This window comes from Candidatus Desulfosporosinus nitrosoreducens (assembly GCF_030954495.1).
Lineage (GTDB): Bacteria > Bacillota > Desulfitobacteriia > Desulfitobacteriales > Desulfitobacteriaceae > Desulfosporosinus > Desulfosporosinus nitrosoreducens.
This window is the reverse complement of the sequence record NZ_JAVHUW010000064.1, coordinates 1-57,671: the sequence shown is the minus strand read 5'-3', so window position 1 is coordinate 57,671 and position 57,671 is coordinate 1. Positions and strand designations below refer to the sequence as shown.

55 protein-coding genes and 1 riboswitch (1 of these 56 running past the window's edge) are annotated in these 57,671 nt (G+C 46.9%); of the genes, 46 read left to right on the top strand and 9 right to left on the bottom strand.

Going from position 1 to position 57,671, the window contains the following annotated elements:
- From REC12_RS15890 to ilvD, 6 genes are all read left to right on the top strand, one after another.
- A protein-coding gene (locus REC12_RS15890; RefSeq protein WP_308896158.1) for an NAD(P)/FAD-dependent oxidoreductase crosses the window boundary here: on the top strand, positions 1–756 show its 3' portion. Its footprint begins 432 nt before the window's first position; only the last 756 of its 1,188 coding nucleotides appear in the window; its start codon lies off the left edge, out of view; it ends in the stop codon at positions 754–756.
- Between the two features lie 50 nt (positions 757–806).
- The gene (gene dapA, locus REC12_RS15885; RefSeq protein ID WP_308896156.1) at positions 807–1,703 is read left to right on the top strand and encodes a 4-hydroxy-tetrahydrodipicolinate synthase; all 897 of its coding nucleotides are present in this window, start codon (positions 807–809) and stop codon (positions 1,701–1,703) included.
- Positions 1,704–1,841: 138 nt separating this feature from the next.
- On the top strand, positions 1,842–2,738 hold the full coding sequence (gene dapA / locus REC12_RS15880; protein ID WP_308896155.1) for a 4-hydroxy-tetrahydrodipicolinate synthase: 897 nt from the start codon (positions 1,842–1,844) through the stop codon (positions 2,736–2,738).
- Positions 2,739–2,902: 164 nt separating this feature from the next.
- Positions 2,903–4,402, top strand: a complete 1,500-nt coding sequence (locus tag REC12_RS15875; protein ID WP_308896153.1) for an aldehyde dehydrogenase — start codon at positions 2,903–2,905, stop codon at positions 4,400–4,402.
- A 282-nt stretch (positions 4,403–4,684) separates the two neighbouring features.
- On the top strand, positions 4,685–5,332 hold the full coding sequence (locus REC12_RS15870; RefSeq protein WP_308896151.1) for a DUF1638 domain-containing protein: 648 nt from the start codon (positions 4,685–4,687) through the stop codon (positions 5,330–5,332).
- A 156-nt stretch (positions 5,333–5,488) separates the two neighbouring features.
- The gene (gene ilvD, locus REC12_RS15865) at positions 5,489–7,171 is read left to right on the top strand and encodes a dihydroxy-acid dehydratase (RefSeq protein ID WP_308896150.1); all 1,683 of its coding nucleotides are present in this window, start codon (positions 5,489–5,491) and stop codon (positions 7,169–7,171) included.
- Positions 7,172–7,394: 223 nt separating this feature from the next.
- On the opposite strand, the gene REC12_RS15860 is transcribed toward ilvD, so the two are convergent.
- Together REC12_RS15860 and REC12_RS15855 are read right to left on the bottom strand one after the other, a co-directional pair.
- A complete protein-coding gene (locus REC12_RS15860) occupies positions 7,395–8,300 on the bottom strand; it encodes a formate/nitrite transporter family protein (RefSeq protein ID WP_308896148.1) in 906 nt (301 codons plus the stop codon).
- Positions 8,301–8,625: 325 nt separating this feature from the next.
- Entirely contained in the window at positions 8,626–9,798 is a 1,173-nt protein-coding gene (locus REC12_RS15855; protein WP_308896146.1) for a cache domain-containing protein, read from the bottom strand.
- A 343-nt stretch (positions 9,799–10,141) separates the two neighbouring features.
- Here REC12_RS15855 and REC12_RS15850 point away from each other — a divergent pair, with 343 nt between their 5' ends.
- Entirely contained in the window at positions 10,142–11,212 is a 1,071-nt protein-coding gene (locus tag REC12_RS15850; protein WP_308896144.1) for a M24 family metallopeptidase, read from the top strand.
- Positions 11,213–11,367: 155 nt separating this feature from the next.
- Here the strand turns inward: REC12_RS15850 and REC12_RS15845 are convergent, their stop codons facing one another.
- Positions 11,368–11,742: a hypothetical protein gene (locus tag REC12_RS15845; RefSeq protein WP_308896142.1), complete on the bottom strand. Its 375-nt coding sequence runs from the start codon at positions 11,740–11,742 to the stop codon at positions 11,368–11,370.
- 266 nt (positions 11,743–12,008) lie between these two features.
- On the opposite strand from REC12_RS15845, the gene REC12_RS15840 reads away from it, so the two are divergent.
- Positions 12,009–12,293, top strand: a complete 285-nt coding sequence (locus tag REC12_RS15840; RefSeq protein WP_308896140.1) for a LysM peptidoglycan-binding domain-containing protein — start codon at positions 12,009–12,011, stop codon at positions 12,291–12,293.
- 173 nt (positions 12,294–12,466) lie between these two features.
- On the top strand, positions 12,467–12,670 hold the full coding sequence (locus REC12_RS15835) for an FmdB family zinc ribbon protein (protein WP_308896138.1): 204 nt from the start codon (positions 12,467–12,469) through the stop codon (positions 12,668–12,670).
- Positions 12,671–12,774: 104 nt separating this feature from the next.
- On the opposite strand, the gene REC12_RS15830 is transcribed toward REC12_RS15835, so the two are convergent.
- Positions 12,775–12,990: a hypothetical protein gene (locus REC12_RS15830; RefSeq protein ID WP_308896135.1), complete on the bottom strand. Its 216-nt coding sequence runs from the start codon at positions 12,988–12,990 to the stop codon at positions 12,775–12,777.
- 381 nt (positions 12,991–13,371) lie between these two features.
- Positions 13,372–13,543, top strand: a riboswitch (M-box (ykoK) riboswitch).
- Between the two features lie 211 nt (positions 13,544–13,754).
- On the opposite strand from REC12_RS15830, the gene REC12_RS15825 reads away from it, so the two are divergent.
- The gene (locus tag REC12_RS15825) at positions 13,755–15,494 is read left to right on the top strand and encodes an ABC transporter permease (protein ID WP_308896133.1); all 1,740 of its coding nucleotides are present in this window, start codon (positions 13,755–13,757) and stop codon (positions 15,492–15,494) included.
- A 13-nt stretch (positions 15,495–15,507) separates the two neighbouring features.
- Entirely contained in the window at positions 15,508–16,803 is a 1,296-nt protein-coding gene (locus tag REC12_RS15820) for an ABC transporter ATP-binding protein (protein WP_308896131.1), read from the top strand.
- Positions 16,804–17,163: 360 nt separating this feature from the next.
- Here REC12_RS15820 and REC12_RS15815 read toward each other — a convergent pair whose 3' ends face one another.
- Positions 17,164–18,429: a diaminopimelate decarboxylase family protein gene (locus REC12_RS15815; protein ID WP_308896130.1), complete on the bottom strand. Its 1,266-nt coding sequence runs from the start codon at positions 18,427–18,429 to the stop codon at positions 17,164–17,166.
- Positions 18,430–19,241: 812 nt separating this feature from the next.
- On the opposite strand from REC12_RS15815, the gene REC12_RS15810 reads away from it, so the two are divergent.
- The 25 genes from REC12_RS15810 (at position 19,242) to REC12_RS26520 (ending at position 40,925) form a co-directional block, all read left to right on the top strand.
- Positions 19,242–19,679: a MarR family winged helix-turn-helix transcriptional regulator gene (locus tag REC12_RS15810; protein ID WP_308896128.1), complete on the top strand. Its 438-nt coding sequence runs from the start codon at positions 19,242–19,244 to the stop codon at positions 19,677–19,679.
- A gap of 223 nt (positions 19,680–19,902) precedes the next feature.
- Positions 19,903–21,030, top strand: coding sequence for an epoxyqueuosine reductase (locus REC12_RS15805; RefSeq protein WP_308896127.1), 1,128 nt, complete (start codon positions 19,903–19,905; stop codon positions 21,028–21,030).
- A gap of 81 nt (positions 21,031–21,111) precedes the next feature.
- The gene (locus REC12_RS15800; RefSeq protein WP_308896125.1) at positions 21,112–21,732 is read left to right on the top strand and encodes a DUF3786 domain-containing protein; all 621 of its coding nucleotides are present in this window, start codon (positions 21,112–21,114) and stop codon (positions 21,730–21,732) included.
- Positions 21,733–22,150: 418 nt separating this feature from the next.
- A complete protein-coding gene (locus tag REC12_RS15795) occupies positions 22,151–22,801 on the top strand; it encodes a nitroreductase (protein WP_308896123.1) in 651 nt (216 codons plus the stop codon).
- A 703-nt stretch (positions 22,802–23,504) separates the two neighbouring features.
- Positions 23,505–23,801, top strand: coding sequence for a BMC domain-containing protein (locus REC12_RS15790; protein ID WP_308896121.1), 297 nt, complete (start codon positions 23,505–23,507; stop codon positions 23,799–23,801).
- A 29-nt stretch (positions 23,802–23,830) separates the two neighbouring features.
- On the top strand, positions 23,831–24,121 hold the full coding sequence (locus tag REC12_RS15785) for a BMC domain-containing protein (protein ID WP_308896119.1): 291 nt from the start codon (positions 23,831–23,833) through the stop codon (positions 24,119–24,121).
- Between the two features lie 61 nt (positions 24,122–24,182).
- Positions 24,183–25,691, top strand: coding sequence for an acetaldehyde dehydrogenase (acetylating) (locus tag REC12_RS15780; RefSeq protein WP_308896117.1), 1,509 nt, complete (start codon positions 24,183–24,185; stop codon positions 25,689–25,691).
- A 26-nt stretch (positions 25,692–25,717) separates the two neighbouring features.
- Entirely contained in the window at positions 25,718–28,267 is a 2,550-nt protein-coding gene (gene cutC, locus REC12_RS15775) for a choline trimethylamine-lyase (RefSeq protein ID WP_308896115.1), read from the top strand.
- 20 nt (positions 28,268–28,287) lie between these two features.
- Positions 28,288–29,271 carry a choline TMA-lyase-activating enzyme gene (cutD, locus tag REC12_RS15770; RefSeq protein WP_308896113.1) on the top strand — a complete coding sequence of 328 codons (984 nt, stop codon included), beginning with the start codon at positions 28,288–28,290 and terminating at the stop codon, positions 29,269–29,271.
- Positions 29,272–29,313: 42 nt separating this feature from the next.
- Positions 29,314–29,667: an ethanolamine utilization microcompartment protein EutS gene (gene eutS, locus REC12_RS15765; protein WP_308896110.1), complete on the top strand. Its 354-nt coding sequence runs from the start codon at positions 29,314–29,316 to the stop codon at positions 29,665–29,667.
- The gene (locus REC12_RS15760; RefSeq protein ID WP_308896108.1) at positions 29,664–30,095 is read left to right on the top strand and encodes a EutP/PduV family microcompartment system protein; all 432 of its coding nucleotides are present in this window, start codon (positions 29,664–29,666) and stop codon (positions 30,093–30,095) included. Before eutS ends, REC12_RS15760 begins: the two co-directional genes overlap by 4 nt.
- Before the next feature lie 64 nt (positions 30,096–30,159).
- Positions 30,160–30,852, top strand: a complete 693-nt coding sequence (locus tag REC12_RS15755) for a cobalamin adenosyltransferase family protein (RefSeq protein WP_308896106.1) — start codon at positions 30,160–30,162, stop codon at positions 30,850–30,852.
- Positions 30,840–31,682 carry an ethanolamine utilization protein EutJ gene (gene eutJ / locus REC12_RS15750; RefSeq protein ID WP_308896105.1) on the top strand — a complete coding sequence of 281 codons (843 nt, stop codon included), beginning with the start codon at positions 30,840–30,842 and terminating at the stop codon, positions 31,680–31,682. Before REC12_RS15755 ends, eutJ begins: the two co-directional genes overlap by 13 nt.
- Positions 31,683–31,700: 18 nt before the next feature.
- Entirely contained in the window at positions 31,701–32,003 is a 303-nt protein-coding gene (locus REC12_RS15745; protein WP_308896103.1) for a BMC domain-containing protein, read from the top strand.
- A 37-nt stretch (positions 32,004–32,040) separates the two neighbouring features.
- Positions 32,041–32,301 carry a EutN/CcmL family microcompartment protein gene (locus REC12_RS15740; protein ID WP_308896102.1) on the top strand — a complete coding sequence of 87 codons (261 nt, stop codon included), beginning with the start codon at positions 32,041–32,043 and terminating at the stop codon, positions 32,299–32,301.
- Positions 32,302–32,322: 21 nt separating this feature from the next.
- A complete protein-coding gene (locus REC12_RS15735) occupies positions 32,323–33,660 on the top strand; it encodes a 4Fe-4S dicluster domain-containing protein (RefSeq protein ID WP_308896101.1) in 1,338 nt (445 codons plus the stop codon).
- Positions 33,653–34,201: a BMC domain-containing protein gene (locus REC12_RS15730; protein ID WP_308896099.1), complete on the top strand. Its 549-nt coding sequence runs from the start codon at positions 33,653–33,655 to the stop codon at positions 34,199–34,201. The genes REC12_RS15735 and REC12_RS15730 overlap by 8 nt, the downstream gene beginning before the upstream one ends.
- Before the next feature lie 42 nt (positions 34,202–34,243).
- Positions 34,244–34,927 (top strand): EutQ-related cupin domain-containing protein, encoded by a 684-nt coding sequence (locus tag REC12_RS15725; RefSeq protein ID WP_308896097.1) that lies wholly within the window; start codon positions 34,244–34,246, stop codon positions 34,925–34,927.
- A 20-nt stretch (positions 34,928–34,947) separates the two neighbouring features.
- Positions 34,948–35,613: a BMC domain-containing protein gene (locus REC12_RS15720; protein WP_308896095.1), complete on the top strand. Its 666-nt coding sequence runs from the start codon at positions 34,948–34,950 to the stop codon at positions 35,611–35,613.
- 76 nt (positions 35,614–35,689) lie between these two features.
- The gene (locus REC12_RS15715) at positions 35,690–37,177 is read left to right on the top strand and encodes an acetaldehyde dehydrogenase (acetylating) (RefSeq protein ID WP_308896093.1); all 1,488 of its coding nucleotides are present in this window, start codon (positions 35,690–35,692) and stop codon (positions 37,175–37,177) included.
- Between the two features lies 1 nt (position 37,178).
- Positions 37,179–37,820 carry a phosphate propanoyltransferase gene (locus tag REC12_RS15710; RefSeq protein WP_308896092.1) on the top strand — a complete coding sequence of 214 codons (642 nt, stop codon included), beginning with the start codon at positions 37,179–37,181 and terminating at the stop codon, positions 37,818–37,820.
- A 100-nt stretch (positions 37,821–37,920) separates the two neighbouring features.
- Entirely contained in the window at positions 37,921–38,214 is a 294-nt protein-coding gene (gene eutM / locus REC12_RS15705; RefSeq protein ID WP_308896091.1) for an ethanolamine utilization microcompartment protein EutM, read from the top strand.
- Positions 38,215–38,684: 470 nt separating this feature from the next.
- Entirely contained in the window at positions 38,685–39,344 is a 660-nt protein-coding gene (locus tag REC12_RS15700) for a TetR/AcrR family transcriptional regulator (RefSeq protein WP_308896089.1), read from the top strand.
- A gap of 37 nt (positions 39,345–39,381) precedes the next feature.
- Entirely contained in the window at positions 39,382–40,734 is a 1,353-nt protein-coding gene (locus tag REC12_RS15695) for a phenylacetate--CoA ligase family protein (RefSeq protein ID WP_308896088.1), read from the top strand.
- A 116-nt stretch (positions 40,735–40,850) separates the two neighbouring features.
- Positions 40,851–40,925, top strand: coding sequence for a CarD family transcriptional regulator (locus REC12_RS26520; protein WP_374214217.1), 75 nt, complete (start codon positions 40,851–40,853; stop codon positions 40,923–40,925).
- Positions 40,926–41,254: 329 nt separating this feature from the next.
- On the opposite strand, the gene REC12_RS15690 is transcribed toward REC12_RS26520, so the two are convergent.
- The 3 genes from REC12_RS15690 to REC12_RS15680 are packed head-to-tail and all read right to left on the bottom strand — an operon-like array spanning position 41,255 to position 43,494.
- Positions 41,255–41,521: a hypothetical protein gene (locus tag REC12_RS15690; RefSeq protein WP_308896086.1), complete on the bottom strand. Its 267-nt coding sequence runs from the start codon at positions 41,519–41,521 to the stop codon at positions 41,255–41,257.
- A gap of 12 nt (positions 41,522–41,533) precedes the next feature.
- Complete coding sequence (locus REC12_RS15685) at positions 41,534–42,538, bottom strand: DMT family transporter (RefSeq protein ID WP_308896084.1); 1,005 nt, start codon at positions 42,536–42,538, stop codon at positions 41,534–41,536.
- A gap of 53 nt (positions 42,539–42,591) precedes the next feature.
- Positions 42,592–43,494: a LysR family transcriptional regulator gene (locus tag REC12_RS15680; protein ID WP_308896083.1), complete on the bottom strand. Its 903-nt coding sequence runs from the start codon at positions 43,492–43,494 to the stop codon at positions 42,592–42,594.
- 384 nt (positions 43,495–43,878) lie between these two features.
- On the opposite strand from REC12_RS15680, the gene REC12_RS15675 reads away from it, so the two are divergent.
- The 6 genes from REC12_RS15675 to REC12_RS15650 all read left to right on the top strand — a co-directional run bounded on the left by REC12_RS15675 (position 43,879) and on the right by REC12_RS15650 (position 52,369).
- Entirely contained in the window at positions 43,879–45,267 is a 1,389-nt protein-coding gene (locus tag REC12_RS15675) for an MFS transporter (RefSeq protein ID WP_308896080.1), read from the top strand.
- Between the two features lie 42 nt (positions 45,268–45,309).
- A complete protein-coding gene (locus REC12_RS15670) occupies positions 45,310–47,358 on the top strand; it encodes an alkaline phosphatase family protein (protein WP_308896079.1) in 2,049 nt (682 codons plus the stop codon).
- A gap of 137 nt (positions 47,359–47,495) precedes the next feature.
- Positions 47,496–47,825: a thioredoxin family protein gene (locus tag REC12_RS15665; RefSeq protein ID WP_308896077.1), complete on the top strand. Its 330-nt coding sequence runs from the start codon at positions 47,496–47,498 to the stop codon at positions 47,823–47,825.
- Between the two features lie 35 nt (positions 47,826–47,860).
- Positions 47,861–49,075, top strand: coding sequence for a thioredoxin-disulfide reductase (gene trxB / locus REC12_RS15660; RefSeq protein WP_308896075.1), 1,215 nt, complete (start codon positions 47,861–47,863; stop codon positions 49,073–49,075).
- 733 nt (positions 49,076–49,808) lie between these two features.
- Positions 49,809–50,174, top strand: coding sequence for a hypothetical protein (locus tag REC12_RS15655; protein WP_308896073.1), 366 nt, complete (start codon positions 49,809–49,811; stop codon positions 50,172–50,174).
- 641 nt (positions 50,175–50,815) lie between these two features.
- Positions 50,816–52,369, top strand: a complete 1,554-nt coding sequence (locus REC12_RS15650) for an efflux RND transporter periplasmic adaptor subunit (RefSeq protein ID WP_308896071.1) — start codon at positions 50,816–50,818, stop codon at positions 52,367–52,369.
- A 145-nt stretch (positions 52,370–52,514) separates the two neighbouring features.
- Here REC12_RS15650 and REC12_RS15645 read toward each other — a convergent pair whose 3' ends face one another.
- Positions 52,515–53,447 carry a LysR family transcriptional regulator gene (locus tag REC12_RS15645; RefSeq protein ID WP_308896309.1) on the bottom strand — a complete coding sequence of 311 codons (933 nt, stop codon included), beginning with the start codon at positions 53,445–53,447 and terminating at the stop codon, positions 52,515–52,517.
- Positions 53,448–53,930: 483 nt separating this feature from the next.
- Here REC12_RS15645 and REC12_RS15640 point away from each other — a divergent pair, with 483 nt between their 5' ends.
- From REC12_RS15640 to REC12_RS15625, 4 genes are all read left to right on the top strand, one after another.
- Entirely contained in the window at positions 53,931–54,818 is an 888-nt protein-coding gene (locus tag REC12_RS15640; protein WP_308896069.1) for a LysR substrate-binding domain-containing protein, read from the top strand.
- A 115-nt stretch (positions 54,819–54,933) separates the two neighbouring features.
- On the top strand, positions 54,934–56,100 hold the full coding sequence (locus REC12_RS15635) for a CPBP family intramembrane glutamic endopeptidase (RefSeq protein ID WP_308896066.1): 1,167 nt from the start codon (positions 54,934–54,936) through the stop codon (positions 56,098–56,100).
- A 202-nt stretch (positions 56,101–56,302) separates the two neighbouring features.
- On the top strand, positions 56,303–57,040 hold the full coding sequence (locus tag REC12_RS15630) for a carbon-nitrogen hydrolase family protein (protein ID WP_308896064.1): 738 nt from the start codon (positions 56,303–56,305) through the stop codon (positions 57,038–57,040).
- 281 nt (positions 57,041–57,321) lie between these two features.
- Positions 57,322–57,534, top strand: coding sequence for a hypothetical protein (locus REC12_RS15625; protein WP_308896061.1), 213 nt, complete (start codon positions 57,322–57,324; stop codon positions 57,532–57,534).
- The last annotated feature ends 137 nt before the right edge of the window (positions 57,535–57,671 follow it).

Genomic DNA, 57,671 nt, shown 5'->3' with positions numbered 1-57,671 from the left:
GGGTCACTTGATCCGATGGCCTTAGCCTTTGGCTTAATATATGGAGCTAAGAAACTGGGGGCTGAAATTTTAACCTATACCACGGTAACCGGTATTGGACTGAATTCAGACGGCAGTGTTGCTAAGATAATTACCGATAAGGGAGAACTATTGACTAAAAATGTTGTTAATGCCGCCGGGATATGGGCTCCGGAAATAGGGGCCATGGTTAATCTCAATATTCCGGTCAAACCCAGACAAGGTCAGATCCTGGTTGCGGAAAGAACATTCCCTGTGGCCAGGCGTAAGGTTGTTGAGTTTGGCTATCTCATGGCTAAATTTGAAGGAAATAATTATCAGAGAAATGTTCCGCCGGAGATGGTTGAATACGGTATTGCCTTTGTGTTTGAACCGACCCATGCCAATAACTTTCTGATTGGCAGCAGCCGCCGCTTTGTGGGCCTGGATATCACCTGCCACAATCCGGTGCTGAAGGCTTTGGCACAGCGTGCTGTTCGCTTTTTCCCAGTGATGAGAGACATTAATGTTATCCGCTCCTATGCCGGTTTAAGACCCTATACACCCGACCATATGCCGATTGTTTCCCAGACCGATGTTCCCGGTTTTTATGTAGCGGCCGGTCATGAAGGTGACGGAATCGGCTTATCGCTCATCACCGGAAAGATTATGAGCCAGTTAATTTGCGGGGAAACGACCGAAATTACGATAGAGCCGCTCAAGCTCAGCCGTTTTGCTGATGAAAAAGTGTCCGCTTAATAATGATCAGGCGGCGGGGAATACGTGCCAAAAACAAAGGAGGCTATCTTATGTCCAAAATTCGCGGGGCTTTTAGCGTACTCATTACACCAATGACTGAGGCACAGGAAATTGACTGGGCAGGTTTAAGAAACAATGTCAACTTCTTTATTAAGCAAGGTGTTGCCGGAATTGTAATCAGTGGAAGTACAGGGGAATTCGTAAGTTTATCAAAAGAAGAGAGATTCCAAATGGTTGAAGCCGTCATGCAAGAAGTAAAGGGCCGGATTCCTGTTATCGTAGGAACGTCGGCGGAAACAACCAAAGAAGCCCTTGAATACACCAAACAGGCTCAAGCCCACGGTGCGGACTGTGCCTTAATCATCAATCCCTACTACGGAAAACCAAAGGAAAATGAAATCTATTTCCACTACAAGCAAATTTCAGATGCCGTCGCTATGCCGATAATGTTGTACAACAATCCGTTTACATCCGGAATTAACATGAGCACTGAATTAATGCTGAAAATCGGCAGAGAGTGTGAAAATGTTAAATTTATTAAAGAATCAAGCGGGGAAATAGGTAAAGCCAGAGACCTGGCCCGGAACGCCAAGGGCGCTTTCGAGGTTTTTTGCGGCTCAGAAGAATTAGTGATGGAATCGTATTTTGTCGGGGCGACGGGATGGATTTCTGTTGCCGGGAATGTCGTGCCCAAACTCGTGACAGATATGTTCAATTATTTCCAGAACGGTGACATTGACGAAGCTTGGGCAATTAACGATCAAATTTTACCGCTTTGTAAATTCCTCGAAGGGTCGGGAAAATATGTCCAAATTATTAAACGTGCCATGGATATTCTCGGCCAGGCCGGAGGCCCCGCCCGCCATCCCCGTTTAGGGTTAACACCTGAAGAAGATCAGACCCTGAAGGATATTTTAACAAAGCTGAATCTCCCGCTGCTGGGGTAGCAATTGAGGTTATGTTTAGCGGGATACCCCTTTGAGGCAGGCGAAAAATGCCGGCAATTCCGGTGATTCCGACGACTCCGGCAAATGAACGATGATAACGACTCAAAGGTAATGGAAACTATTTTAAATAAAAGGAGTGTGCAAATAAAAATGAAGGATTTCCGCGGCAGTTTCACTGTAATGATCACCCCTATGACCAAAGAGCAGGAGATTGATGAAAACGGAATTCGCGAGAATATTGACTGGCAAATCAGTGAAGGAATAGCAGGTCTTTGCCCTCTGGGCAGTACCGGTGAGTTTGTCAGTCTCTCCCGGGAAGAAAGATTCAGAGTGGCGAAAATTGCCGTCGAGCATGTAAAGGGCAGAGTTCCGGTGTTGCTTGGGACCGCGGCGGAGACGACCAAAGAAGTGATAGAGTATACGCAAAATGCTAAGGAACTTGGTGCGGATGGAGCTTTGATCATTAATCCCTATTACTGTAAACCTGCTGAAAATGAAATCTATGAATTTTTCAAAATGATTTCCGAAGCGGTAGATATCCCGGTCATGGTGTATAACAACCCCTTCACGAGCGGTATTGATATGAAAGCGGAGCTGCTGGCCAAGATAGCTCAGCTCAAAAATATGGCTTATATTAAAGATGCTTCCATGGAAATCAGAAGAGTTAAAGAGATTATCAATCTCACGGACGGTCGGATGAAAGTCTTTAACGGCACTGACGATATTGCCTTCGAGGCATTTCTGGCAGGTGCGGTTGGCTGGATTGCGGTGTGCGGCAATATAATTCCCGGCCTGTCGCAGCAATTGTTTGATCTGGTTGAAGCTGGAGAAATTCAGAAAGCTAAGGAGCTTAATCAGAAAATATTGCCCTTGTTAAGTTTTATTGAAAATTCCGGGAAACTTGTCCAGGTCGTTAAGGCTGCGGTTAATAAAATTGGGCATGCCGCCGGGCCAAGTCGCCTGCCGAGACTGCCTTTAACCCCTGAGGAAGACGAAAAATTGGTTCAAATACTGAAAAACCTGGGTGTTCTTTAATTGGTCGATATTATTACAAAGTTCCTCCTTCTAATTTCTATAAAATTGCCAGCATCTTTAATATCGGGAAAATAAAAATGATGCTGGCAATACTTTTTAGAAAAAATACTGAAAAAGATGGGTCTTCTGTAAGATCAAAGCTTAGGCGAAAAGGAGAGATATTTATGGGCTTATTGAGTAAAGATGACTATCATAAAATTGCCCAAACCATTGAATATCCGACAATGGCTCTCATTGACGGGAAAATGGTAAACTCCGTATCCGGCAAAACCTTCAGTACTTACAATCCGGCTACCGGTGAGAAATTGACGGAAATTACTTCCTGCAATGAAGAAGATGTTGATCTGGCTGTTAAGGCTGCCCGCAGAGCCTTTAAGGACAAACGGTGGTCCGGGTTGGCTCCTTCCGAAAGAAAAAAGGTTCTGGAAAAAATGCGCGATCTCATTATTGAACACAAGGACGAACTGGCCGTTATGGAAACCTTAGACAGCGGCAGGCCCATTTCAGATATTGCCGAAACCGATGTCTATGAAACTGCGGAGTGTATTGCCTGGTATGGGGAAGCCGCGGATAAACTTGAGGATCAGATCACGGCATCCGGTCAGGATATTGTAAGTATGATTGTACGGGAACCCATAGGGGTTGTGGGGGCTATACTGCCTTGGAATTTTCCGATGTTGATGGCGGCCTGGAAACTGGGACCTATTTTAGCGAGCGGTAACAGCGTTGTGGTTAAGCCCTCAAAACTTACTACCTTAACCATGCTGAGGATCGCTGAATTAGCCATGGCAGCGGGACTGCCCCAGGGGGTTTTAAATGTCGTCACCGGCTCCGGAGCAGTGGTCGGTGAGGCTATCGCTACGCATCCTGATGTCAATTTGCTGACTTTTACCGGCTCAACGGCGGTAGGACGCACTTTGCTGGAGTATTCCGGCAAATCAAATCTAAAACGTGTTCTGCTTGAGTTAGGGGGCAAAAATCCTTGTATCGTTATGCCTGATGTTAAAGATCTGGATACCGCTGCGGAGGGAATCGTTCAAGCCGCATTTTGGAATATGGGGGAAAATTGCAGCGCTAACTCCCGCTTGCTTGTGCATAAAGACATTAAGAACGCCCTATTAGAGGCGGTCCTTGAAAAAACGAAGGCTTGGACAGTGGGAGATCCTTTAGATCCTCAATTCCGTTTAGGTTCAATGATCGAAAAACCTCATATGGAAAAGGTCCTCGCCTATATTGAAACTGCGAAAGCCGAAGGAGCAACTCTTGTCTGCGGGGGACGTCAAATATTGCCGGAAACAGGAGGATACTTTATCGAACCCACGATTTTTGACAATGTTACTTCAGAGATGACGATTGCCAAGGAGGAAATCTTCGGACCGGTTTTGGCAGTGATGACCTTTAGCGATGAAGAGGAAGCCATCCGGATGGCTAATGATACGGAATATGGTCTTCATGCCTCAATCTGGTCCAATGACGTCAATCAAGTTCATAGGCTGTCCAGAGCAATTCAAGCAGGCACAATTTCAGTTAATTGTTTTTCTGAAGGAGATTTTGGCACTCCCTTTGGCGGATTCAAACAGTCAGGATTTATTGGCAGAGATAAGTCCCTTTGGGCCAGCCGGCAGTATACTGAAATGAAGACTATTTGGCTGAAAATCCGCTAGAAGCCGGCAGCCATGAACCCGAAAACAAAGGGCAAGTATGCATTTTCTTAGGCAAATTGAAGCGTAAACCAGGCTAAGCACTGATAGACTCTGCTTAGCCTGGTTTATAATCCGACTGTTTTCAGCGGCTCGTTTGGAAAGGAGGGCCCATTGCCTTTGCTGGGCTGGTAAAATGAAAATTGGCTGAACGTTTCAAACTATAGATTTTGGAATGCACCTGGAGCCTGAGCAGACGCGCCTTAAGGTTGCTGCAATCGGTCGTCCATGGTGGAAGGAGGAACGATGAAAGCTAAAATCTTCGCTTGTTATACAATGGCTGATGAAATACGCGCAATCCTCCCCCCGGAAATTGAGTTGGAACTATTGCCTTATGCCCTGCATAGGACCCCGCAGAAATTGCAATCTGAACTTCAAGAGCGTATCAATGCCGATTACGATCATGACACGTTGTTGTTTGGTTACGGCCTATGTTCTAACGGCGTTGTTAACCTTAATTCGGAACGGCATACGCTCGTGATCCCCAGAGTGCATGATTGTATAAGTATTTTGATGGGAGCCAGGGAAATTTATGATAAAGAGTTCGAGCAATTTCCGGCTTCGATTTATTTGAGCAAGGGCTGGATCGATCAGGGAGCTGAACCATTGGCTGAGTTTAAGTGTTATGCGGAAACTTACGGAGAAGAAAATGCCCAATGGATGATTGATGCCCAATATAAACATTATCAGCGAGTGGTCTTTATTGATACCGGAGTAGGCTGTCATGAAGAGTTGACAGAGTATACGCGGCAAGTGGCAAAGTATCTTAAAGTTGAATGTGAAGAACGGAAGGGTTCGCTGCGCCTTTTAGCAAAGCTATTGCAGGGAGATTGGGATGACGAATTTGTGGTTTCGCTTCCCGGGAGGATCGTCATAAATCGTAGTTTCTTATAATTAATCTTTGTAGCAATTTATATTATAGTGAAAAGTAGACTTGGAAGGCATGGCCTTGACAATTGAGTTGGTCGGCTGCATTGCGCATGTCATACCCTTGAAACTCATGTTTTTCAGCCACTTTCTAAATAAGCAACATAGAAAGGGATTAATAACATGATATATAAAGATTATGAAAATAGGGATATCAATGACAGGTCTTACTGGAATGGTCCAGGTGCAGCTAACAGAAGGGTTATTTATAAAGCGGCCGGTTATGAGGATAAGGATATTAGGACAAAACCGCATATTGGAATTGCCAATACTTTTTTTGAGGCTTCTCCAGGCACTGGTCATCTGAGAAGATTAGCTGATTCAGTGAAACAGGGTATTTGGATGAATAATGGTGTTCCTATGGAATTTGGCGTTCCTGCCACTTGCGGAAACGTCGCTATAGGTTCGGATGGGCTGAGGTATGAATTAGTCGCCAGGGACATTGTGGCCATGTCAGTAGAAATGGTATGCAAAGTCCAGAAATTTGATGCTTTGGTGATCCTTGCAACTTGTGATAATATCATTGCCGGAGCATATCTAGCAGCAATTCGAATGAATCTTCCGGTCATCGTTGTGACGGGTGGTTCTATGTATCAGGGAGAGTGTCATGGCAAGAAAATCGTCCAGGCGGAGATGGACATTGCGACAATCCGGAGGGATGAAGAAGTTGTAAATATGTTTGAAGAGCATGTTTGTCCATCGTTTGGAGCATGCCCTTCCATGGGTACGGCTAATACGATGCAGATTTTAGGAGAAGCGCTGAATCTGGTTTTACCAGGAACAGCCACAATACCGGCAGGAGATAGTATTAAATTAAGAAAATGTGTAGAAGCCGGACGCGCAATTGTAGATATAGCAATTAAAGGAAGAAAACCAGCACAGCTAATTTCTAAAGAAGTAATTTTAAATGCTATTATGTTAGATATGGCAATTGCCGGTTCCACCAATGCCGTTTTACACATTTTGGCATATTCTAACGAGTTAGGATTAGGGGTCACGGTGGATGATTTCGATAGGATTGCAAATGAAATTAAGTGCTTGGTAGGTGTAATTCCGAGCGGGAATTTAAGCGTTATTAACCTGCATAATGCAGGTGGTGTTCCGGCAGTTATGAAGAGACTGGAGAGTAAGCTCTATCTGGATGTTCCAACTATGAGTGGTTATACATGGCGGGAATATTTAAAGCATGTGTCCGTAGTAAATGAAGATGTGATAAAGACATTGGATAAACCATTTGAAAACATGCCGGGACTTCGGGTTTTGAAAGGAAATATTGCACCGGATGGCGCAGTATGCAGAGCAACAGGAGTACCGCAAGAAATGCTCAAATTCATGGGAAAAGCTAAAGTTTTTAATCTTGAAGAAGATGCCTATGATGCAATTATGACCGATAGGATAAAGCCTGGTGATGTAGTCGTTTTAAGATATGAAGGATGTAAGGGATCTCCTGGAATGAACGAGGTGATGATGGCAACGGATGGACTTGTGGCGAAAAAATTAGCAAATAAGGTTGCTTTGATAACAGATGGAAGGTTTTCTGGATTTAACCATGGGACTATTATTGGACACGTTGCGCCTGAGGCATACGAGGGCGGGGTAATCGCATTAATTCAAGATGGAGATCTCATTGAAGGCGATATTCAGGGAGGTACAATCAATCTTTTGATATCAGAAGAAAAACTGGAGGAGAGAAGGAAAAGCTGGGTAAGACCGGAGCCGAAGGTCAAGAAAGGTGTGCTGGCGCTTTATGGTGCCACCTGCAGACCGTCAAATGAAGGTGGCGCAATGCAGAACTGGCTGAAATAATCTTGGATACGAGTATGAAATAACGATATCAAATAAAAGGGGAGAAGCTATTGCAGGGAGATTGGGACAATGAATTTGTGGTTTCGCTTCCCGGGAAGATCGTCATGAGTCGTAGTTTCTTAATCTCAACCTAACCCGCTCGTGCGGGCTTTCAAGACAACGACATCCCCCGCGTTTTAGACCAAACGCGGGAGGGATTTTTTGGTATGGGGTTTTAAGTTGCTTATTTCCCGGAGTTCAATTTCAGTTCCAGCTCGGATTTTCCCAGGGCAGGAAGGGAGTCCTTTTTGGCACTTGCTTTAATGTAGACGAGCCAGTAAACACCCGCGACAAAAAACGATCCGCCGACAATATTGCCGAGAGTTACCGGAATTAAGTTGTTATTGATAAAGGTTCCCCAATTGAGGGCTGCGAGAGCCTTAGCGTCGAGATGAGAAGCCATGACCCAATTAGGGTTGGCTTTACTTAAAATTCCTGCCGGAATGTAATACATATTTGCTATACTGTGTTCAAAACCTGAGGTGACAAAGAGCCAGATCGGGAAGAAGATGGCAAGTATTTTTCCGGTCATGTCTTTGGCTCCGTAGGCCATCCAAACCGCTAAACAAACCAACCAGTTGCACATGATCCCCAAATAAAAGGCCGGCATAAAGGATAGCCCTACTTTGTAAGAGGCAATTTTTATAGTCATTCCGCCTAAGACATTAGAACCGCTGCTAAATAAACCGGAGTGTACCATAAGGTAAGCGATGAATACCGAACCAATGAAATTGCCTATATAGACAAAGATCCAATTTATCAGCATAGCTCTGAATTTAATCTTTTTTTCTAAAACTCCGGCTAAGATCATGGTATTGCCTGTGAACAATTCTCCTCCGGCTAAAAGCACAAGCATAAGTCCGGTTCCAAAGATAGCGCCTGCCAGAACTTTCCCCAGACCATAGGTCTCAGGTTTGGCGAATAGATTAAAAGCCGCCATATTTGAACCTTCGGCTGCAAAAGCTATGAAGGCTCCCGCTAAAATCCCTAAGATTATTTGTTGGGATATGGGCAAGGCTACCTTTTTTATTCCTGTTTGGATTGTTGATTCAGCAATCTCTGTGGGTGTTAAAAATCCTTTAGCTTCCACAATAAACAACTCCTAACATTGTTGATAAGACCCAACAGCCTAACTGCGTGCTCTGACCACCCCCTGTTTTTCTGCAGGTGACTGAAGCGGTTATTTTCAGTTTAGACAGTATTATCTGAATTGTCTCCATTTTGAAAATTAAAAAGGTCTTTTATCAATATTGTGCATAAAGAAAATGGTTAAAGCTAATTAAGTAAATATTGAAAATAAAAGCTTTTTACTAAATAAAATGCCCTCCCGGATAGCGGGAGGTTCATAATAAGAACCTGCCGCCATGGAAAAGCATCAAAAGTCTTAAATTCAGGAAAAGCTTCAATATGCTCAATTATAAAGGAATAAAAAGTTTGAGGGGGCGGCCAACTGTGCCGTATTTTTGATCGGATTTTAAAACTCCGCACTGTTCAAGAAATTCAAGGTAGCGCCGCACAGTGACCCGTGTTAATTGAACTCCTTCCGCCACTTCCTCGGCTGAGATAGGACGCTCAATCGTCTGGACAAACTTCAGCACATGCTCAAGAGTAGCTTGATTTAAACCTTTGGGCAAGCTTTGCCCTCTAAAGTGTCCCGTGTTTACAGCATTTGCTGTTGGAGGTTCTGCTGCGTTGACAGTGGTGGTGTCATCAAGAGTTGGGTTGGATACAATAGCGTCAGGAGGGGGTGGGGAGTAAATTGCCTCCTCACTTGGCACCAGGTTATTCTCAAAATCACAAGTAGTTTTGTTAATTTCAGACGTCAGAGATTGAAGTTGTTCCACCATTTGATTAAAGGCATTCTCTAATTCTTTGATCTCTTTGGAACCTGATATTTTAATTTTTTGAGTGAGGTGTCCCGTTGCAATGTCTCTGGCTCCCAAGGTGATGTTGTGCAAAGGATGAATAATGAATTTCTGCAGAAAGAACCAAGTAATTAGTGCCACGATAATCGTCAGGGACAATCCTAAAATCCCCAGAGTAATTAATGACCCGTTGATAGTTTTTTGATCGTAGTCGTGGGAAATTCCCACATAAAACATACCTATGATATTGCCGCTTTCCGTGCGCAAGGGAACATAACCGGTTTCATACCATTGACCGACGACGTTGGCTTTGCCGACAAATGTTTGCCCGTTCTGCAACACTGTTTGAGCTACGTTAGCGGAAACCTTGGTGCCAATGGCCCGTTCCTCACTCGAACCGCGGACGGTTGTCGCCACTCTGGTATCACCCAAAAAAATTGTAACTGTGTCCCCTGTCAATAAAGACAAATGATCGACGAACTGATTATTTAGGCTGATTTTGGCAGGCCCTTTGTACAGCTCCCCATTTTGCTCGTGCCAGGGACCGGGGAAGGTTTTATCCATAATCTCCTCGCAAGTTGCCAAATCAGCCTGCGCTTTGATGAACGCCGCATCTTCAGCGCGGTTTTTCATAAACCAGCCAAAAGCAACAATGAAGCAAACGGCAAGTACTATGAGCGAGCCTAAAAGCAGGATTAAAATTTGTTGTTTGAGAGAACGCACATAATCAACCTCTTTTCCGGGAGCGTATTGGGTAAAGTGAGTTAAATTATATGAATTCGCCGAATTCAGCAAAAAACCTTTAAATTAGTAGTAATAAAACTTTGCGGCTATTTTAGTCCGCGGTGAAGCGGACAATGCCGCTCCGTCTGAAGAATATGTTTTTCTGAGATGGGATATACAAGATGGATATAGAAGATGAATATAATGGAAATAGTTTAGCACCGGCGGTAAAAAATAGGTTATAATAATAGACATGAAAAAAGAGGGGGAAAACTGTAGGAATACAGTATGAAAAATTAGTTTAGTCAAATAAAAAAGACATAAAGCGGAGGAGATCAGAAGGATGAATAAACAACGAATCCATCGGGTTACGGAAAACATGAAAAAGGCGGGATTAACACAGATCATTGTGTCATCTACCGCCTCTCTTTATTATCTAACCGGTTTTTGGGTTGAACCTCATGAACGCATGATTGCGCTGTATCTTGATACCTCAGGCAGAGCCGTCCTGTTTGGCAATGAAATTTTTGGGCTTAAAAGTACAGCCGAACTGCCTTTGGTTTGCCATAAGGACAGCGATAATCCTGTCGGAGGTCTTGCGGAAGTTGTCCAGCTGGGAAAATTGGGCATTGATAAGTTTTGGAGCAGCAAGTTTTTGATCGAACTAATGGAGTTGAGAAAGGATATTGTACCGGTACAAGGCTCCGCAGCGGTGGACTTGGCAAGAAAAATGAAAGACGAAAGCGAAATTGCCCTCATGCGTCAAAATTCTTTAATTAATGACCGGGTTGTTGGAGCAGCTATTGCCCTGCTTGAAGACGGCGTGACGGAGAGTCATCTTGCTGCGCAGGTCAATAAGCTTTTTAGGGAAAACGGCGCCGATAGTGAGGGAACACAGATTGTTTGCTTTGCTGCCAATTGCTCGGACCCCCATCACTGCGGTGACAGTACGCTTCTGAAAGCGGGCGACAGCGTAATCTTTGATATTTTTACTCCTCTCAACCGCTATTGGTGCGATATGACCAGAACGGTTTTTTATAAAACCGTCTCCGAGAAACAGCGTCAGGTTTATGACCTGGTAAAATCAGCCAACGAAACGGCCCTTTCCAGGATAAAGCCGGGGGTATTGCTTTCGGAAATTGATAAAGCGGCGAGGGATATCATCGCCCAAGGCGGATATGGCCAGTATTTCACACACCGCCTGGGTCATGGCATCGGGCTTGAATGCCACGAGCCGCCTGATGTCAGTATGGCTTCGGATATTCCGCTTGAGGTGGGGATGATTTTTTCCGTTGAACCTGGAATTTACCTGCCGGGAGAGTTTGGGGTAAGAATTGAAGACCTGGCGCTTGTTACGGAGGATGGCTGCGAGGTGCTCAATCACTATCCCAAAGAATTGCAGGTTATCGCTTGATTTTGCTTGCGCCAGGCCAGACACGTTTCCCGCCGGTTCTGACCGGCCTGGCGCAATACAAACCTGGTGGCTTTATTCCACCAGGTTTGTATTCTTTATAGGTATGCTTTTATAGGTAGGACAGGAATTAAACCTGGGAACTTTGGCGAAGATGGTCAGACGGCTTTGTGTAAATTTCTGGTTATAAGAAATTCGTCGTAGGACTTGACCGGAGTAATTTGAGTTAAGGCCTCATGTGCTATTCGATTGGCCTGCATAGTTGTGATATGATTTTTAGATATAATGTTGTAGCGCCCTTTAAAGGGAGTAGCAACTAATAATTCTATGCCTTTCTTTACCTGGCCCAGCATCTCTTGTTGCGAAGCTTTGAGTTCCTGGGTGTCAATGACAAGATAGTATTCGGCTGTATTGAATGCTTTTAATTTTCTCAGTAAATCCTCCAGATATTTATGGCTCTCCTGATCAGTTATCAGCCCTCCCATAGTAATAAGAAATACTTTCTCGTTAGGTATGAGTTGAAAATTATACATATTATTATCGTCTCCTTAATTCATGTTTAATGATCTGCCCTAATCATAGATGACAAAGCTGAAATACAGCTTAAAATAACATGAAATTTACCTGAAGAAAGCCTGAAAGGTGACTGAAATCAGAGAGGCAGGAGTTAAAGCGGCCGGCAGCTTTTCCGGCTCTTAAGAAATTGAAATAGCTCAGGCTGTAAAAGTACGTGCACAGGAAAAATTAGTCCTCCATAAAATGATTATGGATAAGATTGGAAAAAGAGAGGATGTCCGTGATGTATTATACAGTTCAACCAGGAGATTCTTTGTACAATATTGCTCTGCAATACAATACAACGGTTAATCATTTGACGAATTTAAATCCTCGGATCAGTAATCCGAATAAAATTCGTGCCGGGGAAAGAATTAAAGTTGACAGTCAATGGGGTTTCAATCCCTGGTGGGGAAACGAGTGGCAAGAGGGCATTGAAGCATATCAAAAAGGTGTTCAGGAATATCGAAAAGGCCGCGCCCAATATCATAAGGGCCGTAAGGAATACGCAAAATATCGCGGCCGCTGAAGGTTTCTCTTAATACCTGTAATCAAGGGCCTAGCTGCAGGTTGTGGAGATAACTAAAGGATCGTAAGGTTTACGGTCCTTAAATTTTGCAGATCCGCTCCTTATTAGGATAGTCTGACAATGGCCTCGCAGGGTGATATAATAGTGGAAAACGTTTGGGGAGGTAAAATTGCATGCCAAGTTATGATATGCTTTGCCAGGAGTGCGGCCATAAATTTTCCGTGTTTTGTACTATCAGTCAGAAGGAGCGGCAAGTGTGTCCTCAATGTCAAAGTTCTAAGATTTCGCAAAGGTTTACCTCTGTCAATATCGGGGGCAGTAAGGGGAGCGGAGGCTCTTGCTCAGCGTCATCTTGTTCCGGGTGTTCAGGGTGTTAACCCGTTATGGTTCTAATTGCCGGTCCTTTCCAGGTCAGCGAACCATAACGGGTTAACACCAACGACATTAATCAAGCCATCAGCTATGCTGATGGCTTGATTAATTAGGCTTTTTTACTTACGTGCTTGCTGGTCTGTTTAACAACTTTTTGGACTGCTTTCGTTTGTTTTTTAGCCTGATGCTGGGTACTTTTTGTTGAAGTCTGAGACACTTTGGCATGATGGACCGGAGAAACTGTTTTAGCACTGGCAATGCTTGCTGTTCCTAAGAGTAACCCGAACATGGAAATAAGTGCGATTCCAATTTTGATTCGTTTCACAAGATCATCTCCTCTGTCGTGATGAGAATATTATTGACTGCTGGAATTTTATTATGTATTGCGGCGAGGTAGGATAATGTTTTTTAACTACTTTTAGCCAAGCTTCACAAATAATTCATAGATAGTTCACAAATAATTCACAAATTGTTCGCTTACATCGAGCGGTTCAATAATCAGGCTGAGAATGCGATACGGTCATTTATGCTAAGAGGCAAAGGCTTGTCTTTTGTACAGGTGGAATGTGGATGCGAAACTCAGACGAGTTTAGGGCTAAAAAGAATGATATGAATATCTACAGAACGTATCCGGATCAAATCTGATCTCTGTGTCAGAAAACTGTTGACTTTCCTGGAAAATAAGGTTATTCTTGTGTTGACAATTGAGGTTCCTCGTTAGGTGAGGCTCCTATACGAACAAAGGCTACTGCCCCGAAATGTCGAGAGACGCCAATGGGTATAACAGGTATTACCGGCTTAAGGTTTTACTTAATGTAGCTGAATGGTTGCACATTCTACGTCGTATAGTGCCAAAGCTCAAACGAGTGGGGAAAGCGGTTCTGGTTGCAAACCTGGGCTGTACACTTTTTGTGTGCTTTCCCCAGGTTATTTTTATTTTATTTTAATTAAAAGGTGGTGGTTGGTTAATATATGGATAGGCCTGCTCGATGTTTCTTAAGGATCAAATTACAAAGAACTGACCACTATCTCAAGTTATAAATTTTAGTCATAAGATAGATAGTCAGTAGGGAACCGGAGGTGTTACTTGTGCGCAGAGAATTAATTCAGGCTCAGCGGCCTAAGCGGTTTGGCTGGGTGGATATTTTGGTGCTTGCCTTATCTGTTGGTCTATTATATTTCTTACTCACCCTGGGCAGTGGGATGAAGGCCTCTTTTATACCTGAACGGGCCTCCGAGTTAGATCTTAATCCTATATTACTGCCGTATTACGCTGGGCGTTCTTTATTAAGAATGTTTTTAGCTTATGGTTTATCACTGATCTTCACCTTTGTTTACGGACGTATCGCCGCCTATAGTAAAAGAGCGAGTATTGTCATGGTCCCCTTACTCGATATCCTGCAGTCAATTCCGGTTTTGGGTTTTTTATCCGTTACGGTGACAGGGCTGATCGGCCTCTTTCCGGGAAATATGCTGGGACCCGAATTAGCTTCAATTTTTGCGATCTTCACGGGGCAGGCCTGGAATATGACCTTTAGCTTCTATTATTCCGTAACGGCCATCCCCTCTGAGTTTCGCGAGGTTTCAACCATGACCCGTATGTCCGGGTTCAGCAGATTTAGAAAGCTGGAAGTTCCTTATGCCATGATTGGTTTGGTCTGGAATAGTATGATGTCTTTCGGAGGAGGGTGGTTTTTCCTCGCCGCCAGTGAAGCGATAACCGTGTTAGGCAAGGATATTAAACTCCCCGGTATTGGCTCTTATATGGCGACGGCGATTGACAAAGGGGATATGAAGGCTATTTACCTGTCCATTGCCACCATGATCTTAATGATTGTCGTCTTAGATCAATTATTGTGGCGCCCGCTGGTTGCCTGGTCCCAAAAGTTTAAAATGGAACAGTCGGAAGGGGATAGTCAGGAATCCTGGTTCCTGGATTTATTGAGAAAATCGCTTGTTATTTCTCATTTACATGCTGTCCTTAAGGCTGTTTCGCTAAGAATTGCTGAAATGTTTCTGAGGATTAAAAGTATTAAGCGACCGGCTGAGGAAAATTCCAGCCTAAGTGCCATCATAAATTTCTTCATCCGCCTCCTCAAATGGGGCCTCGCCCTTGGGCTGCTCTATCTTATAGCCAGCCATGTCCTGCAAGGGATACTTTTAGTTTTGCAGTTGGGTCAGGACGACCTGCTTAAACCTTTAGAATACGGCGGTTATACCTTTTTGCGCGTTTTGCTGGGAACGCTGATCGGAACGCTATGGACTGTACCCGCAGGGGTAGCCATAGGGTTAAACCCCAAACTGGCCCGCTTTGCCCAACCTTTGGTCCAAATTGCGGCTTCTTTTCCGGCCAATATGGTATTTCCCTTTATCACCTTATTTTATCTTAACTATCACATTAGCCCTGAGATAGGTGCCGTGCCCCTGATGATGTTAGGGACACAGTGGTATATTCTCTTTAACGTTATTGCCGGCGCTTTGGCCATTCCCAATGATTTAAAGGAAGCGAGTTCTGTTTTGGGGCTGAGTCGTTATGAAAGATGGAAAAAACTAATATTACCGGCGATTTTTCCTTATTTGGTGACGGGTTGGATCACCGCCAGCGGCGGGGCCTGGAATGCCAGCATTGTTTCCGAAGTTGTCTCCTGGCGCAACCATGATTTGGTCGCTACCGGTTTAGGGGCCTATATTGCCTCGGTAACCAATGAAGGCAATTGGCCTAAAATCATTTGGGGAATTACTGTGATGGCCCTCATCGTTGTTATAACCAACCGTTTGATCTGGAGAAAGCTATATGTGATAGCTAATGAGAAATTTAATATCGTCTGAAGGAGGGAAGATCATGTCCAAAGCCTTAATCAAATTAGAGCATATTTTTAAATCCTATGATCTGCCGGGCAACAATAATGCCACTGTGCTTTCCGATATAAGTTTGGAGGTAAAGGAACGTGAATTCGTGGCTATCCTGGGGCCATCCGGCTCCGGCAAATCTACGCTGCTGCGCATCATTGCCGGTTTGGTCAAACCGACTCAGGGTAAAGTGTCTTATCAAAAGGAAGCCGGAGAAGGAGAAGGCTTTAGAAAAGGTATGAGTATGGTCTTTCAATCCTTTGCTTTGTTTCCCTGGCTCACGGTTTTGGAAAATGTCAAATTAGGCCTGAAAAACAACCACAAGCTTAGTGAAAAACAGAAACAGGAAAAGGCCATTGCCACGATTGATATGATCGGCTTGGACGGGTTCGAAGGAGCTTACCCCAAAGAACTGTCCGGTGGTATGAAACAAAGAGTCGGCCTGGGACGGGCCTTGGTTATGGAACCGGATCTCTTGCTGATGGACGAGCCGTTTTCAGCCTTGGATGTTTTGACTGCCGAAAACCTGAAGCGCGACTTGCTGGAACTTTGGATGGAGAAGCGGATACCCACCAAGTCGATTATTATGGTTACCCATGGAATCGAAGAGGCAGTGTATATGGCCAACCGGGCGGTTGTTTTATCCAGAGATCCGGCAAGAGTCGTGGCCAATATTGCCATCGATCTGCCGCACTGGCGGGATAAACAGGATAAAGCGTTTACAGCTCTCGTTGATAAAATTTATTCGATTTTGACGGCCAAAGAGGTCGAAGTCAAAACTCAAAAAGAAGATGTACCCAAAAAGATAAAACAATTACCTCACGCACGGGCCGGGGCTTTAACAGGTTTTATTGAGCTGCTGGACGATATTGGCCTGAAAACAGATTTATATAAGCTGGGCGAGCAATTGAGCCTGGACCTGGAGGACCTTCTGCCGATTGTGGAAGCCGCCTCCCTTCTGAAAATGGTCGCGGTGAAGGAAGGAGACATTGAACTAACCTCTATTGGCAAAGAGTTTGCCGAAGCGACAGTCCTGCAGCGGAAAGAACTCTTCCGAGAGCAGGCCCTGCAGCACGTTGCCAGTTTAAATACGGTGATCTCCGCCTTAAATTCCAAGTCCAATGGCAAAATGCCGGAAGAGTTTTTCCTGAACGTCTTAACCCGTCATTTTGGTGAAGAGGAAGCTGCCAATCAGTTGACGACGATCATTGACTGGGGTAGGTATGCGGAGCTATTCGCCTACGATGAGCATATAGGGCAAATCTATTTGGAGAAAGACGATATTTAAGTCTTGGGTTTAGAGAGCGATCATGCTAAAATTTGTTTGTGTTGTTTTCACATCCCCGCTTTTGCCTCTATAGTCAGCAATGAGAAAGCGCCCTCACTCCACTTTGCCAGTGAAAGGAGGACGCTTTTTGAGCGTTGCAACCACTTGGGATTTTAGGGACTGAGTTTCACACAGACAGTTTTCAGGACAGTCCCGTCTGTTTTTTGTACTCTCCCAAAGCAAGAACAGCTAGCGGCCGCCTGCATAGTAAAACCCTCCTACTGCAGTAAATTCTTCAATAGGAGGTTCCTTTGTTTTATAAATTGAGTTTCGTTAACCGGGTAGGCAAATGTAGATTATACGGACCTTTTCGGAAAAAATCTAAAATAGTTTAGACACGAAAGAGTTAATAACATCAAATGTGGCAAAATAATCAGCCGGTGTTTCCGCACGGCGGATCAGTTCAAACGAGCCGTCTTCTTTTAATAAAACTTCGGCAGAGCGCAGTTTTCCATTATAGTTATAACCCATTGCGAAGCCATGGGCGCCGGTATCATGGATCACAAGCAAATCACCGATGTCAATTTTAGGCAGCATACGGTCAATGGCAAACTTATCGTTATTCTCACACAAGCCCCCTGTAATATCATATTTATGGTGGTAAGGCTCATTTTCCTTACCCATAACTGTGATGTGATGATAAGCGCCGTACATTGCCGGACGCATAAGATTTGCCGCGCAAGCGTCCAGTCCGATATATTCTTTATGGATATGCTTTTCGTGTATTGCGGTGGCAACAAGACAGCCGTAGGGTCCTAACATAAATCTGCCAAGCTCGGTGTATAGTTTAACGTCCCCCATCCCTGCAGGGATGAGAACCTTCTCGTAGACTGTCCGAACACGTTCACCCACATCAAAGATGTCCGCAGGCTGCTGTTCCGGGTGATAAGGAATACCGATGCCACCGGAAAGGTCAATAAATTCAATGTGGGCACCTGTTTCGTTTTTTAATTCTACAGCAGTTTCGAACAGGACTTTAGCAAGATTAGGATAGTATTCATTGGCTACGGTGTTGCTGGCCAAAAATGCGTGCAAGCCGAAATGCTTAACTCCTTTGTGCTGCAGCCTTTTAAAACCTTCTGTCAATTGTTCACGTGTAAAACCATATTTTGCTTCATTCGGAGTGTCCATTATTTCATTGTTAATTACAAACAAACCGCCCGGATTATATCTGCAGCCAATTGTTTCGGGAATGCCGGCAACTTTTTCTAAATAGTCTATGTCTGTAATGTCGTCAAGAATAATTGTGGCATTTAATTTGCGTGCCAGTATAAAATCCTCTTCCGGCGTAACGTTTGAGGCGAACATTATTTCCTGCCCACTAAAGCCAACCAAATCAGCCAGCATAAGTTCGGTGAGGGATGAGCAATCCACACCGGCAGCTTCTTCTTTTAAAATTTGCAGTATTGCCGGGTTTGGTGTCGCTTTAACTGCGAAATACTCCTTAAAACCTTCGTTCCAGGCAAATGCTTTTTTCAATTGTCGTATATTTTCCCGAATTCCCTTTTCGTGATACAGGTGAAAAGGCGTTGGATATTCTTGGGTTATTTCTCTTAACTGGTCTAAGGTTACAAAGGTTTTTTTCATTTTAAGCATCACTCCTTTCGTTGCCTCCCGGGCACTACAACTATATAGATACCAACTCTTTTCAGCCTGCCTCTGACAGCCGTTGCCAGCGCTCTTCTAACCAAACAGGAATTTCTGCATAGTATTGGTATGGGATTGGGGAAATATTATCTTTTTTTTCTCAAATAAGAACTAAAGTTTCCAGCAGTACAACTTGTCTAATAGCGTTGGCATTGAGAAAAACTTATATAGTTCATGTTTCTGCCTTATAAAATCTTTCTCGACAGCTTTCTCAATTTATTCATTCGACGCTTGTGATAATTTTTCCTCCCGAAACGCTTAAGGGCTCTGTTTCTGAGAGGAACGCTTATCCGCTGACTAAGCCGCTCTAAAACTCCCGCTTCGGCAAGCGGTGAGTTAAGAGCGGCTTAGTCCCTGGATAAGTGCGACTAAGATTCAGATGGAGTTAAAAACTCTACCTGAATCAAGTCTGCTTTATCCCAGAGACAAAAGATTGGGAACTTCATTTAGGTGCTGCTTAGTTGCAGGCTTGCCGCCCCAAATAGATATTAGTTTAAAACCGAAAAAATTCGGCCGCCGCACAGTTCGGGCTGGGCTGCGCTGCGGTTTTAAGTTTGAGGATCAGGGGGTTATGGCTTATAAACGTTCCTGAAGCTTTGCCTTCCTGGAACCAGGGTGAACTGTAGTTGCGTCAGAAATAAGAATAAGCTGGTTGCTTAGATTGACATAATGAACCAGAGGATATAAAGTAGAGTCAGAATTACGTGCATATACACGTGTGTTCTGTTTTTAATTCAAAAGGTGGTGATTTGATGCAGCAGGCTAAGGGCAAGCCCAAATCTCTCAGTCCCTGTCACTGTTTAAATATCCGGCGGGCTTCCCGGTCGGTTACTCAATTTTATGAAAAAGTTTTAGAACCAAGCAAGCTTAAAATCACCCAGTATTCGTTACTGCGAAATCTGGAAGCGGTAGGGCCCGCAACTATGAGTGTGCTGGCAAAAATTATGCGTATTGACCGGACGACTTTAAACCGCAATATGAAGCCCCTGCTGGCTGCCGGGCTGATCACCGTCAATCCCGGTGAGGATTCCAGATCCAGACAGGTAATACTTACTGAGGCAGGCCGGGATACGCTGCTCAAAACCTTGGAGTTGTGGGATCAAGCCCAAGCATTGCTGGAAGAGTATTTGGGCAGGGAAGAATTAGACAGTTTGGAGCAATCCCTGGCCAAATTAGAGGCTTTGTTCTAAAGGTTTTCTAAAAAACTCACGTAAAAGATGTTTTTATATGCAAATGAGTGTATATACACATAAATTGCCTTACATATAAATTAATATACATATAAGTGCACTCATTGATTAATTTTCAAGGATCATCTCCGGAAAGTGTGGGACAAGGACCCGGGCGCTTCCAGAGTATCCAGAGGGCTGATTGAATTTGAAAAAATAGTTTATGAAGTGAGGAGAAATTAGCATGTCGCTGACATCACAAATTAAAGAATTTGCCTTAGACATCGGCTACAGCAAAGTAGGAATCATTCCGGCTGACAGCTTTCCCGAATATGCCGCTGATTTACAGCGCAGGCAGGAGATGTATTCTTTTTACCTTAAGAGTCCCTCCCGGCCGCTCGCCGCGGCAGAGCCGCTTTCCCTGATGCCTGAGGCCAGGTCCATTATTACAACGGTGTATGACTATGCGCAGAAAAACTTCCCCCAGGAATTGAGCGGTAAAATCGGCCGGATTTATCAAGCGAGGTGCTACGACGCGCCGCCGGAACGCATCAACGGGGCCAGACCGGAATTGCTGAAAAGTTTTCTGCGCAAACTCGGCTGTCAAGTAGGGGAGAAGATAAGCTTGCCCGAACGATTGGTGGCGGCAAAAGCCGGTATTGTAACTTACGGCAGAAATAATTTCGCTTATGCCGAGGGAAGCGGTTCTTTTATCTATCTTACGTCTTTTGTAGTCGATAAAGAGCTGGAGTACGACCAGCCTAGCGTGGAGGTTGGCTGCCCCGAAGGATGTTCCGCCTGCATGAAAGCCTGCCCGACCAAAGCTATTTACGAACCGCTGAAACTGGACCCTCGCCGCTGCATAGCTTTTAACACCTTTATGACGCAGGAGCGTATCGCGGGCAGTCGTATTGAACCGGAAATCCGTGCCAAGATGGGGACGAAAGTTCATGGTTGTGATATTTGCCAGGAAGTATGCCCCCGCAACCAGGCTAAGTTAAAGTCCAGGCGGCCGGATGATGAGTTTTTAGTGAAAGTGGCCCAGGATTTCAGTCTGACGCGCATGCTTAATCCTACGGAGGAGTTTTACGCCACCAGAATCCAGCCCCTGATGTACAATTACATCAGGGAGAAAAAATATTTCCAGCGCAATGCCGCCATTGCCCTGGGCAATTTGGGCGATCCAACAAATATTCCCGCTTTGGCCTTGGCCATGAATGATCCCGAAGAGCTGGTGCGCGCTTATGCCGCTTGGGGTTTGGGAAAAATCGGCGGCGGGAAAGCTCAGCAAATTTTGGAGGGAAAAATTAAAGGAGAAACGTCCGCGGCTGTCAAACAAGAAATAAGAGAATCCTTATTGGCAACAGGATAATAAGCGGGACATTCAAGTCTGCCGTGGGAAGACCCCTTTGGGCCTTAGGCGCCAATTTAAAAGAGAGTGGGGGAATGGACGTTGGAAACGAACTATCGGATTGCCTATGACAAATACTGGAGAGACGTAAAGAAAAAGGTGCCGGAAGAGATCGCGGCGCAGCGTGCCGTGAGCTACTTCAGCGCTACGCGTCAATTTGTCGTTACCTTTTTCGGCTCGGAGTATATCTTGGATTGCGATACTGAAACCATAGCGGGAAAAAGCGACGGACACGTTCCGGAAGTCACCACCTCCATCATCATGCTCAATTATTTGGCTTATGCCCAAGCTCCTCAGGAAGCCGCTAAAAAATGGGTCAGCCTGAAGGAATTGCCGGACGGCGGCATGCTCTTTTATCCGGCCTTTTACAAGAATTCGATTTTAAGCCTCACCAAGGCCTTCGGCCATCAAGCACACCGGTTGCTGCCCTGCGCGGCGGTTTTGGGCGGAGTGCCGGGCACCTTTGGCAGTTCCTCCGCGATCTTTCAAGCCTTCCCCGAAATTTCTTTGTGTGTGATTATTTGGGAAGGGGATGAAGATGTCCAGGCCAACGCCACGGTCCTCTTCGAGCCTAGTGTTGAACATTTTTTGCATATTGAGAGTACTATCGGGCTCGGCATGTATTTGGCCAATAAATTAAAACGGCTGGCGCTTTCATTATAGATACTACTACTCTAACTAGTTTAAAAGGGGAGTTAGATGAATAGGAAATTATTTTTCAGTCGCATTTTCTTAGTAATAAGTATAATTTTTGCAATAGTATTTTTGGTGTGTAATTTTTATATTCAGGATATAAGGAACTATTTAAATTTGTATCGTTGGATTGCTTTAATCGCAATAGTATGTAATGCAATTAGCTTTGTTTTAAAATTTTTAGCGCATAAAAAAGATGGTATTGAAATTAAATATTGGTAGCACAGCAGCGAGTTCTTTTTGCCCCAGGCAAAGATTGCCGGCAATGTGCCGGCCAAAAGCGTTTGACTTATAGTATGCTCCAAGTGGTATGATACTTTATATTAAAGCAAGGAGCGATCATCGGGTGGCCCCGCATTCGAGAGAATCAATTTGGAGGTGTGTTGTAATGATCGTGAGTGAAGCTTTGCAAATCCGCCGTTCCTGCAGGGCGTTTAAGCCGGACCCGGTTGACAGGGATACGCTGCTGGCCGTCCTGGGTGCTGCGCTGTGTACTCCGTCCTGGGCGAACTCGCAGCCCTGGGAACTATTTGTTGCCGGCGGTGATGTACTTAAGGAGATCAATCAAGCCTATTTGGAGAACCAGCGGAAGGGCGTTCAGCCCAGCCCTGATCTTCCCCGGCCTAAAAACTGGCCGGCCAGTATCAACGCCCGCCGGCAGGAGCTTTTTTCGGGACTTTCTCTTGCCGCGGGAGAAGCCGCCAAACAGTTCGGCGAGCTGAATCAAAAGTTCTTCCATGCGCCGGCGGTCATTTACCTGGGCATGGATAAAAGCCTTACTACCTGGTCGGTGTTTGATTTGGGAGCGATTTCCCAAAGCATCATGCTGGCAGCAGTCGAACGCGGTCTGGCCACGATACCTGCGGTGACCCTGGTTCATTATCCGGAGGTTTTGCGCGGCAAACTTGGTATTCCGGACAATTTTTCCCTTGTTTTAGGGATCGCCATCGGCTATGAAGACAAGGAGCATCTGATCAATAACTTTAAAAGCACAAGAAGGCCGCTGGCGGAAGCGGTCAGCATCAAAGGACTTGAGTAGGGATTTAAGTCTATAAGTCTGTAAGTCTGAAGGTGGGAAATCCGGCAGGCAAAGCAGAGTGTCGATAACCGCCTCAAGAAGATACTTCTCTGGAAGATACCTCTCTGATAGAGTGATTAGAGCGATAATGCCAGACTATGAGAAATTACAGGATAAAACTGTATACCTGAACTGCATATAACTTGAACAGAGCGCAGCGTGCTGCCGGATGAGGAGAAGAACCTGATCCGACAGCCACGGGCGCTTTTTTATTATGTCCGCAAGCCTAATGGACAAACGGACCCGGTCCTTATTAAGCAACGAGTGGGGCGGAATGACCGCCCCCGGGCTTTTCCGGACATATTCCGCTTTCTTGAGGGCGCTGGTGTTCAATTCCTGCGGTCGAGCGTCCGGCCTCACCCGGAATATTCGTTCCGAGAGCAGTGGGAAGCCTGAGGGCGGCCGGGCACTAGCTTTGGTCTATATCCCGTATAGCTGTTTAGTATATTACAGTTTTAGACAGAGGTACTATAATTGAAAAGCGAAGAAGATTGTCGAATTGAGCGTAAATAATTAAGCATAAATAGTTGAGGCATAATCAGTGTTCCGGCAAGAAGCAGAGATTATTGCCGTTAACATACCCGTACCCGCGGGCTTAGAGAGCTTTGACCACCTTGGCAAAAGCATTGGGGAAATCAAACCGTCAAAATAGAGGTGTTTTTTCATGGCATACTCCGGAGAAGAGGCCTTGGGCCTTGTGGAAACAAGGGGAATGGTTCCGGCCATTCAAGCGGTGGACGTGATGTGCAAAGCTGCTGATGTTGTGCTTGTTTCTTACGAGAATATGGGTTCCGGCCTGGTCACCGTCATGGTCAAAGGGGATGTGGCCGCAGTCCGGTCCGCAGTGGAAAAAGGGGCGGCGGCGGCCGCGGCGATTGGGGAGATGGTGGCTGCGCACGTTATACCGCGTCCCATCAGCCGGGTGGGCAAGATTGTGTCCCGGCACGATATTGACAATTAAGTTTGATGATTGGGAAAAGGAGAATCCGCTTGGAGAGAAATGATGCTTTAGGGTTCATAGAGACTTATGGGCTTGTGTCGGTTCTGGAAGCCGCGGATGCGATGTGTAAGGCTGCAGACGTGGAGTTAGTGGGGTATGAGAATGTGGCTTCCGGGCTGATTTCCGTTGTCGTGCGCGGCGACGTGGGAGCGGTGAAAACGGCGGTAGAGGCCGGCGTTCAAGCGGCAAGCAAAGTAGGTAAGATCTATAGTGTCAATGTGATTGCCAAGCCCCATCCGGATGTGGAAAAAATCGTCGCCAAGCATGTTATTGATTGGTAGCAGGACCGCTGTCCAGCCTTAGACTTAGTCTTAGTCTTAGTCGTGGAAAGGAGGAGAAGAAATGTATCGGGTTGACAATGATTTGCTTTCCGTTCAGGAGGCGCGAATCCTGGTGGAAAATGCCCGCGAGGCCCAAAAGCTGCTGGCAGCCTTTTCCCAGGAAAAGCTGGACAAGATTGTCGGCTCTATGGCCGCGGAGGTTAGGAAATATGCCCGGGAACTCGCCCTGATGTCTCAGGAAGAAACGGGCTTTGGCCGCTGGCAGGATAAGCTTATCAAGAATATTTTCGTCAGTGATTATCTCTGGCGTCAGATAAAGGATATGAAAGTTGTCGGCATTATTGCCGAGGATCGGGAAAAGCGGACGCTGGATATCGGGGTGCCGCTTGGCGTGATCGTTGCTTTGCTTCCGGCCACGAACCCGGTGTCCACGGCAATCTATAAAGCCTTGCTGGCCGTCAAATCAGGAAACGCCATCGTTTTTTCACCGCACCCGAAAGCGAAGAAGGCCATCGGCAAAGTTTTGGAGATCCTGATCCGGACGGCGGAAGGGAGCGGTTTGCCTGCCGGGGCTATCGGCTATTTGCAGAGGAGCGCGCCGCAGGGAACGCTGGAAATGATGCGGCACAAAGACACGGCGCTGATTCTGGTCACAGGTGTGCCCAAGCTGATCCGGGAGGCCTATAAATCCGGAAAACCCGTCATTTACGGCGGTCCGGGCAACGGACCGGCTTTTATCGAGCGTTCCGCGGATATCCGGCAGGCGGTTGCCGATATTATTGCCAGCCGGACTTTCGATAACGGCATTATCTCGGCGTCGGAGCAGTCGATTGTCGTTGAGGAGTGTATTGCCGCCCAAGTCAGGCGGGAACTTGAGAAAAAGGGAGCTTATTTCTTGTCCCCAAGAGAGGCGGAAGAACTCGGCAAGTTGTTCCTGCGTCCGGACGGCAGCATTAATTCGGAAATTGTCGGCAAGCCGGCGCTGGATTTGGCGCGGAGAATTGGGATCTCCGTCCCGGAAACGACCCGGGTTTTGCTTTCTGAACAAAGCTATGTTTCCGGCAGCAATCCCTATTCCCGGGAAAAGCTTTGCCCGGTGCTGGCTTTTTATATCGAAAAGGACTGGCAGGACGCCTGTGAAAAATGTATTGAGTTATTGCTCAATGAAGGTCAAGGACAGACCTTAGTTATTCATTCGCGCAATGAAGAGGTAATCCGGGAATTTGCCCTGAAAAAACCGGTGTCGCGCCTGCTGGTGAATACGCCCGCCACCTTAGGCGGTATCGGAGCGACGACGAATCTTTTTCCGGCTTTGACCCTGGGGTGCGGTGCGGCAGGCGGCAGCTTTACTTCCGATAACGTCTCACCGCTGAACCTGATCAATATCCGCAAAGTCGGCTATGGCGTGCGGACCTTAGAGGACCTAACCAAGAGCGCTCAGACGCTGGAAGACGCCGGACTTGCGGTCGGCGTTGGTCCCGCGGTCCGGCAGTTCCAGGAGAGTCCGGAGGATTTAAAAGAGCTGCTGAAAAGAATATTGGCCCAGCTTACAGCCCCGGGCAAGGTTTAAGTTTGTAAAAGAGGGAGGACATAGTTTTGGATGTCAAGGAATTCTCAGCAAAATTTGCGGATATAAGCAAAAATTTGCCTCCGGAAGAGGCGGCGGCCATTATGAAACTCTTCCGGGGAATTTCCCGGGAACTGGCGGCCAGAGGCGGGAAGAGTGCTTCTGAGCGTGAGGGAAAAGCGCCGGCTTTGGCCGGAGAAATTACTGCCTTAACTCCGCGTTTGCAGCGGTTGCGGGCAGCCTATTTGCAGGCCAAGCCCAGTGTCACTACTTTCCGGGCCAGGGCCTTTACCCAGGTGGCCAAAGAAAAGGCCGGGCTGCCTAAAATTTTGCTGCGGGCCATGTGTTTTCGCCGAGCCTGTGAGACAGCTCCTTTGCTGATTCAGGCAGATGAGCTGATTGTCGGGCATCCCTGCGGAAAGCCGCGCGCCGGCGCTATCTCGCCGGATATCGCCTGGCGCTGGGTGCGGGATGAATTGGATACTATGGCGACCAGAGCTCAGGACCCTTTCCAAATCAGTGAAGAAGATAAGCGCATCTTGCGGGAAGAGATTTTCCCCTTTTGGGAAGGCAAAAGCGTCGATGAAATCTGCCAAAGGCAATATGAAGAAGCGGGGATCTGGTCATTTTCCGGTGAGTCCTTTGTCAGTGACTTATCCTACCATCAGCTCAACGGCGGAGGGGACACCTGCCCGGGGTACGACATTATTTTAATTAGCAAAGGGATTAAAGGGGTAAGACAGGAAGCCGCAGACAGATTAGCCGAATTGTCCCCGGAAAACCCGGATCACCTTGATAAGATCTATTTCTACAAAGCTGAAATTGAAACTTGTGACGGTATTTTGGCCTATGCCGAGCGGCTGGCGGCTTATGCCCGCGAACTGGCCGAGAGGGAAGCCGGCTCCAAGCGGAAGCAGGAGCTTGATGAGATCGCGGAGATTTTGACTCACGTGCCGGCTAATCCGCCCCGGACGTTCCAGGAGGCCCTTCAGTCCATCTGGACTTTGGAATCTCTCTTTATGGTGGAAGAAAATCAGACCGGCATTTCGCTCGGACGCTTGGATCAGTATATCTACCCTATGTTCCAGGCCGATATGGCGGCAGGGCGCCTGAACAAACAGGAAGCCTTTGAGTTGTTGAGCTGCTTTATCATCAAGTGCGCCGAGGTTATGTGGCTGTCCAGCGAGGCGGGAGCAAAATATTTTGCCGGCTATCAGCCTTTTATTAACTGTACTGTCGGCGGGCAGAAACGGAACGGCGGGGATGCTACCAACGAGTTGACCTATCTGATTATGGATGCCGTCCGCCTGACGAAGATGTATCAGCCGGCCCTGGCCTGCCGGATTCACAACAAATCCCCGCAGGAATACCTGAAAAAAATCGTTGAGGTTGTCAAAGCGGGCATCGGCTTCCCCGCCTGCCACTTTGACGATACGCACATCAAAATGATGCTGGCTAAAGGGTTCAAGATTGAAGACGCCCGGGATTATTGCCTGATGGGGTGTGTCGAACCCCAGAAGTCCGGACGGATCTATCAATGGACGTCTACGGGCTACACCCAGTGGCCGATTGCTATTGAGTTTGTCCTGAATCGCGGTCTTATGCAGTGGCGCGGCACGCTGGAAGGGCTTGATACGGGGGATCTGGACCAGTTTAGGACTTACGAAGAATTTGATGCGGCCTGTAAAAAACAGCTTGAGCATATCATCCGCCTTTCAGCTATCGGGACCATTATCAGCCAGCGGGTTCACCGGGAGCTTATTCCTAAACCGCTGATGTCTCTGCTGGTGGAAGGCTGCATGGAAAAGGGCCTTGATGTAACCGGCGGCGGAGCACTGATCAATTACGGTCCCGGTTTGATTTTTTCCGGCTTGGGGACTTATAGCGATTCTATGGCGGCCCTGAAAAAGCTGGTCTTTGATGAGAAGAAATATACCCTTAAGCAAGTCCGCGATGCCTTGGCGGCTAACTTTACCGGGTACGAAGTATTGCGGACGGATTGCCTGAACGCGCCGAAATACGGCAATGACGATGATTACGCTGATTTCATCGCCTCGGATATTATTTCCTGGACGGAACGGGTCAGCAGTTCCTTTAAGATGCTGTTTTCCCACTTAAGCCACGGCACCCTTTCGATTTCCAACAACACGCCGATCGGAGAAATTACAGGCGCGACAGCTAACGGACGTCTTGCCTGGACACCGCTCTCCGACGGCATCAGTCCGACCCAGGGCGCCGACAAATTGGGGCCCACGGCCATTATTAAATCGGTCAGCAAGCTTTGCAACGAGTCCATGAATATTGGCATGGTGCATAACTTTAAACTTCTGCGGGGGATTTTGGAAACGCCGGAAGGAGAAAACGGTCTGATCACCCTGCTCAGAACGGCCTCGATCCTGGGCAATGGGGAAATGCAATTCAGCTATGTCGATAATGAAGTCCTGAAGCAGGCGCAAAAGGAACCTGACAAGTACAGGGACCTGATCATCCGCGTTGCTGGGTACAGCGCTTACTTTGTGGAACTCTGCAAGGAAGTGCAGGATGAAATCATCAGCAGAACCGTCTTGGATCATTTTTAAGAGTAAGCGATGGAGAGGTTATGAGTAGAGAAAGCGGCGGCAGCCTGGAGCGAAAAGCGAGGATCTTCAATGTTCAGAAATATTCTATCTACGACGGCCCAGGGATAAGAACCTTGATTTTTTTTAAAGGCTGCCCCTTGAGATGCCGCTGGTGTTCCAATCCTGAGGGGCTTGAGCGCAATTATCAGGTCATGTATCAGGAAGACTTGTGTGTGCATTGCGGGAACTGTGTTGGGGTTTGTCCGGAGAACATTCATTATTTTCAGGAGGAAACCGCTGAGCCGGTTATTCTCCGCAGCGACAGGCCGCGCCATAAGGTCAACAGAAATTTGCACTGCCGGGGGTGCCGCAGCTGTGAAGCTGCGTGTCCGCGCAGGGCCTTGTCGATTGCCGGCCGGGACATGACGATTTCCCAAGTTGTGGAAGTCATCCAGCAAGACGCGCTCTTCTACTTTAGCTCCGGCGGAGGGGTCACTCTGGGGGGAGGCGAGGTGACAATGCAGCCCGAGTTTGCCGCTAACCTCTTAATGGAATGCCAAGGCTTGGGCATTCATACGGCGGTGGAGACTTGCGGCTATGCCCACCCGGATGCCTTGCTGCTGGTGGCTCAGTTTACGGATTTGTTTTTGTACGACCTTAAACACATTGACTCCGCTAAGCATTATGAGCTTACAGGGGTGCGCAATGAACGGATTCTGAGCAACCTCGCGGAACTCCTGCGCCGCGGCTTTCAGGTCAAGGTCAGGATGCCCCTGCTTAAAGGTCTGAATGACAGCCCTGATACCCTTCGTCAGACTATGAATTTTTTACAGGATTTTCGCAGTTATAAAAATTTCCAGGGCGTGGATCTGCTTCCTTATCACAAATTAGGTGTCAACAAATATAAGCAGCTGGATATGAATTACACGATCAGCGCAGACTTAAGCTTCCAGGCCGGAGAGCTGGAGCAGCTGGCGGGGATCGTTAAGGACTTTGACCTGCAGGTCAATATTATCAAACACTAAACTTGGCGGGAGTTTCAACTGCCGCCTGAAGGGAGGGGTTTCGTGAGTGCAGCGGATGAAGGGGAGCGCCAACGTATTATCCAGGAATATGTGCCCGGCAAGCAGGTCACTCTGGCTCATATCATAGCCTCGCCCGACCATGATCTGTATGAGCGTCTGGGGATTGAGGAGCGGGGAGCCATCGGCATTGCCACTCTCACTCCCAGTGAAACGGCAATTATCGCCGCCGATATCGCCACTAAGACGTCGGAGGTGGAAATTGGATTTTTGGACCGTTTTACCGGCTCTTTGGTCATATCCGGCGATGTGGCGAGTGTCGAAGCGGCTATGACGGCAATTAATGCCACGCTGGAAAAGCTGCTGAATTTCACGCCAACGAGGGTGACGCGCACATGAAAAAACGCATTATGCTTGTCGGACCCGCTCAAGCAGGCAAATCAACCTTGGCCAATCTCTTAAATGGGACCTCCAGGCCTCTTAAAAAAACTCAGGATGTGATTTATGGCCCGCAGACCATTGATACGCCAAGCTCCTACCTGGAAAACCCCTCTATGTATAAATACCTGATCGCCACGGCCCAAAGCGCGTCTCACCTCTTGCTGCTGCTTGATTCGTCGCGGATAGCCAGCATCTACCCGCCCGGCTTTGGGAAAACCTTTACCTGTCCGGTCAGCGGCGTGATCACCAAAATTGATCTGGGCCTGGAGAACGTTCAGTTGTGCCGGGAGATGCTGGAGCGCAGCGGGGTTTGCGAAGGCTTTTTCCCGGTCTCTCTCCAAGAGGGTTCAGGTGTGGAAGCTTTAAAAGCCTTCCTATTTAAATAGAGTGTTTTAATGTCCAAGGTTCGGCTAAAATTGCTGCCTGAGTCCAAGAAGCGGAGGTGAGGCCATGAAATTTATTACTGAGATGGAATTGCGTGATTTGTACAGAGCAGAACCTTTTACGACCTATGTTCTGGCAGCGCACCAGAAAATCACACCCGGTGCCCGGCAATTCCTCGCAGACAGGAAGATCAGGCTGGTACAGGTTCAGGACAGCGGCGGCACAGCTGTGGGCATGGCTCCAGCCTCAGCTCAAACTCAAACTCAAACAATTCAGGAACCGCCTCAGAGCTGGTGTGCTCTGAGGCTGAGAAGCAGCATGGAATACCTGGAATCTTTGTTTTTGCTGGCGGGAGCCGAGCTTTTGAGTAGTGAGGACAGTATCCTGGGTGAGGAAGTTATGGAGCTGGGGGCGTGTTTCCGCAAGGTGCGCCAGGCGGAACAGCAGCAGACTGCGCCGGAGGCCATCACCTTTTGGGAATGGTCAGAAGAGCGGATCAAAGGCTGTGCGGCCAACCTGGGACAGGATTTCGAGATCCGTGAGTGTCATGTGCGCTTAAAGATGGGCAAAGCCGTTGCCTTGTTAAACCATCTGCGCGCTTCTCTGCGCGAGCTTGAAGCCGCTATTGGGGAGACCTACTGGGACGAAGCTCGGCAGGCCTGTCGGCGCGAGGATTTAAGAGAGAAAGTCAATGTGATCATCAATATACTCTGCATTATGATGTGGAAATGCCTGGGAGGACAGAAATGCCAACAGTAAATTCTGCGTTTGCCTATTGCGATCAGCTTGTCCGCGATTTCGAGCAGGTCATTGCCCGGCCTGTCAGGAGTGAGTCCTCAGTCTATTACACGGGGATCGACTTGGGGACGGCCTATATTGTCCTGGCTGTTCTGGATGAGAATTACCGTCCTGTCGCTGGAGCTTATCGCTTTGCCCATGTGGTCAAAGACGGCATGGTGGTCGATTATATCGGAGCCATGCGCATCGTCAAAGAACTGAAACAGGAGCTGGAGGAAAAGCTGGGCAGGGAATTGCTTTATGCCGCGGCAGCTCTGCCTCCGGGAACCTTTGCCCTGGACTCGGGAGCCATTAAACACGTGGTGCAGGGAGCCGGCTTTGAGATTACTAAATTGTTGGACGAACCGACGGCGGCCAATGCCGTACTGCAAATCAGGGACGGCGCGATTGTGGATATCGGCGGCGGCACTACCGGGATCGCCATTTTGCGGGACGGAGAAGTGATTTATGTCGCCGACGAACCCACCGGCGGGACGCACTTTTCCCTGGTCGTTGCCGGCGCTTATAAGCTGAGCTTTGAGGAAGCGGAACTTTATAAGCGGGATGCCCGCAACCACCGGGAATTGATGCCGGTACTGCGGCCGGTGGTTGAAAAAGTTTCTTCTATTATAAATCGTCACGTGCGGGAGTACCCGGTGCAAGAAATCTATCTGGTCGGCGGAACTTGCTGTCTGGCAGGAATCGAAACCATTATTGCCAAGCAAACCAATCTGCCTACGTATAAACCGCAAAACCCCATGTTTGTCACACCCTTGGGAATTGCTCTGAATTGTACGCAGGAAATCCTGTAGGAGGAGGGCTGTTTTCCTATGGACTATAGGATCATAAAATCTCCCTCGCCGGGGACTCTGGCTCTCCTGTTGCGGCGCAAAGGTTCGGCGCCAAGCATCCCCATTGAGAATTACGATGCTGTCGGCCTGGTGCAGGGGCGGCTGATTGATATGGTCTTTGCCGCCGATATTGCGGAAAAGGCGGCCGGAGTGGTCGTAGAGGACATTAAAGGTCACTGTCCGCAAAACCTGATTATGATCGCCATTTTTGGCGATACAGCGGCGGTGGAAGCCGCCCTGCAGGAGATCCGGGCTAAGTTAAAGGCCGGGGACAACTTTTAAACGATACCTAAATTAATCTTAAAACTAGGTGAAATAGATGATTGCAGCTAAAGTAATCGACAATATCTGGGCAACGCGCAAAGCCGATTCACTCCGAGGGCTGAAATTTATGCTGGTGGAAGTTCTGGGGGGAATTGACGCCGGGCGCATTATGATCGCCGCCGACACCATCGGCGCCGGGGTGGGAGAGCGCGTGCTTGTCTGTCTGGGCAGCTCGGCCCGCAAAATGCTGGACCAGGACGATGTTCCTGTTGATGCCGTTATCGCGGGCATCATTGACGAGGATTGTCATTTTTAAGAAATCCGGAGGTGAAGAAGGTTGGATCTGCTGAACATGATTAGAGATGCGGGAGTTATCGGAGCAGGAGGCGCGGGGTTTCCGACTCATGCCAAACTAACCTCCAAAGCGGAGTATCTCTTGCTCAATGGCGCGGAGTGTGAGCCCCTGCTGCGCGTGGATCAACAATTGCTGGATCGCTTTGCCGCTGAAATTATCCAGGGCCTGGAAGCGGCCAGACAGTATCTTAAAGCCCGCAAAGCCCTGATCGGGATTAAAAGCAAGCACGGGGAAGTTATCCAGCGCCTGCGCTATCAAATCCTGGCCCAGGGCCTGGAGGCCAACCTGGAGGTCAAGGAGCTGCGGGATATTTATCCGGCGGGGGATGAGCAGGTTCTCGTTTATGAGCTGACGGGGCGAATTGTGCCGGAAGCTTCCATTCCTTTAAAGGTCGGCTGTGTCGTCATTAATGCGGAAACGGCGCTCAATGTCTTCCATGCTCTGGCAGGAAAAGCGGTAACGGAAACTTATATCACAGTTGCCGGAGATGTTCCCCGGCGCCTGACGCTTAAAGTGCCCGTAGGTGTCCCCATCCGGGACGTGCTGCGCCAATGCGGCCTGGCAAGTTTTGAGGACTACGCCGTCATTGACGGGGGACCGATGATGGGGGCTCTCCTGGACAACCTGGACGGGCATGTCACGAAAAAGAGCAAAGGCTATATTCTGTTGAAAAAGGAGCATTTTCTCATCCGCCGCAAATCCCTGAAGCTGGAACAAGCGAGGGTCATCAGCAAAACCGCCTGCGAGCAATGCCGCATGTGTACCGACTTGTGTCCCCGTTATCTTTTAGGTCATAATCTGCAGCCGCATAAAATGATGCAGGCCTTGAGCTACAATCTGGACAATCATGAGGAACAGCAGACAGCCCAGTTGTGCTGCGAATGTAATGCCTGTGAGATGTTTTCCTGTCCGGCCAATCTCCATCCCAAGTCCGTCAATATCTTCTATAAGCGCAAGCTGGCGGCAGAAGGAATCCGATACCAGCCGCCGTCCAGGGAAATGTCAGCCAGGTCGGCCCGCGACTACCGCCTGATTCCCAGCAAACGCCTGGTCGCCAAAATCGGCTTAACGGACTTTGACCGGCCGGCTCCCCTGACGGAGGCGGACTTTCAGCCGGAATACCTGGAGATCGCTCTGCGGCAGCACATTGGAGCTGCGGCCGTCCCGGTTGTCGCCGTGGGTGAACAAGTGCAGGCCGGGCAGATGATCGGCAAAATTCCGGACAACAGCCTCGGAGCCGCGGTTCACGCCAGCCTGGCAGGTACTGTCCGGGAAATCAAGGAGAATTCTATTGTGATAAAGGTGGGTTCGTATGTATAGAGCAATTGGCATGATAGAGCTGACAAGTGTCGCCAGGGGGATTTATACGGCTGATCAGATGCTCAAGACGGCCTTTGTGGATGTGGTCAGCGCAACGTCTGTTTGTCCGGGCAAATACATCACGATTATTCACGGCGATGTGTCGGCGGTGGAAAGCTCGGTCAGCGCGGGCGTGGCTAACGCGGGTGAGTATTTGCTGGACAGCTTTGTTCTCCCCAATGTTCACCCGGGAGTTTTCCCGGCCCTTACGGCCACTACGATGCCCGAGGGAGCGGGGGCTTTGGGTATTATGGAATCCTTCTCCATGGCCTCCATGATTACGGCGGCTGACGCCGCGCTGAAGGCCGCCGATATTCAGGCTCTGGAGCTGCGTTTAGGCAGGGGGCTGGGCGGCAAAGCTTACTTCACTTTTACCGGAGATGTGGCCGCGGTGGAAGCGGGGCTTGAGGCCGGGAAAGCTGTCGCCCTGGAAAAGGGCTTGCTTGTCGATACGGAAGTTATTCCCTCCCCCTCGGACCGCTTGTGGGCCTCCTTGTTTTAAAGAAAGAGCAAATCCGGTCGTAAAGCGAAAGGAGGTGTGATCTTGAAAAAACTAATTTGTGCCAACGAGGTAAAAGCGGCAGTGGAAAAAGGGGAAAAGACCTTTTTTGTCGACTGCGGCACAATTATTACTCCCGCCGCCCAGGATTTAGCCAAAGAATCAGGTCTGGAGTTTACTACAGCAAGCCCCGCTGCCGGCCCCAAGCAGAGCTGTGAAGAGAGCGGACTGCGCCAAGAGGAGAGCCTGGCTGCCGGGCTTGACCGGGATGTGATTTACCAAGTAGTAAAAGCGCTCTTCAGCAGCAAGCTGCTGGCCAATGTCCCGGGGGGTGTTCCGGAAGCGCCATTTCTGACGGAGGGTGACCCGGGCAGCGGTTTAAAAATTGTGCGGGGCAGGACGGTAAACTTTGAGACCTTTGCTACCGGAAACCCCGGGGACCATGTGGCCTGCCGTGAGGTTGTCAGTAAAAAGGATTCCCAAATGAGCGCCGGTTTTCTGACGATTGAAAAGTCCAGTTTTGTTTGGGAACTGTGCTATGAAGAAATTGATATTGTTCTTGAGGGCAGTCTCACTGTCACGATCAACAACAAAACTTATGAAGCCTGCCAGGGGGATGTGCTTTTTGTGCCCAAAGGCTCTAAGGTAACCTGGAGTTCTTCCGGCTATGTCAAACTTTTTTATGTCACCTATCCGGCCAACTGGTCTGAGCTTAAAGCACAAGAGTAGAGCGCAAGAGGAGGTAAACTATGCAAGCGCTTGGCCTGATTGAGACACGAGGGCTCCTGGCAGCGATTGAATGTACGGACGTCATGCTCAAAACGGCCCAAGTGGAACTTGTAGGGAGGACCTTGGTTGGCGGCGGGCTTGTTACCGTAGCCGTGAGGGGGGACGTGGCTGCCGTGGCAAGCGCGGTGGCGGCAGGCGTGACCGCGGCCGAGAAGATTAACGGTCTGTCCGTAATTTCCCGGCACATAATTCCCAGGCCCCATGAGGAGATTGAATCTATCCTTGTTCTGAGTGCGAACCTTGTTCAGGAAGGGTTGGCCCGCCCTTCGCTTGCGGAACCTGCCGAGGTTTTGCCAAACCCGGATTCCGAGGCCCCAAGAAGCGAACCTTTCCCAGACCCGGGAATTGCCGCAAGGGCAGGAGCAAAGGAGGACGCCCAGGAACCTGCCGGGGTTTCGCCCAAACCTTTGCACGGCTTGAGCAAAGAGGAAGTAGACCTTTTGGTCCGCCAATTCGGGCTGGAAAAAGGGTTGCAAGCCTTAAAGGCGCTTTCCTTGGTAAAACTGCGCAAATTAGTCAGAGAATACAAAGAACCGGCCGGGCCGGGCGGCGCCCTCAACAAAGCAGGTAAAGACTTACTGCTTCAGGCCCTGAGGCGCTACTACGAAAAGGAAACTAAACCCTAACTGGAGCGTAAAACCACTGAGTGTGTACAGGTTATTCCTGTGAAAAAGCACGTGACTGTGGAAGGAGGAATGGCAATTGGAAACCTTTGATTATGATTTGCAGTCTGTGCAAGAGACTAGAAATCTGGCTCGTCAAGCCAAACAGGCTCAAGCCGAACTTGCCCAATTCAGCAATGAGCAGATTGATAAAATTCTGCGCAGTATGGTGCGGGCCGCCGAGGAGAACGCTCTTTCCCTGGCCCAACTGGCCGTGGAAGAGACGGGGTTTGGCAAAGTGGAGGACAAGACCTTTAAAAACCGTTTTGCCTCGCTGGAGCTTTATGAATTCATCAAATCCATGCCCACCATCGGAGTCGTCCGAGAAGATAAGGTCAATAAAGTCGTGGAAATCGCCGAGCCTGTGGGCTTGTTGATGGGGATTGTCCCCTCGACCAATCCTACCTCTACGGCCATCTACAAATCTCTGATTGCAATTAAAGCGCGCAACGGGATTGTGTTCTCGCCCCATCCGTCGGCCGTAAAATGCACCCTGCAGGCGGCTCAACTGATGCATGACGCCGCTGTGGCCGCTGGCGCTCCTGCGCATATTATCGGCTGCATTTCCAAGCCCTCGATGAATGCCACGAATGAACTCATGAAGTGCGACGAGGTCGAGATGATTATTGCCACCGGCGGTTCGGCGATGGTTAAAGCCGCCTACAGTGCGGGCAAACCCGCCCTCGGCGTAGGGCCGGGCAATGTCCCGGCTTACATCGAACGAACGGCTGATGTCGCCAAGGCCGTTCAGCGCATTATCGCCAGCAAGACCTTTGACAACGGCACGATCTGTGCCTCCGAGCAGTCGGTTATCTGCGATGAATGCATTCGTGCCCAAGTGGTGGAGGAGTTTCGCCGCCAGGGCGGTTATTTTATGACGCCCGGAGAAACGGAGCAGGTCAGCAAAAAGCTCTTTCTGAAAGGGCATGCCATGAACGCCAAAATGGTCGGCAGAGCCGCTCAGGTTATTGCCGAACAATCCGGTATATCTGTGCCTCCGGGCACTAAAGTGCTGCTGGGTGAACAGCAGGGAGTCGGGGAGGGCTATCCCCTTTCCTATGAAAAGCTGACGACAGTCTTAGCTTTCTATAGCGTCAAAGACTGGCAGGAAGCCTGTGATTTAAGCATTCGCTTGTTAAAAAACGGCGGGGTCGGTCATAGTATTTCCCTTCACACCGAAACCCCTGAGATTGCGATGAAATTCTCGGCAAAACCCGTTTTCAGGATTCTGGTCAATACCTCTTCCAGCCAGGGCGGTGTGGGAGCGAGTACCGGACTGGCCCCGGCTTTTACCTTGGGTTGCGGTACCTGGGGCGGAAGTGCAACTTCCGATAATGTGACCCCTCTGCATTTAATCAATATCAAACGCGTGGCTTATGGCCTCAAAGACTTCACGGAAACTCCCCATCCTGTTTCTGCGGCTTGCGCGGCCCAGGCTGCAGCGTCCTCCGCTGACCTCAGCGAAGACCAGCTGCAATCCCTGGTGGAGGAGGTTCTCTCCCTGCTGAAAAAAAGAGGTGACTGCTGAGGTGGGAAAGTACGACGCTTTAGTAGAATTGCTGCTCGAAGTCATTCAGGAAGGGGGGGACTCCCCCAAGGAGGATAACTCTATACCTGTGGGAATTTCCAACCGGCATATCCATCTTTCGCCAGAGGATTTGAATCAGTTGTTCGGCGCCGGATACCAATTGACAAAAACCAAGGATTTGTCCCAGCCGATGCAATACGCCTGCCAGGAAACCCTCACCATCTGCGGTCCGAAGGGGGCCTTGGAGAAGGTGCGCATCCTGGGTCCGGTGCGCCGGGAATCGCAGGTGGAAATACTTCAGGCAGACTGTTTTAAACTTGGGCTGAGCGCACCACTGCGCTTGTCCGGGGAACTGGCGGGAACTCCGGGTATAACCCTTGTCGGTCCCAAGGGAAGTGTCATGCTTGCGCAAGGTCTTATCATTGCCCGGAGACATATTCATATGTCCCTGCAGGATGCCCAACGTTTCGGGGTCAAGGATGGGGAAGAGGTGACGATCCAAACCCCGGGGCCGCGAGGGGGAACGTATGCGCAGGTTGTGGTCAGAGCTAACGACACCTCCAGGCTGGAATGTCATCTCGATACGGAAGAAGCCAATGCTATGCAGCTTACGTCCAGCTCCAAAATAACTATCGTAAGGTAAGAGGCTTTAATTTTGATAAAGAACTTTAATTAATAAAAACTTTAACAAGAAATTTTAATTAAGAAACTTTAATTTAAGAAACTTTGAGGAGGCAATCATAATGAACAAAACAGAAGCTTTGGGATTGATTGAAACAAAAGGGCTTGTCGGGGCTATTGAAGCGGCCGACGCTATGGTTAAGGCTGCCAATGTTTATCTGATTGGCCGGGAATTTGTGGGCGGCGGTCTTGTAACCGTCATGGTGCGCGGAGATGTGGGCGCTGTCAAAGCGGCTACCGACGCCGGTGCCGCTGCTGCCCAACGTGTCGGCGAGCTGATCTCGGTTCATGTTATACCGCGCCCTCATGGCGACGTGGAAATGATACTACCCGCGGCTAAGAAAGAAGTACCCTAATTTATTATAGTAAAGAGTTCACTCTTGGCGGGGAAAATTCATTTTAGCAACACTTTTTGCAAATAAATGGCAATAGATTAAAACCTTGGAGGCCTTGCAAATAGCAGGGCCTTTTTATAATTAGCGGATTTTTAACACAGTTTCAGCAAGAAATTAGCAGCAGAAGTATTTATTCTGCGAATAAAAGTATGCTAAAATTTTGCGATTCGTGATGTAAAAAAAGAGAATAGGCTTATAGTTATCATCAGAAGCGTAATAAAATAGAAGCATATGCTGATAGGGCTATGATTTGAATGACGTTATTTATCTGACAATAAACGTTTATAACAAATTAGGATAATGAACATAATATTGTTAGATTTTAAATCACTGCCATGCTCTTTCCTAATTTTCTCTTTTGACATTTAATTAGGTCCTGCTATAATGTAAGTAAATTATTACTTACCTAGTGAGTTAAGGAGAACAGCAAGATGAAGACAATTCCTCAAGAAAAGAAAGTGCGTGATTCCCAAAAAACACGAGTAGCAATTCTGGACGCCGCTGAAACGGTTTTCGCTCAAAGCGGGTTTGCCGGCGCAAGAATTGAAGTCATCGCCAAGACCTCAGGCTACAATATCGGCCTAATTTTCAGGTACTTTGGCGATAAGCTCGGCCTCTATACTGAGGTGCTCAAGCGTTCGGATCTGGAAATTAGTGGAGTTCTGTCCGGTATCTTTACACCCTTGCTCCTTGATGAAACGGTTGCCTCCGATGACCATCAATTTAGGACCTTGCTCGAAACGATAATTCGAACCTTTTTTGACTATTTGCTCGCACACCCGCACTTGGTACGCATTTTAACCTGGGAAATGGCTGATGGCTGGCAGATGTTCGCCAAAATTGCCGGCCAATTCCCAAGTGAGAATAGTGAGCAATTCGAGGCATTCTTTCAAAAGACCTGGAGAGCAGGTCTGCTTAGGTCTGATTATGCCCCCAAGATTCAGTTTTCCTTAGTTATGCAGATTTGCCATGTATATCTGGCTTATCTTCCTTTAAATCAGATGTTACTTTCAGGTGAGGAATCCTTGGTAAAAGCACGGGAGTATCTCGTAAATTTTATCATTGCCGGGATAATGAGAAAATCTGAATAAGTAAACAATAACTTAAAATCATGTTAGGAGGGATATCATGGATACCACAACGCTTAAACTATTATTTGCCAACTATGAGAATTTACGAAAACAAGAGCACTTAACCCGCCAACAGCTTGAGTCCTATCAGGCACAGGAATTTAAACACCTTCGTGAGTATGCCTATGCAAATTCGCCTTTCTACAGGGAATTTCATAAAGGTCTTTTCGACGCTCCCTTACAAGACCTTCCGGTGCTGACCAAATCAATGCTGATGGAAAACTTTGATGATTTGGTTACAGACCGGGCAATTCATCTCCAGGATGTCAAGGAATTTGCCGCCAGCAAGCAAGGAGATGAGCTTTACCTTAATCGTTATGTGGTCCATGCAACTTCCGGCAGCACAGGTAATCCAGGATTGTTTCTCATGGATTCCGACGAGTGGATTACCGCGCTGGCTTCTTCTTTTCGCGGCTTTGAAGAAGCCGGCGTTAAGATGAATCCCAACCAACCTGTCAAGATGGTGCAGATTACTTCAACAAACCCCACGCATATGTCGAGCGGGGGTGCCACAAGCATGGGAAATATGGGAATACCAATCAGACAACTGACTGCGAGTGAAACAATCCCAACCATGGTGGAAAAATTGAATGCCTGGCAACCGGAATTGCTGCTTGGATATGCTTCTATAATTCGCATCCTGGCTGAGGAGCAGCTTGCCGGTCGTCTCCGGATTGCGCCTTGCACCATAATCAGCGGTTCTGAGGTGTTGACTCCGGAAACACGACGCCAAGCTGTACAAGCCTGGGGTAATGTGCTTTTCAACATGTATGGAACTACCGATTGCGGTGCAATCGGTGCTGAATGCCAACAACATCATGGAATGCATCTTCAGGAAGACCTCGCCATCATCGAGGTTGTTGATAAGAACAACCGTCCCGTACCCGAGGGCGAGTATGGAGAGAAACTTCTTGTCACTGTCCTTTGGAAACGTGCACAGCCGTTAATTCGCTATGAACTTGATGACAGTCTGCGCCTCTCCCCGTCTCTATGCTCATGTGGGCGTCCCTTTAGACTGATTGAAGAAATCCAGGGGCGTGTCCATGAAATTTTATCTTTTCCCAGCGCGACTGGCGGAAATGTAAAGGTTCATCCGATAGTCTTCCATAATATCATGGATACATTACCGGTGAATGGGTGGCAGGTAGTACAAGAGGCTGATGGTTTACATCTCTTTTTGGGCGGCCTGCACGGGACGTTCGATGAAGACGGGCTTTTAACGGCTGTAAAACAAGCACTGATAAAGCAAGGGGCGGCCATACCGAATATTGAGGTGCAAAAAGTACCTTCCATTCCGCAAGCTGCATCCGGTAAAACACCTTTAGTAAAGTCTAACTTATCCCATAGCTGAGAGCATACTCCTCTTTAAGGCAACTTAATTTGGGATAGATAATGGCCAAGCCGATGAACTTCTTTAAAAGTCAAAAATAGCCGTAATTTTGAGCGATGCCAAAATCCGGCTGCTGAATGTTTAAGGTTGGCGATAAGGTTGTCTATCCGATGCACGGTTTTGGGTTAAAATTTTGCGATGTGCTGTGCTAAAAAGTTTTTAAAATGCTGCAATTTCAGGTGCGATTTTTGATTTTCACGCCAAAAGTGAACCCCGTAATTATCTGGAACCGGCATCTTAGTCATTAATAGAAGTTTAGGAACAGGGGCCAGGACTTTCTTAACGGAAGTTTTGGCCCCTGCCTGTTCAGGGAGAGAATTTTTATGCTTGGTGTACGGTGGCGGCATGGACAGGAGCAGGAAAATTAAAGCCGTGGCTATACAGGGGGGAAACCCACGTCTAGCCACGGCTTAGTGCAGAAACTTATAAATACTCCTTAGGTCGGCGTCCTATGGCCGCTTGTGTTGTCGAGATGACATGTTCAAACAATATATTTCATGAGGCGTGTACCATAATCCGTGATCTTATAAGAAATGTTCAGCTTCCCGTTCTGATCGAGCGTGACGTTCGTTTGCTCGATCAGGCCGGAGGCCGTTAGGGTCAGGAGATAATCTTGGACGCCTTTTTCACTGACACTCCGGTCCAAGGGGTATTCCTTTCTGAGAAGTTCCAGGAGTGTTTGATTGGAGATGTTTTCGTTCTGATAAATTGCCTGTACGGCTCTGAATTTGACCGGTATTTGACTCATAATTAAAGCTCCTTAGCGAATGTTCAAATTTAATAAGTTCTTGGGGTTGCCGATGGTGAGGATAGTACCCAGGGAGATGACAATAACTCCGATAATAAGGTTGGGAGTCAGGCGCAGATCGTTTAACAGCCAGCCGAAAAACACCGACCAGAGGGCAAAGGTCACACTTAAGCCCATGGTCCGGCCCACACCGGTCATATTCATGGCCCGGTACCAGGATAAAAAGGAGGTTCCGCCCACTAAAGCGATGAGAGCGATATACCAGCCCGAGGGGGTAGTAAAACTCTGGCTCAGAATCCGGAAAGCGCCCCCTCCGGCTAAAGGAAGGATGATACAAATATAGATGAGAAAAGAGGCGGCTTCTCTGATACCGATGGCAATATCCGAATCGACCAAATCCATTCCGTAAGTCGACAAGACTCCCTCCACGGCCCAGCCAATGGCACTGACTACGGCCAGAGCAATGCCGAGATAAAAGTGGGGGTAGGCCGAGCCGTCGGGCGGGACAAATCCCACCAGGAAAGAACCGGCAATAGCCAAAAGAAGGCCGGCCCAAACGCGCAGGGAAATTTTTTCTTTCAGAAAAACAGCTCCCAGAACAGCGCCGATAGCCGGATAAGCGGCCGTGATCGCCGCCGTATAAGAAGCGCCCGCGAAATAAATCCCCAATAAATTTCCGGACATACCGATAGGGCCGCCTAAAATAGCGGCAATTATGATGATTCTGGCGGGCCGGGTCTTTAAGGTGCGCCCATAATCGCGCCATTTGCCGTGCAGGACATTATAAATAAAAAGCCAAAGCGCGGCAAAACCATCGTGAATACAGGCCCCGACTAAAGGAGCGGCAAAAAGACTCATCGTATTTGCGAAAGGCGCCAAGCTGAAGGCCATTCCCAGCAATACTCCGTCCAAGCCCCAAGCGGCACCTGACAATAATCCCCTGCCAACTCCATTTTTAGCAAAAGCCAAGTCTCTTTTCTGTAAAAGCTGTTGTGCTTGTTGTGCTGTTTGATCCATTTTCTTTATGACTCCTTAAGTTCATGAAAATAAGATAAGTTATATACTGTAGCCTAGAGAGCGGTTCTTTGCGAACAGGTTTTTTTAATGGCGCGGATAAATTCCTTTTCAGCTAAAGAAAGATGGTGGCGATTGGACCAAATTAAGATGACCGAAACTTCCAAATCCGCGTCTTTGATCAGGATCTTTTTTATTTTATTGGCTTTGAGAAATTCGTCAGCCATAAATTGCGGGACAAAAGCTATGCTTTCGCCTTGGGATAAGATTTTTTCCATCATTTCCAAATTATCGACGCGGTAAGAAACATTGATTTCCCCAAATTTACGCAAAAGACTGGATACGCCGCAATTGGTGATGTACTCCGTGTTGTATAAGAGGATGGGCAAGTCAAGCGCTTGCTTTAGAGGTATGGATTCCAAGTTGATTTTGGAGTTGGCCCCGGTAATGATGACAAATTTATCGGAAAAGAGTTTTTTGCAATTAATATCTTTGGACTGGCAAAATTCCTCAGTATCTAAAATAATGCCAAAGTTAGCCTTGCCGGTCCGCACGTCCTGCAAAATGTTATTGGATTCCCCGACTTTGAGCAGAGTATTAACTTTAGGATGATTGCGCTTAAAGGTTGTCAGGATATCAGGCATGATGGTTATATTGACACCAGGGTCCGCCGCCGCTGAAATATTGCCGTTAAGTTCGACAGAGTTGCCTTGGGCAATAGATTTGATATCATCAATTATATTCAGGACTTCTTTAGCCTTGAGAATGATCAATTCGGCTATCTCCGTTAAATGAGCACCGGAATTGGTCCTTGTCAGCAAAACTACCCCCAGCTCATCTTCAAGCTTGCTGAGAGCAGAACTAAGAGCAGGTTGTGATATGTGAGCGCGTTCGGCTGCAAGCGAAATGGACTTGGATTCCTGGACGGCAACTAAATAAGCTAATTGTTCAAGACGCATATTCTCAACCTTCTTTTATATGGATTTTGGTCGTAGAAAATGTTGAAACACATTACTAATTATATTATTTGTGATTTGAATTACAACTAAAAACGGCTCAAAGCTCAACAAACTACAATAATTTTAGTTATACGGGATATAACGACTAAGTATTTCACAGAAAAAGTCTTAACCCGTATAATGCATTTCAAGTACTAATTATTACAAGAACAAATACATGACGGAGGGAAAGAAATTTGGCAAACAACGGGGAGGGATGCAAAAAAATAGTAAAGAAAGGTAAAGTTTAGGGTAAAACAAAGGTAAAGAACGGTAAAAAAGTATAAAAACACGTTTTTAAACCAATTCTGAAAGTAGAAAATTTAATAAAGAGAGGCTAAGTATATGGCTGTATTAACAAATTCAGAGACAACCGCTTCAGAGACAATCGCTGCGACGAGTGAAAAGAAGCATTACTTAGATGAAGCACGGATGTGCTTGGAACATTATAAGTTTTTAATTATTCTTGCTCTGGCCTATGCTTTCGACCAAATGGATTTATTTACTTTTTCCTTTGTTGCTCCCGCTCTGACCAAACACTGGGGTGTTTCCATGGAGTGGATCGGAATCGTTAACTCCTGCACCTTCGTGGGCATGCTGTTTGGCTGTTGGTTTGGCGGCTGGCTGTCCGACGTCATTGGCCGGAGAAAAGCATTTTTGTTTTCAGTGGTCTTTTTCTCCACATTTTCCATCCTCAACGGTGTGGCACCGAACAAAGAGTTATTTTTAGTTTTTAGAACCCTGACAGGTTTTGGGATTCTCTCCATGGTTGTCGTGGCCATGGTTTATATCACGGAAATTTTACCGGCTGCTTCCAGGGGAAAATGGCAGGCCATATCGCTGGCCACCGGGCTGCTAAGTGTCCCTTTAATCGGACAGATAGCCGAAAAAATTGTGCCCAGCAGCCCCAATGGCTGGAGATATATTTTCTTTATTGGTGGAACAGGTTTCATTATCTTCCTTTTGGCTCTGAGCTGGCTGAAAGAATCTCCCCGCTGGCTGATCACCAAAGGCCGCTATGCCGAAGCCGAAACTGTCATCCAAAGATTCATGACAGGGGTTAAGGTTGACATTAAGAATGAAGCTAGTATTCCTGCTGCGGGTTCGGTGACTAAAAAAGAAGCCGGAACCGTGGAGGCTCTCAAAGAGATATTCAGCCACAAGTATGCCCAGAAAACCAGTGTCTTAATTATTATGGTTTGCTGTATTACTGTGGGATATTTCATGTTCTTTGCCTGGATGCCTACTTTGCTGAATGAATTTGGCTTCTCTTTGGACGATGCCCTGTGGATGTCCGCTCTGGTGTCCTTTGGCAGTCCTATCGGCAACTATTTGGCGGCTGCCTTTACCGATAAAGGCGGCAGAAAGATCCCGATCGTGATTTACAGTGTCTTGGTTGGAATTCTGACCATTATTTTCGGTACTCTGAAGATTCCTATGGTTATCGTCGGTATAGGCTTTTTCATCCGGGTGCTCATGGATGGCGTTTTCGTTGTCATGTGGTCTTACCTCGCCGAATCATACCCCACACACATCCGCAACAGCGGCACCGGCTTTATTTACAGTACAGGCAGACTTCTGACCGCTGTGGCCATGGTCGTTGTACCCATGATCTACAAGGGTTTTGGCTACGCCACCTTGTTCTCGATTATCGGTGTCATGTTCTTGTTAGTAGCGGTTACCACCGGACTTTGGGGCGAGAAAACGGCCGGACGTTCTCTGGATGAAATTTAGGTATAAAAAATATAAAATCATTCGAGGAGTTGAGATGAAATTATGAAAAGAACAGCGCTTACCAATAAATTATTGGTTTTAGGTGTCGATGGCATGGACCCGAGAATTAGTAAGAAATTCCTGGCAGAAGGGAAAATGCCTAATTTACAAAAATTCATCGAGCGTGGAGCGGCGCGGGAAGATATCCGTCTTCTGGGAGCAATTCCGACGATTACCCCTCCTTGCTGGACTACTCTGGCCACCGGCGCTTATCCGGGAACCCACGGCATTACCTGTTATTGGCGGCAATCTCCGGAAAGCCTCGACGCAGTTGTCTACAATATGGATTCCCGCAATTGTCTCGCCGAACAAATTTGGAACATCTCCGCTGAAGCGGGTTTGAAGACCTTAGTTTGGCATTGGCCCGGGAGCTCCTGGCCGCCAAGCTCGCACAGTGAAAATCTCAGTGTTGTGGACGGCACGCAGCCCGGTTCGGTTAACATGGGAGTTGCCCAGCTTGATTGGGAAAAGGTCATTGTCGCCACTCCGGACATTAAGGAAGTGCGCTATGCTCCCAGAGTAGATAAGCCGGCAGGCGTAGGCTGCATCATTACTGATTTGGAAGACACTTTGGACAATGACGTTGATGATGAAATGATGGAACTTTGGTGGGGAGACACAGCCCGCCAAGGCGGAGAAATCCGCACTTACGTGATGGATGACGAAGATACGGAAGTTGTCATCGGCAGCAAGGTTGCTTACGATATTGTCAATTCTCCTCTTAAAGAAGCAACGGGTTGGGCTAATGCTCCGGAAGGGGCCAAGGAATTTACGGTTTTGACTTCCGGCGGCGTTATGAGACGCCCTGCCTTGATCCTTAAAAATCAAGCCGGCGAGTATGACCGGGTAGCTGTTTATAAGAATAAAAAAGCAGAGACACCGCTGGTTATCTTAGAAAAAGATAAAATGGTCACCGGGATTATTGACGACGTAACTAAAAAAGAAGTTACCAAACCCGCCTGCCGTTCCATGAAGATCTTAGAACTTGATCCGGCCGGCAACAAAGTGAGATTATGGATCAGCAATGCCCTGGATATCTCCAACGACCAATTGTGGCATCCCAAAACCTTCTATCAGGAGATTGTAAAGAACGTCGGAGAAGTTCCGCCTGTCAGCTTGATCGGCGGGGAAGACGACGAATTAGTCCGTGAAATCTTTGAACCCTCCTGGGAACTCTACAATCAATGGCAAGCCGATTGTCTGAATTACAGCATTAAAGAAAAAGGGTATCAAGTCATCTTTTCTCATCTGCACAACATTGATTGCGCCGGCCATCAGTTGTGGCATCTGGGCAAGACCCTGCCCTCATGGGATCACACCGATGAGAAAACGTATCAGGCTTTTATTGAGAAGTTCTACGTGCAAACCGATAAGTATCTGGGCGAATTCCTCTATTTGCTGGATGAAGGCTGGACGATCCTGGTCTTAAGCGACCATGGCCTCATTGTCGGCGAGAACGTCCCCCCGATTATCGGCGAGTATGGCGGTCTCAATACCAAGGTTATGGAAGAACTGGGCTACACGGTCATGAAAAAAGACGAGAACGGCAATTCCATCCGGGAAGTCGACTGGGAAAAGACCAGAGCCATTCAGATTCGCAGTAACTATATCTATATCAATCTTAAAGGCCGTGACAAATACGGAATTGTGGACCCGAAGGATAAATATGATTTAGAGGAACAAATCATTTCCGATTTATACAATTACAGAGATGAGAGAACAGGTAAACGGGTTATCGGCATCTGCCTCAGAAACAAGGATGCCGTCTTAATCGGCACCAACGGGCCGGAGTGCGGCGACATTTTCTTCTCGGTCGAAGAAGGCTACAACCGCTTGCACGGGGATAGCATCTCCACTTCGGAAGGTTATTTTGAGACCTCCGTGTCTCCGATTTTTGTCGCGGCAGGTTCCGGGATCAAAACCGGGTTTACAACAGAGCGCACAATACGTCAAGTCGATGTCGCGCCCTCCGTTGCCGTTTTGCTGGGTCTGCGCTTCCCCGCCCAGTGCGAAGGAGCTCCAATTTATCAGATTTTCTCCGAAGAAGTATAATTTACGTGCTATAAGCAGCTATCAGAAAGTAGCACACTGATAGCTGCTTTTTAATCGAACTGAAAAAAGCCGCAGCCTAAGGCAGGATGCGCGGGATGTTGAAGGACCCGCCCGGATAATCTTTAAGGAGTGATACTATGTCTTTGCAACAATTAACCTCAAGCCGTTTTGAAGAAGTTATTTACGACGATGGCGCAGCCTGTTTGGTGATCTTTTCGCGCAAAGGCTGTCATGTCTGCCAGGAAGTCGTGCCTATGCTGGAAGAATTGCAGCCGCAATATGCCGACAAATTTGCTTTCTTTTATGTGGATGTTGAGGAAGAGAAAAACCTGTTCCAGAGGTTTTCTTTGAAAGGAGTCCCTCAGATTCTCTTCTTCCGGGATGGAGAGTATCAGGGGAAACTTGCCGGCAACGTTGAGGCGGAAGCTGTCGAAGAAAAAATTGCCGAGGTTCTTGAGACGGAATAAGCGAAGGACGTTCCAGCAGAAAAGGAGTAGAAATCATGGCTAATACCTATGACCTGATTATTATAGGCGGCGGACCTGGAGGATTGTCGGCAGCTATTTATGGTGGCCGGGCCAAGCTTAAGACTTTAGTGATCAATAAAGGAACGATCGGCGGTTTGGTCAATACTACCCGGGAAATCGTCAATTATCCGGGATATGTTCACATCAGCGGCCCGGATCTGATGAAGGATTTTCATAACCATGCCCAAAGCTTTGGCGTGGAGTTTCTCAAGGATGAAGTGGTAAACGTCGATCTTTCGCACGAAGAGAAAGTAATTTTCACGAAAAAGGGCAAGATGCTTTCCGGCAAGGCGGTGATTATTGCCTGCGGCAGCGAGCCGCGGCTGCTGAATATTCCGGGTGAAAAACGGCTGCGGGGCAGCGGGGTTGCCTATTGCGCCACTTGTGACGCGGAGTTCTTTGCAGGGGAAGAGGTTGTCGTCGTCGGCAGCGGGGATCAGGCTATTGAAGAAGGAATGTATATCACCAAGTTTGCCCGCAAGGTGACTGTGCTTGTTTTGCATGATCAAGGCGTTCTCGACTGTAATAAAGTGAGTGCTGAAAGAGCCTTTAATAATGAGAAAATGGAATTTATCTGGAACTCGACGATTGAGGAAGTTCTCGGGAAGGACCAGGTAGCAGGCGTAAAAATCAAGAATCTGAAAACAGGCAATTCCACTGAGCTCGCCTGCCAGGGCGTATTTTTCTTTGTTGGTATGCTTCCCTCGACGAAGTTTCTCCAAGAAAGCGGTCTGAAGATTGACGCCAAAGGCTATATTCCCGTGAATGAACTCATGGAGACCAATCTTGAGGGAGTTTATGCCGCAGGGGATAACCGTACCAAATACTTGAGACAAGTGGTTTCTTCCGCGGGTGACGGCGCGACAGCGGCTGTCGCCGCCGAGCGGTACCTTGAAGAGCTCAATGTTTTCAACAATAGTGTTCTGCAAAGCGAGAAAGACGTTTTATTGTTATTTGAAAATGCTTTAGTTAATGAAAGCTTAGAGTTTGGTACCCTGTTGGCAGAGGTAGCCGGAGGAGAGGGCCGGAATTACAAAATCGTCAAAGTTGATACGGCGACTAAGAAAAACCTGGCCCAAAAATATGAGATTCAAGCGGTACCCGCCGTTGTTGTCCTGAATAAGGGAAAAGAAATTAAACGTCTGGTCTGCAGTATGGATAAAGAGCAGCTGAGGGCTCAATTGGGCTAGTTATGCTGCGAATGATAGATCCTTGGGGTCGGGCAGCTTCGCCCACATCGCTCACTCAACATTCCGAGGCTCGCCCACGCGCTTGCGAGGGAGCTCCGCCAAACCTCCGGGCAATACCTGAGGTGAACCAATGGCTCCGCTTCCCCTCGCAAGCTTTGTGGGCTTTACCGCCTCTCCATGAAATGAGTTCGCTTTTGTGGGCGAAGCTGCCTTCCTTTTGGGTCTTTAGATTTTTGGAGCGGAAAATATAACTTCATTAATACTTTCTGCCGGCACAAGAGCAACCGCAGACGCTTGCGCCGGAGGCTTCTCCGCGCTGACCCGCGCGCAGAGAGTTCCTTCGGGTGCCGTTAAGTTTTTTTATTTATCCGCTGACTAAGCCGCTCTAAGACTCCCGCTTCGGCAAGCAGTGAGTTAAGAGCGGCTTAGTCCCAGGATAAGTGCGACTAAGATTCAGATGGAGGTAAAACTCCACCTGAATCAAGTCTTCTTTATAAGTAGGAGCGTCCCGGAAGTTAACTTCAGGGACGCTCCTATTGGTTTGCTTGGGAGCGGGATGGGCAGGAAAGCTTGAAAAATTAACATTAATCTTATCAGGGTCAGTGACATTTTAGTTCCCAATCCTGTTTCAGGCAGGAAAAGGGAGGTCATCGTGGAACTGATATGATATATACTGATAGGCCAGGGCGGTTTTTCTTAAAGGACAGTTCGGATAAGAGGAGGCTGGGGTAGTATGGCAGTAATTGTCGTACATAGGGTTACAGGTCAATATTACGCCTTGGTTGGTACTGGATATTCATTTTACAAAGATTCCAGGCCAAGTTTTTTAGGAGGAGTTTTATTTCCCCATCAAGAAGAAGGAGAATTTAAGGGTGCTGCAATAGCTGATGAACAGGGCTCAATCAGTTGGGTGCATACGAGTGAACTTAAAGTAATAGAAGTAGACGGAATTAAAGTAGGAGAGCTGCTCAGTCCTTATGCAGATATGAATTCCAAAACCGGCTTGTTGGGCGAGTTTTGTTCGTTTTGTGGAGCAGGGGTGTCCGAGCAGGAAAAAGTGTGTCCCTTTTGTAAAAGTCGCTTAAGGGAGTCTGATTAAAGAATTTAATGTATTAGATTTAATTTATTATACGAAAATTAGGCTTCAGCTTTAATCCGGTGGTAGGTTATTGGAGTCTGAAGTGTTTAATGCGCCGAGAGGGGACAAGTATCCTCTTTCGGCGCATTTTTTGGGGGCTGAACGATAAAGCATGGACCTCTTTAAGAGTGGAATCACTGAAACGGTTTTAATACTTCCTTAAAGTTTATCCGCTGGCTAATCCGTTCTAAGACTCCCGCTTCGGTAAGCGGTGGGTTAAGAGCGGATTAGTCCCTGGATAAGTGCGACTAAGATGCAGCTGGAGTTAAAACTCCACCTGAATCAAGTCTTCTGTATGTGCTTTTGCGGCTGCCGGCGCCTGCTCCGCACAGGCCAAATCAATTTTTTATCTTTAACTTTCAGCTGATTTTCAGCCTGCTTTCAGCTGTTACTAAAGTTATTATTGCATAATGTCTCTATACCAAGCGGATAGGGGTCTGAGTTCCTGCCTCCTGCTTCGTGCTGATACATAGGCGAAGAAAGTTTTGACGTTAAGGCAGCGAGCGGGTTTTGCCTTCTTTGTTTCCTAATCCGTCTATGTCCCAGGCAGAGGGGATTCCCGCTGAGATAATGGATAAGACCTTACTGTAAGGAGAGAGTGTATGAAGAAAAAATGGGCAGTCCTTGGAGTTATCAGTGTTCTGGTTTTGGGAGGCGGATATTGGGGTTATCGTCATTTTGCCGTCAAACCTGCTGCGACACCATTAGCTACCGCCAAAGCACAGCTGGGAGACGTTAAAAAAGTAATCACTGCCACCGGAACTGTCAAATACCCGCACGCGATTACTCTGACATTTCCGACAAGCGGAAATTCCTCTTCAGCGGGAAAAATTGTGGAACTCAATGTTAAGGCGGGGGACGTTGTCAAAGCGGGGCAAGTTCTTGCCAGAATAGACGATACTAAACTAAAAACCTCCGTCTTACAGGCGGAAGCTAACGTAACTTCCGCAGAGTCGAGTCTGCAGAACCTTAAAGACTCGTTTAATGAAAAAACATACGCGGATGCCCGGGCAGCTTTAGCCCAGGCCCAACAAAGCTTAACCTCCGCTCAGCAAAAAGCAGCTCCAAGCTACTTGGCCAACCAAGTTACTCTGGCGGAAGACAATGTGCAACTGGCCAGCGACAATTTGGCCTCGGCTCAACAGAGCGGCAACTCTTCTTCAATTCAATCAGCTCAAAACGCTTTGAGCACGGCTATGGATTCTTTGACTTCCGCCCAAAACCTGCAGAATGGCGGAGCAGCCAAAGCCTTAGCTAGTGCTCAGGCGAATGTTGTATCGGCTCAGTACCAAGTTGACCAGCAGGCTCAAGGTCCTAAGGCGGCGGATCTTAACTCATCCCAGGCAAATATTCAGATAGCTCAAGCTTCCTTAGCCAGTGCCCAGGCAGATCTGGGCAATGCGGCAATTGTTGCGCCGGTGGATGCGGTGGTTGTCAGCTGTCCTCTTGAACTTGGTCAGGATTCCGACTCTACTTCGATTATTACCCTTACTCCGGTAGGAGATAAGTTCGAAGTGGACGCGTCTATAGACCAGGCAGATATTACGGAGTGCAAAGTAGGCCAGAAAGCAGATATTACCCTTGATTCGAATCCTGATCAGGTTATCAGTGGGACGGTCACCTCCGTTGCCTTGCAAGGGTCAACGACTTCGGATGTTACGACCTATACTGTTGCCGTAACGGTCGATCAGGACAGTGACTTGCTGCGTGCCGGCATGAACGCCAACGTGAGCCTTATAGTGGCTCAGGCCAAGAACGTTTTGACCGTCCCCAGCGAAGCGCTTAAAACTGAAAATGGGCAAACCGGTGTAACGGTTCCTGAAAGTTCGGCAGACAATGCCGGGCAAGACAACTCCTCTAACGGTTCAACGAGTAACGGTTCAACAAGTTCCGAGACGGGCAATTCCGCAAAGACCGGAAAAGATACGAAAGAAAGCGCAAAGCAAACTACGAGTTTTATTCCGGTGGAGATTGGCCTTGATGATGGAACGAATGTGGAAATTAAAAGCGGTCTGAAAGAAGGCCAGGAGGTTATCACCGGTACAAGCGCAAGTACAAGTACAAGTGCGACGACCTCTGCTGCCAAGTCAAATTCTAATTTAGGCGGTTTATTAGGCGGTCCCGGTCCCGGGGGCGGCGGTCCTCCGCCGAACTAAATAAAGGGTTCGTCCAATTTTCAGAAAAATAATATACGCCAAGGTATTGTTTGGCGGCAAAAAGCCGGTTTTTCCTTGAGAGCAAGGAAAAACCGGCTTAATTAGTCTAAAAGACTTGGGTTTGAGCCGCGTCCCAGCAAGTGATTCATACATAAGCTAAATTGTCTATACTCAGGACTTTGGCGAGTAGTTCATGGTTATGCAAAAGATCGATAATTAAGCGTTCATTTTTAGTCTGAGCCGTTTGAGCGTGGGTTAAAATATTGAGGGACCGTTTAATTGGCGATTCCTGGATAGTCAGTTTCTTAAATATTTGGTGTTCGCATTCCTGACATACTGTCAAAGCGGAAATAATCGTCATGCCCAGCCCTGCGGCTACGACTTGTTTTATGGCGTGGGTACTGCCCAATTCCATGGTGATATTTAGATTGTCAGGGTCAAAGCCGCGTTCGCTCAGGGCTAATTCTATGACTTTGCGTGTGCCTGAGCCGACTTCACGGGCTATCATTAGTTCGTTGGGCAATTCAGCTAAGGTTATATTGTCTTTTTTGGCCCAAGGGTGATGATAGGGGATAACAACCACTAATTCATCCTCCCAGAAGCTTTCGATCTGAAGCTCCTTATGAAGATAAACAGGCCCTTCAATTAAGCCAATATGCAGGCGTTTTTCCAGGACTTCCTGGGAGATAACTTCAGTGTTGGCAATTTTTACTCTAAAATCAATATCGGGATGCAGCTGATTGAGATAAGTCAGGATCGGCGGCAAAACATATTCTCCTATGGTAAGCGTAGCACCCAGGTTGACAAGTCCATGTTCTTCGTCCCTCAAGGTCAGGATAGTCTCTTGCATATTCTGAAATATCTCCAGTACCTGACAGATGTGTTCATAGAAAACCTGACCGGCCTGGGTCAGGCTTACTCCCTTGTTGGTTCGTTCCAAAAAACGCGCTCCATATTGGCTTTCTAAGTTTTGAATCTGCAGGCTGATGCTCGGCTGGCTCATGTGCAAACGTTTGGCTGCCAGAGAAATATTTTTAGTTTCTGCAACCTTTTTGAAAATAAGCAGTTGTTCCTCAATCACCAATTTTCCCTCCTCATAGTTTCCTCGCCAAAATGGATTAGTTATGAACGACAGAAAAACAAGAACCGCAACTCCAATTACCCCAAAGATTTGCCGCTGGTCAAGCCTAATCTCAAGGTAAAAGATGGGTTCTAGCAAGAAAATAAGTGTTTCCGGCTACATTGAAACTAGAGCCGGAACAGCATAGAATATTAATCAACCCGAAAAATATTTGACTATTCATAGAATAAAGCTTAAGATACTATAAGTAAAATTACTACTTGTTATTTGAATGATAAATATATCTTATCATTTATCCGCTGATTAATCCGCTCTAAGATTCCCGCTTTGGCAAGCGGTGGGTTAAGAGCGGCTAAGTCCCTGGATAAGGGCGACTAAGATTCAGATGGAGTTAAAACTTCACCTGAATCAAGTCCTCTTTACCTCTCCCCAAACAAGAATCAGTTAAGGATGCCACATCCTTGGAAAAGGGTGATTAATTTGGACCAACGTCTTCTCACCTTCATAACCGTGGCGGAAGAAAAAAGTTTTTCGCGGGCAGCTAACGTTTTACATATTACGCAGCCGGCAGTTACCCAGCATATCCGGAATTTAGAGTGTGAGTTTAATGTCATTCTCTTGGAACGGGGCAAGCGTTCGGTTAGCCTGACGAAAGCGGGCAAAATTGTTTTTCACCAGGCCAAGCAAATTCTGACTCATTACAAAGAGACTAAACGTTTAGTGGATGAATTGCTTTACGGAGACAGTGGGAGCATAGTAGTCAGCGCCAGCTATACTTTCGGCGAATACATTTTGCCCTCGGTTCTCAGGCGGTTTCAGAAAGCTTATCCACACATTACCTTTATGGTCAATATTGTCAATAGTGATGAGGTCATTCATCAGGTTAAGAGCCGGGAGGCGGATATTGGGATTATTGAAACCGACTTTTTATCCAGCGAAAACCTGAAGGTTGTTCCTTTTGCTCAAGATACCGTCAGCTTTATCGCCGCGGCAAACTCTAACTTTTATGCCGGCGAGGTACCTACTCTGGACGAATTGACAACGCAAACATGGATTTTAAGGGAAAAGGGATCGGGAACACGGAAAGTTGCCGAACGAGTGCTGGAAGAGTTTAAGATAACTCCGGCTCATATTCTGGAATTAGGGAGCACGCAAATTATTAAAGAAGCGGTGGAAGCCGGGTTGGGTATTGCGCTTCTTTCCAATTGGACCGTGCGTAAAGAGCTGACTTTGAATACTTTGAAATTAATTAATCCGGTCAATTTCTCCCTGGTAAGATCCTTTTCCTATATTTATCTGCCCTCGGAGTGGCAAACGAAAACGATCCAGTTGTTTGCGGGATGTTTAAGCGAAATTCCGGGGTTCTGACATGAGTGTTTTATGCCGGCATCTTAGAGAAAGAAGTGCCATATAGCTAATCCGCATAAATTGTTGGAAGAAATATTCCTATTTTTAGAAAATTTAAATAACCTGGTGGTGTGTAATGAAAACTTTAAAAGTAATGTCAATTATCGGCATCATCTATTTTTTGTTTTGCTTATTGGCCAACATTGGCTTAAGTAAATCTGATCCGGTTGCTGCCGCAGGATGGGGCCTGCTAAGTATTTTCTATGCAATACCTTTCAGTATTGTAGTCTTAATCCAAGCCCTCAAGAAACCGCATAAAGCTCCATCAGAACCTGATATAATTTTGGCAAATGACCTGAAGGAACAGGGGGAATCGCCAAAATCAGAACTTGGTTCCCCAAATCGCCAAATACTTAAGGTTGAGCCTGAAGAGGTAAAAATTAACGAAGGTCTAGAATCGCAACAAAGCTATGAGGTATTTAAGCGCTTAAGGCTGCGATGGCTGCCTATTTGGCTAGTGATTAGTCTCATCATTACCTTAGTCATAATGGGTATTGCAAAGGTTAATTTTAAAAATCCACTTATCAACAACCTTATGGAGCTAATTCCTTATGTCTTAGCTATTATCTGGCTATTATTCAAGAAAAGAAAGCTCAATATTCAATTGATGAGCTTAATTGGGAAACCCCCGAAAAGGTATAAATGGTGGAAATTAATACTTGGAGTTTTGGTGGTTCTTTTATTCTCACTTGGCTCGGCCTTTGTTCTCAATTACTGCCTATCGTATTGGGCGCCGCATTTTCTGCTATCTCATTATAATGAGCCCAAACAAGCATACTCCACATTTAATGAGGTATTTAAGCTATTTGTGGCGGTACTCGTAGCTCCTTTTGTTGAGGAACTCTTTTTCAGGGGTTTAATGCTGCATCGGTTCAGCGTCAAATGGAATATTCATGTTGCAATTATACTGTCATCTATTCTATTTGGTATCTTACATTTTAACTTTATTGGCATTACTATGGTTGGCTTTATTATGTGTATTGTTTATTTAAAGACACGAAGCTTGATACCAACCATGATAATGCACTCATTAAATAATTTATTAGCCGAGTCAATCACTTTGTTAGGCAGTAATGGTGCTAAAACGCCCTTAACGATTGACAGCATGAGATCGACATTTTGGTCGGGAATTGTTCTGATGGCAATGACCGGGCCCTTTCTTGTTTATTACATCTACCGTAATTGGCCAAAGAAAGACGATGATTTACCATATTTTGCAAAACCTTTCAGTGATGATTTTTAGGTTGGGGCAGTGTTTGAGGTTGTAGTTGTATTGTTGCTTTTTGGGATTCGTTTTGTAGAATGCTCTCTATGGATGTTTCCTGATCTTGGGTAATTGTGCCGTTGGATACCAAAGTATCTAAGGGATCTAAGACAAAAAACAAAAGACTTAAAGCTCTTCCAAGTTCTCTAAATGTTTTGTAAGTGAAATGGAGGAAAAATAAATGAAAGTAGCAGTTGCACAAACAAGACCTAAAAAAGGAGATATTCTTCAAAATCTCCATGAACATTATAGATTAATTAGATTAGCTGCCGATAATGGAGTTAAACTAATTGTATTTCCTGAAATGTCTATTACAGGATATCAGAGAGAATTAGCTAAAAATCTCTCATTTACAGAAAATGACTCTCGATTAGGTAAATTGAGGGAACTGGCTGTTGATAACAATATAATTATTATTGCAGGTGCCCCGATAAAAATGGATTCAGGATTGTATATTGGTTCCTTCGTTATATTTCCTGATAATTCTATTTCAATTTATACAAAGCAGTTTCTTCATACTGGAGAGGATGAATTTTTTAGATCAAGTTTTGACTATAATCCAATTATAAAGCTTGACAACGAAAGGATTTCCTTGGCAATTTGTGCGGATATTGACAATCCTGTTCACGCAGAGAATGCAAATAAAGTAGATTGCACAATTTATGTTGCAAGTATTTTCTTTACACCAACGGGAATGACAGAAGCTTATAATTTACTGAGTAATTATGCAAAAATGTATTCTATGAATGTACTAATGTCAAATTACTGTGGGGAATCTTGGGGTCTTGAATCTGGTGGAAAAAGTGCACTGTGGTCTAATAAAGGTGACTTAATAGCTGGACTAGATGTTTCAAGTTCTGGATTAGTAATTGGACAGAAAAGTAAAGATATATGGAGAGGAATGATTATAAAAGATTAGTAATTGTAGGGTCGAGGTTAAAAAAGCGACTCAAAAAATTCCGAAACTTACACTATGCGGAACTCAAAATTCTATACTTTAAAGACATATATGCACAGTGGAAGCCCCAATTATATTCAATGTCATTAACTTAAGAGGTCAGTATAGATATCAATTCGCTAGAGGGGATGGTACCAACGAAGTGAAAGTTACGCTGGTATTACCCCCTCTATCGTGATTTGGTGAATAAATCCTTATTTGGATTCCGAGAAAGCGAATCCTATAAGGATTTGCTTAAACTGTTGTTAGAGTTAAGAAGTCCCAAGCTGTCTAAAGATTTTAAACCCTCTTCTATTTGCGAAATCTTAATGAAAGCATTGCCTCCTTTGCTGGAAGAAGAATTAGGGTCCCTATCCGACTTGCTGGAGGAAATGGACCAGATTACAGACCACCTGGAAGAATTACAAAACCATTTAAAAGAACTTAAGAAGATTGAAAAAGTCTACGATACTTAGGGCTTGCTAACCAAACCCTTTAATCAAGCAAAAAACCAAAATCTGTAACTATAAAATACCTCTTCAAAAATTGGACAAAAAGAACTCTGAGCTTATGCTCCAAGTTCATGACAAAGAATTGCATGCTAATCATACAC

What these genes read in the sequence shown, in the direction of transcription:
- REC12_RS15790 (WP_308896121.1), top strand. Translation starts at nt 23,505, where the DNA reads ATGGCATACTCCGGAGAAGAGGCCTTGGGCCTTGTGGAAACAAGGGGA.
- REC12_RS15730 (WP_308896099.1), top strand. Translation starts at nt 33,653, where the DNA reads ATGTATAGAGCAATTGGCATGATAGAGCTGACAAGTGTCGCCAGGGGG.
- REC12_RS15675 (WP_308896080.1), top strand. Translation starts at nt 43,879, where the DNA reads ATGGCTGTATTAACAAATTCAGAGACAACCGCTTCAGAGACAATCGCT.
- REC12_RS15745 (WP_308896103.1), top strand. Translation starts at nt 31,701, where the DNA reads ATGGACTATAGGATCATAAAATCTCCCTCGCCGGGGACTCTGGCTCTC.
- REC12_RS15795 (WP_308896123.1), top strand. Translation starts at nt 22,151, where the DNA reads ATGATCGTGAGTGAAGCTTTGCAAATCCGCCGTTCCTGCAGGGCGTTT.
- REC12_RS15650 (WP_308896071.1), top strand. Translation starts at nt 50,816, where the DNA reads ATGAAGAAAAAATGGGCAGTCCTTGGAGTTATCAGTGTTCTGGTTTTG.
- REC12_RS15835 (WP_308896138.1), top strand. Translation starts at nt 12,467, where the DNA reads ATGCCAAGTTATGATATGCTTTGCCAGGAGTGCGGCCATAAATTTTCC.
- REC12_RS15665 (WP_308896077.1), top strand. Translation starts at nt 47,496, where the DNA reads ATGTCTTTGCAACAATTAACCTCAAGCCGTTTTGAAGAAGTTATTTAC.
- REC12_RS15700 (WP_308896089.1), top strand. Translation starts at nt 38,685, where the DNA reads ATGAAGACAATTCCTCAAGAAAAGAAAGTGCGTGATTCCCAAAAAACA.
- REC12_RS15695 (WP_308896088.1), top strand. Translation starts at nt 39,382, where the DNA reads ATGGATACCACAACGCTTAAACTATTATTTGCCAACTATGAGAATTTA.
- eutM (WP_308896091.1), top strand. Translation starts at nt 37,921, where the DNA reads ATGAACAAAACAGAAGCTTTGGGATTGATTGAAACAAAAGGGCTTGTC.
- REC12_RS15820 (WP_308896131.1), top strand. Translation starts at nt 15,508, where the DNA reads ATGTCCAAAGCCTTAATCAAATTAGAGCATATTTTTAAATCCTATGAT.
- ilvD (WP_308896150.1), top strand. Translation starts at nt 5,489, where the DNA reads ATGATATATAAAGATTATGAAAATAGGGATATCAATGACAGGTCTTAC.
- REC12_RS15690 (WP_308896086.1), bottom strand. Translation starts at nt 41,521, where the DNA reads ATGAGTCAAATACCGGTCAAATTCAGAGCCGTACAGGCAATTTATCAG.
- REC12_RS15815 (WP_308896130.1), bottom strand. Translation starts at nt 18,429, where the DNA reads ATGAAAAAAACCTTTGTAACCTTAGACCAGTTAAGAGAAATAACCCAA.
- REC12_RS15760 (WP_308896108.1), top strand. Translation starts at nt 29,664, where the DNA reads ATGAAAAAACGCATTATGCTTGTCGGACCCGCTCAAGCAGGCAAATCA.
- eutJ (WP_308896105.1), top strand. Translation starts at nt 30,840, where the DNA reads ATGCCAACAGTAAATTCTGCGTTTGCCTATTGCGATCAGCTTGTCCGC.
- REC12_RS15670 (WP_308896079.1), top strand. Translation starts at nt 45,310, where the DNA reads ATGAAAAGAACAGCGCTTACCAATAAATTATTGGTTTTAGGTGTCGAT.
- cutD (WP_308896113.1), top strand. Translation starts at nt 28,288, where the DNA reads ATGAGTAGAGAAAGCGGCGGCAGCCTGGAGCGAAAAGCGAGGATCTTC.
- trxB (WP_308896075.1), top strand. Translation starts at nt 47,861, where the DNA reads ATGGCTAATACCTATGACCTGATTATTATAGGCGGCGGACCTGGAGGA.
- dapA (WP_308896156.1), top strand. Translation starts at nt 807, where the DNA reads ATGTCCAAAATTCGCGGGGCTTTTAGCGTACTCATTACACCAATGACT.
- REC12_RS15850 (WP_308896144.1), top strand. Translation starts at nt 10,142, where the DNA reads ATGAATAAACAACGAATCCATCGGGTTACGGAAAACATGAAAAAGGCG.
- REC12_RS15720 (WP_308896095.1), top strand. Translation starts at nt 34,948, where the DNA reads ATGCAAGCGCTTGGCCTGATTGAGACACGAGGGCTCCTGGCAGCGATT.
- REC12_RS15755 (WP_308896106.1), top strand. Translation starts at nt 30,160, where the DNA reads ATGAAATTTATTACTGAGATGGAATTGCGTGATTTGTACAGAGCAGAA.
- REC12_RS15845 (WP_308896142.1), bottom strand. Translation starts at nt 11,742, where the DNA reads ATGTATAATTTTCAACTCATACCTAACGAGAAAGTATTTCTTATTACT.
- REC12_RS15685 (WP_308896084.1), bottom strand. Translation starts at nt 42,538, where the DNA reads ATGGATCAAACAGCACAACAAGCACAACAGCTTTTACAGAAAAGAGAC.
- REC12_RS15810 (WP_308896128.1), top strand. Translation starts at nt 19,242, where the DNA reads ATGCAGCAGGCTAAGGGCAAGCCCAAATCTCTCAGTCCCTGTCACTGT.
- REC12_RS15635 (WP_308896066.1), top strand. Translation starts at nt 54,934, where the DNA reads ATGAAAACTTTAAAAGTAATGTCAATTATCGGCATCATCTATTTTTTG.
- REC12_RS15655 (WP_308896073.1), top strand. Translation starts at nt 49,809, where the DNA reads ATGGCAGTAATTGTCGTACATAGGGTTACAGGTCAATATTACGCCTTG.
- REC12_RS15740 (WP_308896102.1), top strand. Translation starts at nt 32,041, where the DNA reads ATGATTGCAGCTAAAGTAATCGACAATATCTGGGCAACGCGCAAAGCC.
- REC12_RS15840 (WP_308896140.1), top strand. Translation starts at nt 12,009, where the DNA reads ATGTATTATACAGTTCAACCAGGAGATTCTTTGTACAATATTGCTCTG.
- REC12_RS15680 (WP_308896083.1), bottom strand. Translation starts at nt 43,494, where the DNA reads ATGCGTCTTGAACAATTAGCTTATTTAGTTGCCGTCCAGGAATCCAAG.
- REC12_RS15630 (WP_308896064.1), top strand. Translation starts at nt 56,303, where the DNA reads ATGAAAGTAGCAGTTGCACAAACAAGACCTAAAAAAGGAGATATTCTT.
- REC12_RS15780 (WP_308896117.1), top strand. Translation starts at nt 24,183, where the DNA reads ATGTATCGGGTTGACAATGATTTGCTTTCCGTTCAGGAGGCGCGAATC.
- REC12_RS15875 (WP_308896153.1), top strand. Translation starts at nt 2,903, where the DNA reads ATGGGCTTATTGAGTAAAGATGACTATCATAAAATTGCCCAAACCATT.
- REC12_RS15870 (WP_308896151.1), top strand. Translation starts at nt 4,685, where the DNA reads ATGAAAGCTAAAATCTTCGCTTGTTATACAATGGCTGATGAAATACGC.
- REC12_RS15805 (WP_308896127.1), top strand. Translation starts at nt 19,903, where the DNA reads ATGTCGCTGACATCACAAATTAAAGAATTTGCCTTAGACATCGGCTAC.